Annotated in this window: 53 protein-coding genes (2 of these 53 cut by a window edge); 47 read left to right on the forward strand and 6 right to left on the reverse strand. The window is 33.9% G+C overall.

Annotation, left to right across the window (positions count from 1 at the left end; all coding sequences use genetic code 11):
• The 38 genes from H8S00_RS08365 to H8S00_RS08550 form a co-directional block, all read left to right on the forward strand.
• On the forward strand, positions 1-68 hold the 3' end of the coding sequence (locus H8S00_RS08365) for an NAD(P)H-dependent glycerol-3-phosphate dehydrogenase (RefSeq protein WP_021953096.1). The gene continues 946 nt to the left of window position 1, outside the view; the window shows 68 of its 1,014 coding nt (coding positions 947-1,014); the start codon falls outside the window, past its left edge; its stop codon occupies positions 66-68.
• Between the two features lie 66 nt (positions 69-134).
• A complete protein-coding gene (gene cls, locus H8S00_RS08370) occupies positions 135-1,703 on the forward strand; it encodes a cardiolipin synthase (RefSeq protein ID WP_021953095.1) in 1,569 nt (522 codons plus the stop codon).
• 57 nt (positions 1,704-1,760) lie between these two features.
• A complete protein-coding gene (gene spoIVA / locus H8S00_RS08375; RefSeq protein WP_118588636.1) occupies positions 1,761-3,227 on the forward strand; it encodes a stage IV sporulation protein A in 1,467 nt (488 codons plus the stop codon).
• Between the two features lie 132 nt (positions 3,228-3,359).
• Positions 3,360-6,314, forward strand: coding sequence for a glycoside hydrolase family 99 protein (locus H8S00_RS08380; RefSeq protein ID WP_118588635.1), 2,955 nt, complete (start codon positions 3,360-3,362; stop codon positions 6,312-6,314).
• 169 nt (positions 6,315-6,483) lie between these two features.
• Complete coding sequence (locus tag H8S00_RS08385; protein WP_199641167.1) at positions 6,484-7,431, forward strand: PP2C family protein-serine/threonine phosphatase; 948 nt, start codon at positions 6,484-6,486, stop codon at positions 7,429-7,431.
• A gap of 10 nt (positions 7,432-7,441) precedes the next feature.
• Entirely contained in the window at positions 7,442-9,253 is a 1,812-nt protein-coding gene (locus H8S00_RS08390; RefSeq protein WP_118588634.1) for a serine/threonine protein kinase, read from the forward strand.
• Between the two features lies 1 nt (position 9,254).
• Complete coding sequence (locus tag H8S00_RS08395; protein WP_186840390.1) at positions 9,255-9,668, forward strand: hypothetical protein; 414 nt, start codon at positions 9,255-9,257, stop codon at positions 9,666-9,668.
• A gap of 15 nt (positions 9,669-9,683) precedes the next feature.
• Entirely contained in the window at positions 9,684-11,855 is a 2,172-nt protein-coding gene (locus H8S00_RS08400; RefSeq protein ID WP_186840391.1) for a hypothetical protein, read from the forward strand.
• Between the two features lie 20 nt (positions 11,856-11,875).
• Entirely contained in the window at positions 11,876-12,778 is a 903-nt protein-coding gene (locus H8S00_RS08405; RefSeq protein ID WP_186840392.1) for a hypothetical protein, read from the forward strand.
• Positions 12,779-13,014: 236 nt separating this feature from the next.
• Positions 13,015-14,241, forward strand: a complete 1,227-nt coding sequence (tyrS, locus tag H8S00_RS08410; RefSeq protein WP_021953087.1) for a tyrosine--tRNA ligase — start codon at positions 13,015-13,017, stop codon at positions 14,239-14,241.
• Between the two features lie 28 nt (positions 14,242-14,269).
• Entirely contained in the window at positions 14,270-16,909 is a 2,640-nt protein-coding gene (alaS, locus tag H8S00_RS08415; RefSeq protein WP_207721415.1) for an alanine--tRNA ligase, read from the forward strand.
• Between the two features lie 138 nt (positions 16,910-17,047).
• On the forward strand, positions 17,048-17,224 hold the full coding sequence (rpsU, locus tag H8S00_RS08420; protein WP_005362674.1) for a 30S ribosomal protein S21: 177 nt from the start codon (positions 17,048-17,050) through the stop codon (positions 17,222-17,224).
• A 110-nt stretch (positions 17,225-17,334) separates the two neighbouring features.
• Positions 17,335-17,586 (forward strand): YabP/YqfC family sporulation protein, encoded by a 252-nt coding sequence (locus tag H8S00_RS08425; protein ID WP_021953085.1) that lies wholly within the window; start codon positions 17,335-17,337, stop codon positions 17,584-17,586.
• Complete coding sequence (locus H8S00_RS08430; protein WP_186840393.1) at positions 17,567-18,820, forward strand: sporulation protein YqfD; 1,254 nt, start codon at positions 17,567-17,569, stop codon at positions 18,818-18,820. The genes H8S00_RS08425 and H8S00_RS08430 overlap by 20 nt, the downstream gene beginning before the upstream one ends.
• A 22-nt stretch (positions 18,821-18,842) precedes the next feature.
• Positions 18,843-19,814, forward strand: coding sequence for a PhoH family protein (locus tag H8S00_RS08435; RefSeq protein WP_186840437.1), 972 nt, complete (start codon positions 18,843-18,845; stop codon positions 19,812-19,814).
• 2 nt (positions 19,815-19,816) lie between these two features.
• Complete coding sequence (ybeY, locus tag H8S00_RS08440) at positions 19,817-20,317, forward strand: rRNA maturation RNase YbeY (RefSeq protein WP_021953082.1); 501 nt, start codon at positions 19,817-19,819, stop codon at positions 20,315-20,317.
• Between the two features lies 1 nt (position 20,318).
• Positions 20,319-21,416, forward strand: coding sequence for a DUF3048 domain-containing protein (locus H8S00_RS08445; RefSeq protein WP_021953081.1), 1,098 nt, complete (start codon positions 20,319-20,321; stop codon positions 21,414-21,416).
• Between the two features lie 15 nt (positions 21,417-21,431).
• Complete coding sequence (locus H8S00_RS08450; RefSeq protein WP_021953080.1) at positions 21,432-23,090, forward strand: putative polysaccharide biosynthesis protein; 1,659 nt, start codon at positions 21,432-21,434, stop codon at positions 23,088-23,090.
• A gap of 56 nt (positions 23,091-23,146) precedes the next feature.
• Positions 23,147-23,494, forward strand: coding sequence for a hypothetical protein (locus H8S00_RS08455; protein ID WP_021953079.1), 348 nt, complete (start codon positions 23,147-23,149; stop codon positions 23,492-23,494).
• Positions 23,495-23,508: 14 nt separating this feature from the next.
• Positions 23,509-24,684, forward strand: a complete 1,176-nt coding sequence (locus H8S00_RS08460) for a BaiN/RdsA family NAD(P)/FAD-dependent oxidoreductase (RefSeq protein ID WP_207721416.1) — start codon at positions 23,509-23,511, stop codon at positions 24,682-24,684.
• Complete coding sequence (locus tag H8S00_RS08465) at positions 24,681-26,264, forward strand: NAD(P)/FAD-dependent oxidoreductase (protein WP_186840394.1); 1,584 nt, start codon at positions 24,681-24,683, stop codon at positions 26,262-26,264. The genes H8S00_RS08460 and H8S00_RS08465 overlap by 4 nt, the downstream gene beginning before the upstream one ends.
• Positions 26,265-26,336: 72 nt before the next feature.
• Complete coding sequence (locus H8S00_RS08470) at positions 26,337-27,536, forward strand: hypothetical protein (protein ID WP_186840395.1); 1,200 nt, start codon at positions 26,337-26,339, stop codon at positions 27,534-27,536.
• A 1-nt stretch (position 27,537) separates the two neighbouring features.
• Entirely contained in the window at positions 27,538-27,750 is a 213-nt protein-coding gene (locus tag H8S00_RS08475) for a DUF896 domain-containing protein (RefSeq protein ID WP_021953075.1), read from the forward strand.
• Between the two features lie 6 nt (positions 27,751-27,756).
• Complete coding sequence (locus H8S00_RS08480) at positions 27,757-28,311, forward strand: 5-formyltetrahydrofolate cyclo-ligase (RefSeq protein WP_118588625.1); 555 nt, start codon at positions 27,757-27,759, stop codon at positions 28,309-28,311.
• Between the two features lie 14 nt (positions 28,312-28,325).
• Positions 28,326-29,732, forward strand: coding sequence for a tRNA (N6-isopentenyl adenosine(37)-C2)-methylthiotransferase MiaB (miaB, locus tag H8S00_RS08485; RefSeq protein WP_021953073.1), 1,407 nt, complete (start codon positions 28,326-28,328; stop codon positions 29,730-29,732).
• A gap of 1 nt (position 29,733) precedes the next feature.
• Positions 29,734-32,424 carry a DNA mismatch repair protein MutS gene (gene mutS / locus H8S00_RS08490; protein WP_186840396.1) on the forward strand — a complete coding sequence of 897 codons (2,691 nt, stop codon included), beginning with the start codon at positions 29,734-29,736 and terminating at the stop codon, positions 32,422-32,424.
• Between the two features lie 18 nt (positions 32,425-32,442).
• A complete protein-coding gene (mutL, locus tag H8S00_RS08495) occupies positions 32,443-34,323 on the forward strand; it encodes a DNA mismatch repair endonuclease MutL (RefSeq protein WP_186840397.1) in 1,881 nt (626 codons plus the stop codon).
• 12 nt (positions 34,324-34,335) lie between these two features.
• Positions 34,336-35,292 carry a tRNA (adenosine(37)-N6)-dimethylallyltransferase MiaA gene (gene miaA, locus H8S00_RS08500; protein WP_186840398.1) on the forward strand — a complete coding sequence of 319 codons (957 nt, stop codon included), beginning with the start codon at positions 34,336-34,338 and terminating at the stop codon, positions 35,290-35,292.
• Between the two features lies 1 nt (position 35,293).
• Entirely contained in the window at positions 35,294-36,580 is a 1,287-nt protein-coding gene (locus tag H8S00_RS08505; RefSeq protein WP_186840399.1) for a methionine gamma-lyase family protein, read from the forward strand.
• A gap of 132 nt (positions 36,581-36,712) precedes the next feature.
• A complete protein-coding gene (radC, locus tag H8S00_RS08510) occupies positions 36,713-37,399 on the forward strand; it encodes a RadC family protein (RefSeq protein ID WP_186840400.1) in 687 nt (228 codons plus the stop codon).
• 24 nt (positions 37,400-37,423) lie between these two features.
• Positions 37,424-38,458: a rod shape-determining protein gene (locus H8S00_RS08515; protein ID WP_021953067.1), complete on the forward strand. Its 1,035-nt coding sequence runs from the start codon at positions 37,424-37,426 to the stop codon at positions 38,456-38,458.
• A 43-nt stretch (positions 38,459-38,501) separates the two neighbouring features.
• Positions 38,502-39,353 (forward strand): rod shape-determining protein MreC, encoded by an 852-nt coding sequence (gene mreC / locus H8S00_RS08520; protein ID WP_021953066.1) that lies wholly within the window; start codon positions 38,502-38,504, stop codon positions 39,351-39,353.
• 24 nt (positions 39,354-39,377) lie between these two features.
• On the forward strand, positions 39,378-39,911 hold the full coding sequence (gene mreD, locus H8S00_RS08525; protein WP_118588617.1) for a rod shape-determining protein MreD: 534 nt from the start codon (positions 39,378-39,380) through the stop codon (positions 39,909-39,911).
• A complete protein-coding gene (locus H8S00_RS08530) occupies positions 39,901-42,738 on the forward strand; it encodes a penicillin-binding transpeptidase domain-containing protein (RefSeq protein WP_186840401.1) in 2,838 nt (945 codons plus the stop codon). Before mreD ends, H8S00_RS08530 begins: the two co-directional genes overlap by 11 nt.
• Positions 42,739-42,805: 67 nt before the next feature.
• Entirely contained in the window at positions 42,806-43,603 is a 798-nt protein-coding gene (gene minD, locus H8S00_RS08535; protein ID WP_021953063.1) for a septum site-determining protein MinD, read from the forward strand.
• A complete protein-coding gene (gene minE, locus H8S00_RS08540; RefSeq protein WP_021953062.1) occupies positions 43,600-43,845 on the forward strand; it encodes a cell division topological specificity factor MinE in 246 nt (81 codons plus the stop codon). Before minD ends, minE begins: the two co-directional genes overlap by 4 nt.
• Positions 43,846-43,869: 24 nt before the next feature.
• Positions 43,870-45,018: an FtsW/RodA/SpoVE family cell cycle protein gene (locus tag H8S00_RS08545; protein ID WP_186840402.1), complete on the forward strand. Its 1,149-nt coding sequence runs from the start codon at positions 43,870-43,872 to the stop codon at positions 45,016-45,018.
• A 105-nt stretch (positions 45,019-45,123) separates the two neighbouring features.
• Entirely contained in the window at positions 45,124-45,522 is a 399-nt protein-coding gene (locus tag H8S00_RS08550; RefSeq protein WP_021953060.1) for a methylglyoxal synthase, read from the forward strand.
• Positions 45,523-45,635: 113 nt separating this feature from the next.
• Here the strand turns inward: H8S00_RS08550 and H8S00_RS08555 are convergent, their stop codons facing one another.
• Positions 45,636-45,851: a DUF378 domain-containing protein gene (locus tag H8S00_RS08555; protein WP_021953059.1), complete on the reverse strand. Its 216-nt coding sequence runs from the start codon at positions 45,849-45,851 to the stop codon at positions 45,636-45,638.
• A gap of 132 nt (positions 45,852-45,983) precedes the next feature.
• Here H8S00_RS08555 and H8S00_RS08560 point away from each other — a divergent pair, with 132 nt between their 5' ends.
• From H8S00_RS08560 to H8S00_RS08595, 8 genes are all read left to right on the forward strand, one after another.
• The gene (locus H8S00_RS08560; protein ID WP_021953058.1) at positions 45,984-47,402 is read left to right on the forward strand and encodes a biotin/lipoyl attachment domain-containing protein; all 1,419 of its coding nucleotides are present in this window, start codon (positions 45,984-45,986) and stop codon (positions 47,400-47,402) included.
• 23 nt (positions 47,403-47,425) lie between these two features.
• Positions 47,426-48,118 carry a YggS family pyridoxal phosphate-dependent enzyme gene (locus tag H8S00_RS08565; RefSeq protein WP_186840403.1) on the forward strand — a complete coding sequence of 231 codons (693 nt, stop codon included), beginning with the start codon at positions 47,426-47,428 and terminating at the stop codon, positions 48,116-48,118.
• A gap of 24 nt (positions 48,119-48,142) precedes the next feature.
• Entirely contained in the window at positions 48,143-48,736 is a 594-nt protein-coding gene (locus H8S00_RS08570) for a cell division protein SepF (protein WP_347497791.1), read from the forward strand.
• Between the two features lie 2 nt (positions 48,737-48,738).
• A complete protein-coding gene (locus H8S00_RS08575) occupies positions 48,739-49,497 on the forward strand; it encodes a YlmH family RNA-binding protein (RefSeq protein ID WP_118588613.1) in 759 nt (252 codons plus the stop codon).
• Positions 49,498-49,536: 39 nt separating this feature from the next.
• Positions 49,537-50,076: a signal peptidase II gene (lspA, locus tag H8S00_RS08580; RefSeq protein ID WP_021953054.1), complete on the forward strand. Its 540-nt coding sequence runs from the start codon at positions 49,537-49,539 to the stop codon at positions 50,074-50,076.
• Positions 50,077-50,088: 12 nt separating this feature from the next.
• Positions 50,089-51,000, forward strand: a complete 912-nt coding sequence (locus tag H8S00_RS08585) for an RluA family pseudouridine synthase (protein WP_021953053.1) — start codon at positions 50,089-50,091, stop codon at positions 50,998-51,000.
• Between the two features lie 118 nt (positions 51,001-51,118).
• Positions 51,119-51,823, forward strand: coding sequence for a tRNA lysidine(34) synthetase (locus H8S00_RS08590; protein WP_118588612.1), 705 nt, complete (start codon positions 51,119-51,121; stop codon positions 51,821-51,823).
• 15 nt (positions 51,824-51,838) lie between these two features.
• Positions 51,839-52,894 carry a tyrosine-type recombinase/integrase gene (locus H8S00_RS08595; protein WP_118588611.1) on the forward strand — a complete coding sequence of 352 codons (1,056 nt, stop codon included), beginning with the start codon at positions 51,839-51,841 and terminating at the stop codon, positions 52,892-52,894.
• Between the two features lie 160 nt (positions 52,895-53,054).
• On the opposite strand, the gene yneA is transcribed toward H8S00_RS08595, so the two are convergent.
• Entirely contained in the window at positions 53,055-53,432 is a 378-nt protein-coding gene (gene yneA / locus H8S00_RS08600; protein ID WP_186840404.1) for a cell division suppressor protein YneA, read from the reverse strand.
• A 215-nt stretch (positions 53,433-53,647) separates the two neighbouring features.
• Here yneA and lexA point away from each other — a divergent pair, with 215 nt between their 5' ends.
• Positions 53,648-54,265 (forward strand): transcriptional repressor LexA, encoded by a 618-nt coding sequence (gene lexA / locus H8S00_RS08605; RefSeq protein ID WP_021953049.1) that lies wholly within the window; start codon positions 53,648-53,650, stop codon positions 54,263-54,265.
• A 111-nt stretch (positions 54,266-54,376) separates the two neighbouring features.
• On the opposite strand, the gene H8S00_RS08610 is transcribed toward lexA, so the two are convergent.
• The 4 genes from H8S00_RS08610 to nadD all read right to left on the reverse strand — a co-directional run.
• Positions 54,377-55,633 (reverse strand): CobW family GTP-binding protein, encoded by a 1,257-nt coding sequence (locus H8S00_RS08610; RefSeq protein WP_118588609.1) that lies wholly within the window; start codon positions 55,631-55,633, stop codon positions 54,377-54,379.
• A gap of 128 nt (positions 55,634-55,761) precedes the next feature.
• Positions 55,762-57,063 (reverse strand): alpha-amylase family glycosyl hydrolase, encoded by a 1,302-nt coding sequence (locus H8S00_RS08615; protein WP_186840405.1) that lies wholly within the window; start codon positions 57,061-57,063, stop codon positions 55,762-55,764.
• Between the two features lie 14 nt (positions 57,064-57,077).
• Positions 57,078-57,425, reverse strand: a complete 348-nt coding sequence (rsfS, locus tag H8S00_RS08620; RefSeq protein ID WP_021953046.1) for a ribosome silencing factor — start codon at positions 57,423-57,425, stop codon at positions 57,078-57,080.
• 3 nt (positions 57,426-57,428) lie between these two features.
• Positions 57,429-57,671, reverse strand: partial view of a nicotinate-nucleotide adenylyltransferase gene (gene nadD / locus H8S00_RS13850; protein WP_118588607.1) — the final stretch only. It continues 960 nt past the right edge of the window; the window shows 243 of its 1,203 coding nt (coding positions 961-1,203); its start codon lies beyond the right edge, outside the window — the gene reads right to left on this strand; it ends in the stop codon at positions 57,429-57,431.

Genomic DNA, 57,671 nt, shown 5'->3' on the forward strand with positions numbered 1-57,671 from the left:
ACGGAATGTGGGAATTAATGGAAAGAGAGCAGACAAACGAATATAGGGATTTGCAGTGGGATGAATAAGTCTTATGATACTTAAATCATATTTATTTAACCTGAATTTATAACAATTATAACTATGGAGGTTTTATGGAACATAGGAAAATAAATAAACCTGAGCACAAAGGAAAAAAAGGACTTGCGGCATTTCTCTTTAGCCGTATTTTCATATTCGGTCTTATGGTGGCATTGCAGGTAGGAGTGTTTATGGCTTTGGCATACAATGCTTCTTTAAGTAAAGGAATGTCCTATTGCATTACAATTTTACAGATTCTTGTAGTTATATATATTGTAAATGATAAATCAGACCCTACCATGAAGCTTATCTGGGTTATATTCATTATGATTGTTCCGGCATTTGGGATATTGATGTATCTTTATTTTATGCTACAGCCGGGGTCAATTTTGCTTAAGAAAAAACTTGAACATATTGACGTAAGGTCAGACAGATATTTAATTCCTGACCAGAATATATACAATGATTTGCAGATTCAGGATAAACAGGTGTCCATGATTGCTAAATATGTATACGACAACACAGGATGCCCGGTATATAGAAATACGGAAGTTACATATTTTAACTGTGGTGAAGCCAAGTATAAGGCATTAATTGAGCAGTTAGAGGAAGCACAGGATTTTATATTTATGGAGTACTTTATTATTGAGGAAGGAAGAGTTTGGAATTCCATTTTAAGAGTCCTTGAAAAGAAAGTACAGCAGGGGGTTGAAGTCCGTGTAATGTATGATGGGTTATGTTCCCTTACAAAGCTTCCTGTAGGATATTTTAAGAAGTTAAGAAGAAAAGGCATTAAGTCTAAAACCTTTGCTCCAGCAAGACCGTTTTTTACCACCCAGCAAAATAACAGGGATCACCGTAAGGTTTTGGTTATTGACGGCAAGGTGGCATTTACAGGGGGCATAAATTTAGCTGATGAATATATGAATATAGTGGAACGATTCGGTTACTGGAAGGATACGGCAGTTATGCTCAGAGGGGATGCTGCTAAAAGCTTTACCCTTATGTTTTTGCAAATGTGGAATGTAACTGAAAAGACCATAGGAAATTTTGACAGATATTTAGACATTGATATTCCTTATAAATTCCCAAATAACGGTTATGTTATTGGCTATGGAGATGATCCATTTGGGAAGGAACATGTTGGAGAGTCAGTGTATTTGCACATAATAAATACTGCAAACAGATATTTACATATTGTAACTCCATACCTTGTAATTGATAATGTTATGATGTCATCCCTTAAATTTGCTGCAAAGCGTGGGGTTGATGTAAAAATTGTAATGCCGGGAATACCTGATAAGGCATATGCATTTTGCTTAGCAAGAACCTATTACAGTGAGTTAATTGAAGCGGGAGTTGAAATATATGAGTATACTCCGGGATTTACCCACGCCAAAATGTTTATCAGTGATGATGAAAAGGCTACAGTAGGAACCATAAATCTTGATTACAGAAGTTTGTTTCTACATTTTGAAAACGGATGTTTTATTTATAAAAACAAGACAATTTTAGATATTGAAGAAGATTACCAGCAAATGTTAAAGGACTCTAAAAAGGTATCTCTTATAGAGTGCAGAAACAGGCCGGTATTATATAAGGCGTGTGGAAAAGTTTTAAGACTTTTAGCACCTCTTATGTAATAAAAACAATCCTCTTTGCGTATATTTTAGTATTAATATATGCAAGGAGGATTTTTTATGGATTTTAACGTATATAAAGACATAGAAAAACGAACAAATGGAGAGATTTACATAGGTGTTGTAGGGCCGGTGAGAACAGGAAAGTCAACTTTTATTAAGAATTTTATGGATGTGGCAATTGTTCCAAATATTGAAGATGATAATGAGGTAAAAAGAACAATGGATGAACTTCCCCAGTCGTCTTCAGGAAAAACAATTATGACTACAGAGCCTAAATTTATTCCTAACAATGCTGTTGCCATTAAAATCGGTGGGAAAGCAGATGTAAAGGTAAGGCTTATTGATTGTGTGGGATTTATGGTAGATGGAGCCACGGGACATATGGAAGATGACAAAGAGCGGATGGTAAAGACACCATGGTTTGATTACGATATTCCTTTTTCCAAGGCGGCTGAAATTGGGACAGAAAAGGTTATTTCAGAACATTCAACAATAGGTGTTGTCATAACGTGTGACGGAAGCTTTACCGACATAGAGCCGGAGGCGTATAACAGGGCTTTGGATAAAACGGTAAAGGAATTAATGAGTATAAATAAGCCTTTTATAATTTTGGTAAATTCCTTAGACCCTACATCTAATGAATGTCAGGCTTTAACGGCAGAAATTGCAGCAAAATATAACGTGTCCACATTGGCCATAAACTGCCTTAGATTGAATGAAATGGATGTAAATAACATACTGGAAAATATTTTGTTTGAATTTCCTATAACGGAGATTGTTTACAATGTACCGAAATGGCTGGAAATTATGGATTTTGAAAATGAACTTATGAAGTATATTGTGAATTTCTCTAAAGATGTACTTTCAAAAATTATTAAAATAAAGGATATTAAGAAGTTAAAGCTTCAGCCTGACGGAGAGTATATTAAAGGGGCACAAATGGCTTCAGTTGAACTTTCTAATGGAAAACTGGTATTTAATTATGATATAGATGAAAAATATTATTACGATATGCTGACAAACATGACAGGAACCAAAATTGAGAATCAGCTCCAACTTATAAAAATGGTAAGGGAGATGGCTTCCCAGAGAAGCAATTACATTAAGGTCAATGAGGCAATAAGCAAAGTGAGAAATACCGGATACGGCATTGTCACACCGGATAAGGAAGAAATTGTTCTTGAAAATCCGGAGCTTATCAGAAGTGGCAATAAATATGGGGTAAAAATCAAGGCAACTGCGCCTTCGATACATTTTGTTAAAGCAAATATTTTAACGGAAATATCTCCTATTATAGGGAGTGAGGAGCAGGCAAAGGATTTAATTGACTTTATTAATAACAAAGAAAGCGAAGATAATATCTGGGAAACAAATATTTTTGGAAAATCCATAGGTCAGATTGTAGATGAAGGAATAATGACGAAAATAAATAATTTAACAGAGGAAACCCAGTCAAGAATGCAGGGAACAATTGAGAAGATTACTAATGACCAAAGTAGGGGAGTTATATGCATTGTGCTGTAAAAAACGTATAAATGACAAAATAATTGTGACTTTTTCCTAAAACATGCTTGTCTATTAAATATATAAATGTTAATATTAATAAATAAAGAGGTTGAACGTTTAACTTATTAAAAAATTATGGAGGAAAAAGATATGAGAAGAATTTTTTCGATTATTTTGTCTTTAGCTATGTTATTTACTATGCCGGGAATGGCACAGACATTAGTAACTACAGAAGTTAAAGCAACTGATGTGTCAGCATCAGGAGATTTTACATCGGGAAATTATGTAGGTCAGAATTTGGCATTTGTTGATGATTCAAACACAAGTGCTGAAGCTTATACCTATAAAGTTTCAAAGGAAGGTAAATCAGGAAGACTTATACCAAACAATAAATATGCATATTTTAAGGTTGAAAATAATGCAATAACACAAAGTGATAATGATTTGTTTGTGGAGGTTACATACTATGATGAAGGAAATGACTTTTTCCAGGTTCAGTATAATGCAACAGGCAGTAATTATAAGCAGGCTACCATAAATAAGTCAAATTCACTTACATGGGTTACAACAACGGTATGTATAGATGATGCATCATTCAAAAAAGCACAAAACGGAGGATGCGACTTTAGAATTTGGGGAAGAGGAAATTCAGGTACAACCATCTCTAGCATTAAATTAACTAAGCAGTCAGTAAACCCTGACGCAGAACCTCTTGGAAAGAGAACCGGGGGAACTGCAAATTCAGAGTTCAAAGGAAAATCCTTTGCAGGATATCAGGGATGGTTTGGAACCGGTGGACAGTATAATTCATGGCAGCATTATGCATATGGTGATGCAGATGCTGATGGAACTAACTGGCCAAGACCGGGAAAGATTTCAATAGATTATTTCCCGGATGTAACTGAATATGCCGAAAGCTCATTGGCACAAACAGGTTTTTCTAATTTAGGAAACGGAAAGTCAACAAAGTTATTTGATTCAAATACAAAGGATGTTATTGATACTCACTTTAAATGGATGAATCAGTATGGAATAGACGGAGCTGCAATACAGCGTTTCGTTGGTGGTCTTACAGGTAGAACAATTACAGCTACCCAGGAAGCAACACAGCTTAAGAAAATTCAGAATGCTGCTGAAGCTAACAACAGACTTATGTATGTTATGTATGACATAAGTGGTGGCAGCCAGATTACTGATTCAAGCGATACAACTTCAATTAGTTCATATGTTAAGGATATGAAGTTTGACTGGGTGTACAATATTGAGCAGTCTCTTGAAATGTTAAACTCTAACGCATATGCTACAGTAGACGGAAAGCCTGTTGTATGTGTATGGGGATTTGGATTCAGCAATGCTGAAAATACAAGACCTAGCAGACGTGCTGACTACGAAGAAATCATTAGATTCTTCCATAGCAGAGGTTGTTATGTAATAATTGGTGTTCCAAGAGAATGGAGAAGTCAGAGCCAGTATATAGATATTTATAATCAGGCAGATATGATTTCACCATGGTATGTTGGTGCATTAGGAGCAGATGAAGGAAGTGTTGATTCAATTTACGCTAACTACTTAGATCCGGATATTACATATTGTAAAAATAATAATATGGATTATTATCCTGTTGTGTTCTCAGGATTTTCATGGACATTATGGCAAAATGGAAAGCCTAACATGATTGCAAGAAATGCAGGTCAGACATTCTGGAATCAGGCATATAAGTTAAAGCAAAGAGGTCTTGATGCATTCTATGTGGCTATGTTTGATGAATATGATGAAGGAACTGCCATTGCAAAGAATGCAAGTGATTATTTTGATATTCCAACAAATCAGTACTTTGTAACTGCAAGCTGTGACGGATACTGGCTTTCATCTGACTTCCAGCTGAGAGTGGTAAATGAAGCTATTAAGATGATGAAAGGTCAGAGAAGTACCGTAAGCAAGGTCCCTGTGGCACATTCTAACGGACCGATTTATTATAGAAACAGTTTTGAAAGTAAATATGTAACATGTGTTGATTCCAAGTATAATGGCAATTATCCGGTTGACCCATGTTTTAAGAACAATAAGGTTCTTTCATCAAGCAATGCCAGTGGTAATGCATCTATAGTAAAGAATAATACAGCAAAGACAGGTGATTATTTAGCAGCATTTAGTGGTAACGGAAATGGAAATAATTCATCATATATTTATCAGATTTCTGAAACTGCCATTAAAATTAAAAAGGGAATGAAGCTTTCATATTCTATGTATGCAGTAAATAACGGAGGCAGAAATACATATGTTGATTTATTGTTAGATGACGGAAGTTACGTAAGTGCAAGAGGATTTGCTTCAAATGGAGTTTCAATGGGCTCATCTTCAACCAAAGGAAATGTAGGAAGCTGGAGTGATTGTTCATTTACATTTGGCAGTGATAGTCTTGTAGGAAAGAGCATTGTAGGTGTTGCATTAGCATATGGCGGAAATGCAGGAAATTACAGCTCATACTTTGATAATATTATTATTGAAGATGGAGAAGGTCAGGGTGTTGAAGAAACAACAGAGGCACCAACTCAGCAGCCAACTACAGAAGCTCCTGTTTCAACAAATATGAAGTTGTCAATTAACGGATACCAGATTAGTTCAACTCTTGAGGGATTTAGAACAATTTATTCTATTAAGGATGATGACAAGGAAGCATCAGAGGTAGGACTTATATATGGTTTAACAGACAGAATATCAGAGAGTGATATGGTCGTTGGAAGTCAGAACCAGTATGTAACAGTAGCTAAAGCTACAGATGAAGGTAAGAATCCGTTTAAGCTTTCAGATGATGTAAACACAACAAGTTACACCATGACAATGCTTTATGGAAATTCCGGTACGGGAATGCTTAGCAGTAAAATATCTGTTAGAGCATATGCTAAGTTAAATAACGGTAAGTATGTTTATGGTGATATTAAGACAATGTCAATATATTCCGTGGCAAATGTTTTATATCAGCAAAAGAAAATGATTACATATTCAGGACATAATTATCTTTACGAAAAGATTTTAAATGTTGTAACTCCGGGATATACAAAAGTTGATTACGATTGGAGTAACATAATTGTAAAAGGTAAATAAATTAATAGCTAAATAAAAAAAGAGTCTATTACTGGAATGGGTAATAGGCTCTTTTTTTGACTGTATCATATTAATTACAGATTACTTATTGACAAGTAAATATATTTATAATATTATTACATACAATATATTAATACACATAAAATATGTAAATAAAAAGGAGAAAACAATGAAAAACAACTTACAATATGAAAACGTAGAACGAAACACCACATTACTAATAGAAAACGAGATGTGTGAGACGGAAGTTTTAAATGTGGAAGATTGTGAAACAACTTTATTGTATGAAAAAGAAGATTCCATATTTAATGAAACGTCATTATTAACAGAAGGCAGTAATGAATTAAAAATGAAATTTATGGCGGCAGTACATTCTGATGTGGGAATTTTCAAAAAACAAAATCAGGATAGTTTATGTTTGAAAATTGCTGATACACCATCAGGACAGGTGGCTTTTTTAGTGGTGTGTGATGGCATGGGAGGACTGAAAAAGGGAGAATTGGCAAGTGCAACAATAATAAGAACCATGTCAGAATGGTTTGAAAATTCCTTACCTAAAATTATTGAATCCGGTTATGAAAATGAAAAAGTAAAAACAGACTGGGAAAACATTATAAAAGAACAAAATGAAATTATTAATGAATATGGTGAAAATAATCATTTGCAATTAGGAACTACGCTGACGGCACTACTTGTGGTGGGAAATAATCTCCTGATTGTTCAGGTGGGAGATAGCAGAGTTTATAAACTAAGTGACACTATAGAACAGGTGACGGAGGATCAGACTGTTGTTCAAAGGGATATAAAATTGGGACTTATTACTCCGGAAGAAGGGAAAAAAGACCCAAGACAAAATGTTTTACTACAGTGTATTGGAGCATCAAGTGTTGTTGTACCTGAATTTACAGAGGGAAAGGTATCTGTAGGGGATGAATATTTATTATGCAGTGATGGATTCAGACACAAAATAACAGATAATGAAATATATGGACTGTTAGCTTCTAATCTTATGACAAATGAAGCAATTATGAAAAAGAGTCTTGTAGACCTTGTAGAATTGAACAAAGAAAGAAAAGAAAAAGATAACATTACTGCAATGTTGTTAAAGGTAATTTAGGAGGAGCAATATGTCGAGAATAGGAGAGGTAATTGAGGGAAAGTATGAAATATTAAAGGAAGTAGGAAGAGGAGGTATGTCCGTTGTATATCTGGCAATGGATAACCGGTTAAATAAACAGTGGGCAGTAAAGGAAATTAAGAGAAAAGGAACAAACAGTGAAAATCAGATAGTAGTTCAAAGTCTTTTGTCGGAGGCTAATCTCATGAAAAGGTTAGACCATCCAAATCTTCCGAGAATAGTGGATATTATAGAAAACGGACAGACAATTTATATTGTTATGGATTACATAGAAGGTGAACCTCTTGACAAGATATTAAAAAAGAAAGGTGCACAGCCGGAGGCAGCTGTTATTGAATGGGGAATCCAATTAGCAGAAGTTTTAGATTATCTGCATACAAGGAAGCCACCTATTATTTATCGTGATATGAAGCCGGCTAATGTTATGCTTAAACCTGATGGAAATATTAAATTATACGATTTTGGTATTGCAAGAGAATATAAGGAACAGAATTCATCGGATACTGTAAGTCTTGGAACCAAGGGATATGCTGCACCGGAACAGTTTGGAGGAATGGGACAGACAGATGCCAGAACAGATGTATACGGACTGGGAGTAACACTTTATCATCTTGTAACGGGAAAAAATCCCTGTGAGCCACCTTATGAAATATTGCCAATCAGGGATGTAAATCCACAGTTATCTGTTGGATTAGAATATATTATTCAAAAGTGTACTCAGTTAAACCCGGATGAAAGATTTCAGTCATGTATGGAAGTGTTATATGCACTTAATCATTTAGATGAATTAGGAGAACCATATAGAAAAAAACAAAAGTCAAAGCTTAATAAGTTTATTTTGACATCTGCATTTACATTAATAATGGCGCTGGCAGGAACAGGAACACTTATAGGATATAGAACTACATTGAATCAGACCATTTCTGACACTATACGTGTATATGGTGCAGAGTCATCAAATGGTGGAAATCTTGACAAATTATATGAAGCAATTGATAAATACGGAATTGCACCGGGTAATAAATCATTAAACGAGTTGGTTACTAACTATTTGGACGTGTTTGAAGAAAATATTCTTAGTTTGTCAGGTGATTGCTTAAAGAAGGTGAATGATGGAACATTAACTGAACAGGAAAAAGAGAAATATAATCAGACTGAAAATGAAATGTTTAATCAGCTTGACAAAATTATTAATGAATCAGATGTGGAAAAATTAGACGAAGAGTATAGAAATGACATATATTTCAGAGCAGGGGATCTGTATATGGATTATTACATGTTTAGTGAAGGCAAAATGGATGACAATGTAATAAAAAGTCGTAATGAGGAAGCTGCTTTGAGATATAAAAAAGTGACAGATAATTACGATAAGAAAAATGTTCAGTTTAAAAACAGAATATGCGAAATAAGCAAGGTAATTAAGGCATTTAAAAAATCTTCAAGTGGGCTTAGTGATAATGGAAGTTCAATCACAGAAGAAGATCTGGTTAAGTATTGGAATGAAATGGTAAAGGCAATAGACGAAGAAGATTCATATATGAGAAAAGTTAACCTGTATCTTATAGTAGGGGATATAGTGTATGAACAAAGAACACAGTATTCTACTATATCAGATAATAATGTACAAAATCAGATAGAGGAGTATTGCATAAGTGCGTATGAATATTTAAAAAATGATACTAATAAGAAGAACGTAGATAGTTCATCGGAAGAAAGCATTAATGAGAAAAGGGTTAAGGCTGAGACATACTTCTCAAACATATATCAGCAGATAGCAAAGAAAACAATGGAGGACATATAATATGAACATAAATGACGTTTTAAGAATATTAACATATGTATTTTTTACTTTAGCAGCCATTTCTTTAATAACAAGTATTATTTTGTTCTTCAAACTTCGTATTAAAGAAGTTATTCAGGATCTGAATGGAACTTTGACACAGAAACAGGTTGAAGAGATGAGAAAAAGAAGTGGCAGTCATCAGCATAAAAATTATGGTCAGGATATTTTAGAAGGTGGATTAAATGACACAGGAAGCCTTGGAAAAACAGGAATGACAGGTAAAAATAAGACAGGAAAGTCGGGAAGAACAGGGCTTACAGGAAGAGTAATGGAAAAATCAGCATCTATGGAAGCGGCTAAAAATGCAAAATTTAATTCTAATTTTGTACTTGTTAAAAATATTGTTTACATTAATACATCAGAGTTTATTTAAAGGGGAGGGAATAATATGCATTTAGATGTTAAAAAATTTATAAAGACAATTATGCAGTTGGGTGTAGTGTGTATGCTTCTCTTGATATTTTCAGATGTTACACAGGTAAGCGCAGCAAGACCTAAAATGGTAATTGATTCAAGAAATAAGGAAGACAGAAATGTGCGGATTACAGTGACTGCAACAAACTTAGAAGAAGTGGATGTGGCTGAATTTTATTATTATGATAGAAAAAATCGAATTCACTATTTAAAAATATCAAATATCAGAAAATATAGAATTAACAAAAATACAATTATTTTAAAGTATAAATGTAATTTGAAGCAATCAGGTAGTTATACATTAGCAATAGACATTATCTACAATAAAGGAACTTATTATAATATATATAAGGAGTTTTCATACATAAAAAAATCAGATAATAAGATATATGTTGGTTTAGGTGGGAAAGACAGGGAGGTAAATATAGATGGAGAGGTATATAGTAAAACAAAGCCATATATTTTACCTGATAATAGCGTAGAGGAAATAAGGGTTCCGGAGAAAAAATATTTAATAAAGGTCTTGTATAGAAGTCAGAAGAAAATAATATCAGAAAATGAGATATTTCTTAAGTGGGGAGAAAAGGTAGTATATCCTGTACAGATAATTTCAAAGAATAAAGAAAAATTAGCTGATAATTACATTCCACATATTGCATATTTTGAACTAAATATTGCAGGGGATAATGAGGGAGCTATAACAGTGGAATCCGGAAACGATAAATTAACGCTTAGTAAAGTTTTAATAATTGATGGTACAAAACCGACAATAAAAATTGACAATAAATTTACAGATAATAAAACAAAATACATTAATCACGATGTTTCAATACCGGTAACTATTAAGGAAAAGAATTTTGATTCAGGTAAAACAACTGTAAAAATAAATGGGAAAAATGCTATCGTATCATGGAGTGGAAGTGGCAATACCCATAGAGGCAATATTAAATTAGGTGAAGGGAAAAATATTGTAGAAGTCCAGTCCACAGATAAGGCAGGAAACAAGTCGGAAACAGTTAAATCATGTGTTGTTATTGTTGATAAAAAAAGTCCCAAAGTAGTTATTAAGGGATTTGAAAACGGCACCGGAAAAGGCTTGAAAAATGGTGAGAAGGTTCCATATCCACTTAATATAATTCTTTCAGATGAAACAAAAATAGGAAAACATGTAGTAAGTTTATTTAAACTATCAGATGATGGAAAAAAGAAATCGAAAATCGATTTAAAATCGACGGTTGACGGAAACAGAATTGAATATTCAATTGATGATTTGAAGGATGATGGGTACTATACGCTGTCTATATATGTTACAGACTATGCAGGGAATTCACCAAAGAAAAATACTTTAAAATCAGATGGAAAACGCCCTTATGTTATATCTAAAGGAAAGGTAACAGGGGCATTTACGGTAAATAGAGATGGGTCTTTATATGTAGCGGAAAAGGATGAATTGTTCGACAATCCCATAAAGGATTTAAATGACATAGTTATATATGAATATAACAAGAACGAGATAAGTAAAAGTAGCGTCGTGATAATAGATAGCATATCCACTAAAACTCTTGATTCTAATATGTATACTTTCAAAAAATTAGACAAGAGTGATAATCCAAAATACAGGTACGAATATAGGTATGTTATAAAAAAATACAATTTTGATGAGGGAAATTATAACATACAGATTAATTCAACTTCTATTGCAGGACAAAATGGAACATTAATTGCAAGAACGGAAGAAAGCAACAGCTTAAATAAGATGATTATCATTGATAAAACACCACCGGAAATAGTGCTGTTTGAGGGTACTTCCAGTGGAAAAATCAAATTAAAAATACGCGACGATAATATGGACGAAAATTCCGTGAAAATTTTGATAGGTGATAAGTCTTATGACTTAAAGAAAAATGATGATGAATCAACATCCACAAATTTGGTTTTTGAAGGTGATATTGGTAAAAATCCTTTAAATGCCAAGGTTTCCTGTAGTGATTTGGCAGGAAATACAACAAAAGGTGGGGAAATTACAATGATAAAAGAAGGCTCTATAAAGCAGATATTGATATTTGGAGGACTAGCATTAGGAGCAATAGTTTTTATTGCTTTAACAGTTATAACCATTGTAATGGTTAATAGAAATAACAAATAAAAAGTGAGGCACAAGAGGAAATGAAGAAGAAAAAATGTATGATAACTTTGGTTATTTTTAGCATGTGGGTTGTAATGACAATAATTAACGGAAATTGCGTTGGTGCAATTAGAAATGAAAATGAAGAAAGCTGTGGTGAAATTGAAACCACATCTAATTATACAGAAACAGTATCGCAGGAAGAAACAGAAAGTAAAAATGAAAGTACATCCGGTGAAACAACGTCAGATTTATCAGAGGAGATAACCTCATACTTAACAGAAGAAACAACCGCTAATGTAACTGAAAACATATCAGTGGGTGAAACAGGTCTTATAACAGAAACACAATGTACTATTGTACAACCCCTGAAGCCTGACAAAGAAGTAACGACCGCAAAAATAAAACAAAGAAACATAAAAATTGTAGTTTATAATAATGGTAAAAAATATGAGATTATAGAAAAAAATAAAAAAGAATTAGTGTTACCTAAAAATTATGAGAAAATGATTAAATCCTATCCTTTTCTTAAAAATGACGGATATGTTTTTTGTGGATGGTACAAGGGAAAAAATAAGGTGACTGTTATCAGGGAAAACACAGAACTTACATTAAAATGGCGAAAAATAAAAGTACGATTAATCAATGTTAAAAATGCTAAAGGGAAGGTAAGATTATATTTTAGCAACAAGGATTGGAATAAAATAGATGGTATTGAGGTAATGTATTCATCTAATTTGAAATTTGCAAATTCAAGGATAATCAAATTGTCCACATGGAAGAAAAAAGTAAAGAGTTATGAATTTAAACACTCAGGGAAAAAGTTTAAAAATGGAAAAGCGTATTTTTTTAAAGTAAAGTTTTTTTATTATATTAATAGTAGAAAAAAGTATTATAAAGGAACAGGTCCATATAAATGGGTTCGCTACTACAAAAGAACATAATGTAATGTCTTTTAAAGCAGTTTTTCTCCCACCAATACATTGATTTCTACGCATTTATTACTTTATAATAGCCTTTAATACAAAAAATCAGTGCCAAAACTCGCAAATATCAGGAAATTATTAGTTAATATAGGGATTAACGGAAGTTATTTCCTTGAAATAATTATTTCCATATGCTAAAATTATACATTGAGTTTATGAGCAATAATAAAAAGAGGAAAGGAATTTGTTCGATTATGAATACTTACGAAGAATTAAAGGCTCGTGGTCTTATTGCGCAGGTGACAGACGAGGAATTAATTAAAGATTTAATTAATAAAGGAGAGGCTGTTTTCTATATAGGTTTTGACCCTACAGCAGATAGTTTGCATGTTGGACATTTTATGGCTCTTTGCCTTATGAAGAGACTTCAGATGGCAGGAAACAAACCTATAGCATTGTTAGGTGGCGGAACAGCTATGATTGGTGATCCTTCAGGAAAAACAGATATGCGTAAAATGATGACTAAGGAGACTATCGATCATAATATTGAATGCTTTAAAAAGCAGATGAGCAGATTTATAGACTTTTCTGACGGAAAAGCATTAATGGTTAATAACGCTGACTGGTTATTGGACTTAAATTACATTGATGTTTTAAGAGATGTTGGAGCACATTTTAGCGTAAACAGAATGCTTACTGCAGAATGTTATAAGCAGAGAATGGAAAAAGGACTTACTTTCCTTGAATTTAACTATATGATTATGCAGAGTTATGACTTTTACAGATTGTATCAGGATTACGGCTGCAATTTACAGTTCGGTGGAGATGACCAGTGGAGCAACATGCTTGGTGGTACGGAGCTTATCAGACGTAAGTTAGGAAAAGATGCCTCAGCCATGACTATTACACTACTTCTTAATTCAGAAGGAAAGAAGATGGGTAAAACAGTTAGCGGTGCAGTATGGCTTGATCCTGAAAAAACTTCACCATATGAGTTCTATCAGTATTGGAGAAATGTAGATGATGCAGATGTTATTAAGTGCTTAAAGATGCTTACATTTGTTCCGTTAGAAGAAATAGAAGAAATGGAAAAGTGGCAGGGAAGTGAATTAAATAAGGCAAAAGAAATTCTAGCATATGAGCTTACAAATTTAGTTCATGGTGAAGAAGAAGCAAAGAAGGCACAGGATGCATCAAGAAAGATATTTGCCAACGGTGGTATTTCAGGTAATATTCCAACTACAACATATTCAAAAGATGAAATAGATGCCGGAAAAGATATTCTTACACTGTTAGTAGATACAGGACTTGCAAAATCAAGAGGTGAAGCGAGAAGACTTGTACAGCAGGGTGGTGTTTCCGTCAACGGAGAAAAGGTTAATGCCATTGAAACATCATTTACTACTTCAGAATTTAATGAAGATGGGGTTTTACTTATTAAAAAAGGTAAGAAAGCTTTCCACCAGATAAAAGCAGATTAATTATATTAATATAACCGGAGGCATAAAAATGAAGAAATATGGATTAAATGAACTTAGAAAAATGTATTTGGATTTTTTTAAGTCAAAGGATCATTTTGTAAGAGGAAGCTATTCATTAGTTCCTCACAACGATAACAGTCTTTTACTTATAAATGCAGGAATGGCTCCACTTAAGCCTTATTTTACAGGACAGGAGATTCCACCAAAGAGAAGAATGGCTACATGCCAGAAGTGTATAAGAACAGGTGATATTGAAAATATTGGAAAAACTGCGAGACACGGTACATTTTTTGAAATGCTTGGTAACTTCTCTTTTGGTGATTATTTCAAAACAGAAGCTATTCACTGGTCATGGGAGTTCCTGACAGAGGTAGTTGGCTTAGAGCCTGACAGATTATATCCTTCTGTATATTTAGATGATGATGAAGCCTTTGATATTTGGAATAAAGAAATCGGAATTTCAAAGGATAGAATATTTAAGTTTGGAAAAGAGGATAATTTCTGGGAGCATGGAGCAGGTCCTTGTGGTCCATGTTCTGAAATTTACTATGACCGTGGAGAAAAATATGGATGTGGAAAGCCGGGATGTACTGTCGGATGCGATTGTGACAGATTTATTGAAATCTGGAACAATGTATTTACGCAGTTTGAAAATGACGGCAAGGGAAATTATACAACATTAAAGAATAAAAATATTGATACAGGAATGGGACTTGAAAGACTGGCAACAGTTGTTCAGGATGTAGACTCAATTTTTGATGTTGATACAATTAAAGCACTTAGAGATAAGGTTTGTGAAATTACCGGGAAAGAATACAAGAAGGAATATAAATGGGATGTGTCCATCAGAATTATAACAGACCATATCCGTTCAGCAACATTTATGATTTCAGACGGAATTATGCCTTCAAATGAAGGACGTGGATACGTTTTAAGAAGACTTATCAGACGTGCTGCAAGACATGGAAGATTGTTAGGAGTTAAGGGACAGTTTTTGGCAAAACTTTCAGAAACAGTTATTGAAAGCTCAAAAGACGGTTATCCTGAACTTGAAGAAAAGAAGAGCATGATTTTCAAGGTTCTTACAGAGGAAGAAAACAAATTTGATAAGACTATTGATACAGGACTTAGCATTTTAGCCGACATGGAAGAAGAAATGAAGGCAAAGAATGAAAAAACTTTGTCCGGTGAAAATGCATTTAAGTTATATGATACTTATGGATTCCCACTTGACCTTACACAGGAAATTCTTGAGGAAAAAGGATTTGATGTGGACGAAGACGGCTTTAAGAAGGCAATGGAAGTTCAGAGAGAAACAGCCAGAAAGGCAAGAAAAACTACTAACTACATGGGTGCTGACGAGACAGTATACGAAAGTCTTGATACATCACTTTCAACACAGTTTGTGGGTTATGATAAATTAATTGAAGATTCAGTTATTACTGCTCTTACAACAGAAAAAGAAGTTGTACAGGCATTAGCTGATGGCGACAAAGGTACTATTGTTGTGGAACAGACACCTTTCTATGCTACAATGGGTGGTCAGGTAGGTGACAAAGGTATCATTAAAACAAACGAAGGAACATTTGTTGTTGTTGATACAATTAAGCTTCACGGCACCATGGTAGGACATGTAGGTTATGTTAGTGAAGGTATGATTCAGGTAGGCGATAAGGTAACTTTAAAGGTTGATAGTGCAAACAGAAATGCAATAGCTAAGAATCATAGTGCAACCCACTTACTTCAGAAGGCATTAAAGCTTGTTTTAGGAAATCATGTTGAACAGGCAGGTTCATATGTTGATGCTGAGAGACTTAGATTTGACTTTACTCATTTTCAGGCTATGACACCGGAGGAAATTGAAAAGGTTGAAGCCTTAGTTAATGAACAGATTGAAAATGGACTTGATGTAGTTACTGAAGAAATGAGTCTTGAAGATGCCAAAAAGACAGGAGCAATGGCATTATTTGGTGAAAAGTATGGTGACAAAGTAAGAGTAGTATCTATGGGAGACTATTCTATTGAACTTTGTGGTGGTACTCATGTATCAAATACAAGCACAATTTCATATTTTAAGATTATATCTGAATCAGGAATTTCAGCAGGTGTAAGACGTATTGAGGCTTTAACAGGAACAGGTCTTATGAAGCACTATGCAGATGTTGAAAAGAAACTTCACGAAGCTGCAAAGGTAGCTAAGACAGAACCAAACAATTTGGTTAAGAGAATAGAAACATTAAATGAAGAAATTAAGGCTTTATCTTCTGAAAATGAAAAGTTAAAGGCAAAAATGGCAAACGCATCAGTTGGTGATGTTATGAGTCAGGTTGTTGAAGTAAATGGTGTTAAACTTTTAGCAACAAAGGTTGCTGACGTTGACATGAATGGATTAAGAAATCTTGGCGACCAACTTAAGGATAAGATGGGCGGCGGAGTTGTTGTTTTAGTGTCAACTACAGGCGACAAGGCTAACGTAATTGTTATGGCAGATGACGATGCTATATCAAAGGGTGCCCATGCAGGAAATATGATAAAAGAAATTGCCAAACTCGTAGGAGGTGGCGGCGGTGGTCGTCCAAACATGGCACAGGCAGGTGGAAAGAACCCGGCAGGTGTAGATGAAGCCGTAGCTAAGGCAAAGGAAATTCTTGAAGCACAGATTGGATAGATACTTTTCAGGCTTTAACCTGGAATATCGTGAAAAAGCTATTGACTGTAAAGAAAAATATGGTATAATATTTTAAGTGTTTAGGCACAAATACCTACAGTTTTAGGAATCTATAACTGAAGGGAGGTCAGGAAGAGAATGTCAAGCGTTATCGTTAAAGAAAACGAATCAATCGACAGTGCATTACGTCGATTCAAGAGAAATTGCGCTAAAGCTGGTATCCAGCAGGAGATTCGTAAGAGAGAACATTACGAAAAGCCAAGCGTAAAGCGTAAGAAAAAATCAGAAGCAGCTAGAAAGCGCAAATATAATTAATTATAAAAAAAGTGCTGTTGCGACAGTGATTTACATCACGACTGCAACGCACTTTTTTTCTATGTTCTAACAGCATAAAGATTTCATAGTATATATTGGGGGGATAATATATGTTTAACGTTGATAATGAATATGATATTCCAAGGGATGTAATTAATAATGAATGTTTATGCCAAATTACCGGAAGACGGGAAGTTATAGTTGAAAATTATAAAAGAATTAAAAATATCAGTGAAGAAGAAATTGAAGTAATATGCAAAAAATATAATATCCGTGTTATGGGAGAAAAACTCATCATAAGTTATTATAACAGTGATACCATGGTAATAGGCGGGTGTGTAAATGAAGTTCTCTTTTGTTAATTTGTTTTTTTCATGTTTTGAAGGAAAAAAATTCCACTACATAGTTATAAAAATTAATGAAAATCACATTTACAGATTTATAAATAATACAGGGAAAATAAAATTAAGGGATATACATTCAAAAGATGGAATTACGGAAATAACATTTAATTATAAAGATAAAAACAAAGTCCTTGATATTGCTGAAAAAATGGGAATAAAGATACTGGATATAAAAGAGAAAGGAACATATACATATATTACAAGGCTGCCTGTGATAAAGTCAGTGACATTTATTTTGGCAGTTTTTACATTGTTATTAATTATTAATTCTCACTTTATCTGGAATATTGATGTGGAGGGAAATTACAGTTATACATCAACTCAGATTATGAGGTTTTTAAAAAAGATGGATATAAAAGAAGGAATGAGAAAGAACCGGATAAACAGTGATGAAATAGAGAAAGAAATAAGAAGAAAATACAATGACATAAGCTGGGTTTGCGCAGAAGTAAAGGGAACAAATCTTATTGTCCATATAAAAGAAAACTATATCACTGAAATTTCCGCAAAAGAAGACAAAACTTATGACCTGATTGCTAACAGGGACTGCACCATAAAGTCCATTTTAGTGAGAAAAGGAAAAGGAGTGGTAAAAGCCGGTGATAAAGTAAAAAAAGGAGATGTTCTGATATCCGGTATTGTAGATGTTTTTAATGAATCCGGGGAAAAAATATTTACAAAATTATGTAATGCAGATGGTGATGTTGTGGGAATAACTAATCTCTCTTATAATGATAAAATTTCCGATACATATTTTGTTAAAAATATTAAGCATAAAAGGACTTACTATGCACCTTTAGTAGCGGGATACACGTGGAATATAAAAGAAAATGACAAAAATGAAACTGTTGTAAAATCGGAAAGAAATTTTAAAGCCTTTGGAAATTTCTATTTGCCCTTTGGGATGGAAAAATATGTGGTTACAAAGTTTGAAAAAGAGAAGAGAAATTACACAAAAGAAGAAGCTAAGAAAAAACTATATGATAGATTCAATTACAAAATGTTCATATTAGAGCAAAAAGGGTACAAAATATTAGAAAAAAATGTTAAAATAGACAAGAAAAAAAATCATTATGTTTTTTCGGGGACGATTAAGTGTTTAGAACCTTTAGGAAAGGTTTCTTATATTGAAAGCGAAAAAATAAATGAGATTGAATCAGAGAATAATAAAGAAACCACAAAATCTGATTAAGAAAAATCATGAAGGGAAAAATATGAGCGTAATAGAAAATATAATAGATATTCCAATGGAACATGAAAAGAATGTTTTCGGACAGTTTGATTACAATATAAAGAAAATCGAAAAAACATTACATGTTACCATAATTTCAAGAGACGGACAGCTTAAAATTATTGGAGGGGAAGTGGCAGCTAAGAGAGCCCGTCATGTATTTGAACAATTAATGGAACTGTCAAAGCGGGGCAATGAGATAACAGAACAGAATGTTGACTACGCCTTATCTTTAAGCTTTGACGAAAAAGAGTCTGTAATGCTGGAATTAGATGATGATATTATTTGCAGAACGGTTATGGGAAAGCCTGTTAAACCAAAAACATTAGGACAAAAATCCTATGTAGACCAGATAAGAAAGAAAATGATAGTGTTTGGCATTGGCCCGGCAGGAACCGGTAAAACTTATCTTGCAATGGCAATGGCAATAAACGCCTTAAAAAACAATGAGGTAAACAAGATTATTCTTACAAGACCGGCTATTGAGGCGGGAGAAAATCTTGGATTTTTACCGGGAGATTTGCAAAGCAAAGTAGATCCTTATTTAAGACCTTTATATGATGCACTTTATCAGATAATGGGAGCAGAAAGCTTTATCAGTAATAGCGAAAAGGGAATTATTGAGGTGGCACCTCTTGCCTATATGCGTGGCCGTACTTTAGATAACGCTTTTATTATTTTAGACGAAGCACAAAATACAACTCCGGCCCAGATGAAAATGTTCCTTACCCGTATTGGATTTGGCTCAAAGGTAATTGTAACAGGAGACAGAACCCAGAAGGATTTGCCAAGGGACACGGTTTCAGGTCTTGAAGTTGCCCTCAGGGTACTTAAAAATGTAGACGATATTGGATTTTCATTTCTTGACAATAATGATGTTGTAAGACATCCTCTGGTACAAAAAATTGTAAAGGCTTACGAGGAATACGAAAACAAAGGAAAGGGTAAAAAATAGATATGTCAGTTTTTATAGAAAATGAATATGGTAAAAATATTGATATTGATTACAATACAATAATAAAAAAGGTAGTGGAAGAAGCAATTGACTTTGTGAAATGCCCCTTTGAATGTGAGGTTAATGTTACCATTGTGGACAATGACAGCATTAAGGAAATAAATAAAGCTCAAAGAGATATTGATAAAGAAACGGATGTTTTATCGTTCCCGTTAATTGACTATGATTCTCCTGCTGATTTTACCAATGTTGAAGACGATATTAACTATTTCAACCCGGATTCAGGGGAATTAATGCTGGGAGATATTGTAATATCCTACGACAGGGTTATAAGTCAGGCTTATGAGTATAATCACTCAAAAGTAAGAGAAATTGCTTTTCTTACGGCTCATAGTATGCTACACTTATTCGGTTATGACCATATTAAGGAAGATGAGAGAGAGGATATGGAAAACAAACAGAATATTATTCTTAATAATTTAGGGATTACAAGGGAGATTTAAAATGAACAAAAATAAAAAATTAATAGTAACTTTGGTTATTGCAGGTATAATTACGGTGGCAGTAGGCGGAGTGGCACTGCTTGCCATGTTTGTTATACCTAACAAAAAAGTAGAAAAAACAGAAGTGACAGAAACAGAAGAGACCACTGTACAAACTGTTGAAACCACAACGGCAGATCCTTATGTAGGTAAAACTCCAAGTTTTTTAACGGGAGAATATGTAAAGGATAAAACAGCAAAAAGAAGACCTGTGGCATTAATGTATAACAACATTATAAACGCCATGCCACACTCAGGAATAAGCAATGCAGATGTTTGCTATGAAGCACCGGTAGAAGGTGGAATTACCCGAATTATGGGAATTTTTCAAAATTATGATAAATTAAAAAAGATGGGTTCAGTTAGAAGCTGTCGTATTTACTACTGTGCTTTTGCTTTAGAGTGGGATGCTATTTACAGCCATTATGGTCAGTCACAGTATGCTTTGGGATTTTTAAAAAGTGACAAAATAGACAATGTAGGCGCCCTTAATGCGGAAAATTATTTTTACCGTACCACAGACAGAGTGGCACCTCACAATGCTTTTACATCAGGAAAGAATTTAAATAACGCAATAAAAGCTCTTAAATACAGAAAAGAATACAAAAAAGGCTACAAGGGTCATTTTAAATTTGCAAATTTTGGTGAGAAGGTAGACCTTAACAGTAAGAAAACAGCTAAAACCGTGGAAATGGGATATGTTATAAATAAGCCGTGGTACAAGTTTAAAAATGGTCAGTATTACAGATATCAGTATGGAGAAAAACATATTGATGACCAGAACAATAAACAGCTTCATTGCTCAAATATAATAATTCAATTTGTGGATTCCACATTATATCCTGACAATAAGAGTCTTAATATTACATTAAACGGTTCAGGAAAAGGCTGGTTTATTACCAACGGAAAAGCAGAAAAAATTACATGGAAAAAGGACAAGCAAATGTCCGGACAAACAAAATACTTTGATGAAACAGGAAAAGAGATTGTTTTAAATACAGGAAAAACATGGGTGCAGATAGTTCAGAATGAATATGCAGATAATGTTGTCATCAAATAGAATAAGGATAAATAAATGAGTAACAAATCAAAAAGTAACAGTTTTATAATTCAGGGAAGCATTTTAGCATTTGCAGGAATATTAGTAAGAGTAATAGGTCTTATTTACAGAATACCCCTTAACAGAATTTTAGGGGAAAGCGGAATGGGATATTACGGCACGGCATTTGAGATATACAATGTTCTTATTTTGCTGTCATCCCAGAGTATGCCTCTTGCAGTGTCTAAAATAGTTTCAGAAAAGTTAGAAAAAAAGCAGTACAAAAACGCCCACAAGGTGTTTAAAGGTGCTTTAATTTACGGTATCACAATAGGTGTTATATTTGGAATGCTGGCGTTTTTTGGTGCTGACTGGATTTCCGTTAAAATATACAAATTACCTCAGGTTGCAATTCCTCTTAGAATATTGGCACCTACTCTTACGGTAGCCTGTGTTTTAGGTGTTTTAAGAGGGTATTTCCAGGGAATGGGAAATATGATACCAACCTCAGTATCACAGATTTTTGAACAGATTGTAAATGCTGTTGTAAGTGTTATTGCAGCCTATGAATTAGGTGCATATGGATATTCATTGTCGAAAATGGCTGATGAATCTGAAACATTTAGGGCTTCATATTCTGCTGCCGGTGGTACCTTAGGTACATTATGTGGTGCTGTTACTGCACTTATTATAATGATTATTATTTTGTACCGTCATTTTGGAAGCATTAATTCAAATATCAGAAAAGATATAACCAAGTCCGTGGACAGCTACGGTACCATAACAAAGGTGATTGTTTTTACCATTACACCAGTACTTATAAGTACAACAATATATAATATAGGAAACCTTTTGGACAATCCTATATTCCAGAATATAATGTATAGTATTTCGCCTGAAAGCACTGAGGCACAGCGAAGTGCGGTATATGGAAATTATACGGGAATTTACAGAACCCTTACAACAATGCCTATTGCCATTGCATCGGCATTATCCACTGCAATAGTTCCTTCACTGGTTCGTTCATATGTTGCAGGGGATAAGTCCGTAGTAAAAAATAAAATAGATATGGCACTTAAATTCTCCATGATAATTGCCTTCCCATGTGGTATGGGATTGTCGGTGTTGGGAGTGCCTATTAATAAGCTCTTGTTTGGAAGCAGCGGAGACGGTGCAGCACCTATGATGGTGTTTAGTATTTTCACAGTAATAGCATTTTCACTGTCTACCATTAGCAATGCAATACTTCAGGGAATAGACAAACTTAAGGTGCCAATTAAAAACTCAGCCATTTCTTTAGGCTTACATTTAATTATTTTGCCTTGTCTTTTAATTGTGTTTAAATTAAATATTTATGGGGTGGTTATTGGTGATATTTTGTTTGGAGCAACTGTTTCTGTGTTAAATGCCATGTCAATTAAAAAGTATTTAAATTACAGACAAAACATGTTTGAAACCTTTGTTAAGCCTTTTATTTGTGCAGGAGTTATGGGAGCAGGCTGTTTTGGAATATATAAGTTATTTAATGGTTTAATTAAAATTAATGCTATAAGTACAATAATTGCTATAATGGTTGCAGTGGTTATATATGCTCTAATGCTGGTAATTACGAAAACAGTAACAGAGGATGAACTTTTATCCATGCCAAAAGGGGCAATGATCGCTAAACTTATGAAAAAAATTCATATGATATAAAAAATCGTATAAAAAATACAAAATATGTAAAAAATATATGCAAGGAGTGATTTATTATGAGCAAACGAGCATATATTTTTTGTTTAGTGGTTTTTATAATTGGATTTTTGGCTGCTTATATCGTGGGAGTGGAAATAGGCACTAAGGAAGGTGACAATTTAAAGGAAAAGGTTGTAAATGTTTCACCGAATAACAAAAGTGATTCAAAGGAAGTGGAAGGCTACTGGGTTAAAGATTTAAATGATAAAATTGTTGTTTATAAAAAAGATGGAAAAACCGTTGTAGCTGAAACGGATATTGTTGTGTCAAGGCTTCCCGAGGCAGACAGAAAAGTCCTTGAAAATGGAATTTATATTGAAAATGCCGAAAAACTGTTTAAGTTTTTAGAGGCAAACACCAGTTGAAAAAAGGAATTAAAATGAAAGTAGTGATAATAGGAGCCGGAGCCGCCGGACTTATGGCGGCAATTACGGCAGCTGAATGTGGTCATAAGGTAACGGTTATAGAGCACGAAAACAAGCCGGGAAAGAAAATAAACGTAACCGGTAATGGAAAATGTAACATTACAAACAGTGCTCTTACACCGGATAAATATTATGGCAATAAAGATTTTATAAACAACGTAATAGAAAGATTTAATTATAAAGATGCTCTTAATTTTTTTGAAAATATGGGAGTTTATTGTTATGAAAAAAACGGCTTTTATTATCCTTTAAGTAATCAGGCTGTTACGATTACTAATGCACTTTACAATGAAGCATTGTCTTTAGGGGTTACAATAAAAACAAATAATAATGTGAAAAGTGTAACAAAAAAAGATGATGGCTTTGTACTGGATATAGGAATTGATTTATTTTGTGACAAATTAATAATTGCAACAGGGGGAATGGCGGCACCTAAAACAGGTAGTGACGGTAGCGGATATGAATTAGCAAAAGCCTTAGGTCACACCATTGTTAAGCCTTGTCCTGCACTTACAGCCTTAGTATGTGATGAAAAGTTAAAAAAGGCATCAGGTGTAAGGGTGAAGGCAAAGGTACAAATTAAAGATAAAAACATAAAGGATTTAGGGGAACTTCAGATTACAGACTATGGAATATCCGGTATTCCGGTATTTAATATAAGCAGAAGTGTTAATGAGAAAGAAAATGTAATTATTGATTTTGCTCCTGATTATACATATGACGAAGTGAAAATATTATTGGAAAAAATCCTTAAAAGAAGAGATAAAATGCCGGTATTAACGGCACTTAACGGATTGTTTAACGAAAAGCTGGCAGCTGTATTTCTTAAGGAAATAAAACTGCAAAGTAATGTTAAATGTACTGATGTTATAAATAAAATTACTATGTTATGTGATACTATAAAGTCCTTTGAAGTTACCGTAAAACGAAAAAAAGGATTTGATTTTTCTCAGGTAACATCAGGAGGGGTTAATACTTCTGAAATTAATAAAGATACAATGGAATCCCTTATTTGTCCTAATCTTTATTTTGCAGGAGAAATAATTGATGTTGACGGAAGATGCGGTGGTTATAATCTTCAGTTTGCCTGGAGTAGCGGATATATAGCAGGAGAAAGTATAAGTAAATGAAGTTTTTAAAGGTTTCAAATATAAAGTTGAGTATAGATGAAAAGGAACAGAAGGCATTTGAAAAAGCTATAAAAATAGCAGGAATACATAGTGACGACGTAATAGAAAAAAAGATATTAAAATATTCCATTGATGCCAGAAAAAAGCCGGAAATCAACAAGATTTATACGGTTTTATTTAAGGTAGAAAACTATAATAAAACAAGAAAAAACGTTACGGTGACAGATAAGGAAAAAAAGTATGATTTTGCTCCCACAGGAACCTGCTCCATAAACAAAAGACCGATAATTGTGGGATTTGGGCCGGCAGGAATGTTTTGCGGATATATGCTGGCAAAGTATGGTTACAAGCCTATAATTATTGAGCGTGGAAGCAGAGTGGATGAGCGCATTAAAAAAGTAAATGCTTTCTGGAATGGTGAAAAACTGGATACTTCCTGTAATGTGCAGTTTGGAGAAGGTGGCGCAGGAACTTTTTCAGATGGAAAGCTTAACACAGGTATTAAAGATAAAGAAAACAGAATCGGTTTTGTATTAAATACCTTTGTTAAATTTGGCGCTAATCCTAAAATTGAATATGATGCAAAACCACATATTGGAACGGATGTTTTAAGCGAAGTTGTAAAAAATATGCGTCATGCCATTGAAGATATGGGAGGAACCTTTTATTTTGACACTACAGTTAGTGAAATCCTGTTAAAAAATGGCAGGGTTAATGGGCTTAAATTGTCAAATGAAGAAGTAATTGATACGGATATTTGTTTATTGGCAATAGGACATAGTGCCAGAGATACTTTTGAGATGCTTAACAGACTAAACATCCCTATGGAAGGAAAGCCTTTTGCCATGGGAGTAAGGGTTGAACATCCCCAGAAAATGATAAATAAAAGCCAGTATGACTTTGAAGACAATAGGTTAGGAGCTGCAAATTATAAGCTTACTTACAAAACAAAAAAAGACCGTGGAGTATATTCGTTTTGTATGTGCCCCGGTGGCTTTGTGGTAAATGCTTCATCAGAGGAAAAGGAGATAGCAGTAAACGGCATGAGCTATTCTAAAAGAGACGGCGAAAATGCCAATAGTGCTATAGTTGTGGCATTATCACCCAAGGATTTTAGAAGCAGTCATCCATTGGCAGGAATGTGGCTTCAAAGAGATATAGAAAAGGCTGCCTATAAACAGGGAAAGGGCAATATTCCCCTGCAAACATATGGGGATTTTAAGAAAAAAATAAAGTCAGAGAAAATTGGAAAGATTATTCCTCAAATTAAGGGGGAATACACTATGGCGGATATTAATAAGGTATTACCGGATTTTGTGTGTGAAGCCTTAGTGGAAGGCATTGATTATTTTGGAAAGGTAATTGATGGATTTAACAATGAAGATACTGTTTTATCAGCACCGGAAAGCAGAACTTCATCTCCTGTAAGAATTATCAGAAATGATGATTTTGAATCAGAAATCAAGGGGCTATATCCAATAGGAGAAGGTGCAGGATATGCCGGAGGAATAACATCTGCGGCAATAGATGGAATTAAGGCATTTGAGGCATTGGCAAAAAAATACAGGTCTTTGCAATAATGACTTTTTTGAAAAAATGTAGTATTATATAAAGATGTGTTAAATGTAGAAACATTGTTAAGGAGAGGCATTATGAATATACGTTTTTTGGCGCAGTCAGAATACTTTAACGGATTACATTTAAAAGATGATATTATTTTGGAAAAGGAATATGAACAGGGTCCTTTTACTAATCTGCCAAAGGTGAGATATTTTCTGTATTATCTTGAGGAAAATGTAAGAAAGGAAGTTATGCCATATACTGACAAGGTAGATGTTTTTAATATTACCAATTGTCAGTATGAATCAGATTATCTGTATTTTACTGAGTACACTGATATGTTAGACGGCGGCTACACTTTTAATATTATAAGATATAATATAACAGACCATACTCATACAAAGATTATTTCTCTAAAGGACAATATTAATTTGTATCCTGACAATAAGCAGATAAAAATCTTTATTTTAGATGAGTCAAATCTGATTATTCAAAGAGCTCTTCCAAAGGTAAGTGCCAATGGACTGTTAAAGGAATTTTTTGATTTTACCTTGGTTTTATTTGATTTTGTTAAAAATAAGCAGATTGTAATTGAAGACGAAAATCTGAAAAATAACGGTATTGAGTTTGTCCTTCCATACAATGAGACAAACTGCATAATGAAAACGGGATATTCGGTTTTTGAAAACGACAGACATTTAAACCTTGAGAAGGAAGAGGCAGCTGTTGAGAACCTTATAATTGTAAACATTAAGCAGTTTATCAGTGATTTAAAGTTAGAACAGCAAAATATGGTTATGAATTCCATAGACCAGGCTTACTATGATACAACGGTAATTAATGCAAAAATCATTGATAATTTTTTGATTTATTCAAAGTTTAACTATGAAAAAAATGATGAAGTAATTGTTTTTTACGATTTAACTTCAAAAAAGGAAGAAGAGAAAATTTATACCTGCATTAATAAAACCACAACAGGGGAGTATCTTCTTAAAAATGCAACAGTTATAGATAATAAGCCCTATATGATTAAGAAAAATTCTTCAGGTACCCAGTTCTTTAACTTAATTACAAATGATGTGGATGCAACATATCCTGAGGATTTAAATATAAAATTTGTAAATAACAACACGGTTATTTCAACATTTGCAGATAGAACTTTATTTGGCAAGGAAATTAAGTTAGTGGGAATACATAAGTTCCCGTCAAAGAAAATTATTTTACAGGAAAGGGGAGAATATATAGGCAGTGTTGCTTCTAACAACGAGACTACATATATATTCCTAAAATAAAATGGACAAAAACAAAATTAACAGAATTAATGAATTATATAAAAAGTCAAAGACAACAGGACTTACTGAGGCTGAAAAGGAAGAACAGCAGAAACTTAGAACAGAATATAGAATGGCAATTATTGGTAATTTAACAGGAGAGCTTAATACCATGAGCATTAAGTATCCTGACGGAACAATTAAAAAAGTACAGCCTAAAGGGGATGGACATTAATTTAAAATGACAACAAAAGACTCTTTACGAAAAGAAATACAAAATAAAAGAAAAGAAATGCCTAAAAATCAGGTAGACATATTAAGTAAAAAGATATGTGAAAGATTAATAGACAGTTCCGTTTACAGGGAAGCTAGGTCAGTGTTTTGCTATAATTCCATAAGAAATGAAGTGGATTTATCATTTCTTATAGAAAAGGCAATTGCAGATGGAAAGAGGGTTTCCCTGCCCAAGGTTCTTGATAAGGCAGGCATTATGAAGTTTTATGCCATTGACAGGTTATCAGGGCTTAAAAAGGGAGCTTATGGAATATTTGAGCCTGACGAAAAAAATGAAGAAACTACGGCTGATTTAATATTAGTTCCGGGAGTGGTTTTTTCTGAAAGTGGTGACAGAATAGGTCAGGCAGGAGGCTTTTACGACAGATACCTTAAGGATTACCCTATTAAGTCTGTGGGAATATGCTATGATTATCAGATTTTTGAGGAAATACCCACAGAGGACCATGATGTGAAAATGTATCATATTATTAGTGAAAAAAGATTTATAAATATTAATTAAAGCAGGAGATTAGAATGAGTTTTACTAACGAGACGGAAAAGCAGAAATATTATATACAGAAATGTAAGGAATTAGTGAAAATAAAAGAACAGCAATATGGCAGAAAACTTTCAGCATGTGTTGTCACTTTCGGCTGTCAGATGAATTTTAAGGATTCAGAGAAACTGATGGGTATACTTAGTGAAATAGGTTACGAAGAAACTGACGATGAACATGCTGATTTGGTGTTGTATAATACTTGTACCGTAAGGGAGAATGCCAATTTAAAGGTATATGGAAGGTTAGGCTATCTTTCAAAGATAAAAGAGAAGAATCCTGAAATGATTATAGGTTTGTGTGGATGTATGATGCAGGAGCCACAGGTAGTTGAAAAGTTAAATAAAAGTTATAGATTTATTGATATAATTTTTGGAACCCACAACATATTTTTGCTGGCGCAGCTTTTATACGAGAGACTTATAAGCGGACACAAGGTTGAAGATATATGGGATGGAACAACGGAAATAGTTGAGGAGCTTCCAACAGTTAGAAAGTATGACTTTAAATCCGGCGTAAACATTATGTACGGCTGTAACAATTTTTGCAGTTACTGTATTGTTCCCTATGTAAGAGGCCGGGAAAGAAGCAGAAATCCAGAAGATATTATTGATGAAATTAAGCAGTTAGTAGCTAACGGTGTTGTGGAGATAATGCTTTTAGGTCAAAATGTTAATTCATATGGAAAGACTCTTGAAAATCCCATAACCTTTGCACAGCTTTTACAGCGGATAGAGGATATTGAGGGACTTAAGAGGATTAGATTCATGACTTCCCATCCAAAGGATTTGTCAGATGAATTAATAAAGGTTATGGCGAAATCAAAGAAAATATGTAAGCAGATGCATTTGCCCCTTCAGTCTGGAAGCAGCCGTTTACTTAAAATCATGAACCGACATTATAACAAGGAACAATATTTAACCCTTGTGGAAAAATTAAGAAAAGAAATACCGGATATTGGTATTACAACAGATATTATAGTGGGATTTCCGGGAGAAACAGAAGAAGACTTTGAAGAAACCCTTGATGTTGTAGAAAAGGCACAGTATGATTCAGCCTTTACATTTATATATTCTAAACGTTCCGGAACACCTGCTGCAAAAATGCCTGACCAGGTGCCGGAGGATGTTGTAAAAGATAGATTTGACAGACTTTTAAGTTTGGTAAATAGCATCTCAAAAGAAAAAACAAAAGCTTTAGAAGGTAGTGTTCAGGAAGTTTTGGTAGAAGAAGTAAATAAAAAAATTCCGGGATATGTTTCAGGAAGATTAAGCAACAATTCAGTTGTACATTTTCCGGCTGATGTATCTCTAATCGGAAGTCTTGTAAATGTTAAATTAGAAGAAGCAAAAGGTTTTTACTATATGGGAGAAATGGTGGATTAATATGGCTTTACCACAGATGATGCAGGACGTATGGGATAATCACTTAAGTGAACTTACGCCTATGATGAAAATGTATTTAGAAACAAAAAAGCAGAATGATGACTGTATAATATTTTACCGTTTAGGGGATTTTTATGAAATGTTTTTTGACGATGCAATAACAGCATCAAAGACTATGGAAATTACCCTTACGGGAAAAAGCTGTGGATTAAAGGAAAGGGCACCTATGTGTGGTGTCCCATATCATGCAGTGGATACTTATATAAATAAGTTAGTTACAAGAGGATATAAAGTCTGCATAGTTGAACAGACTGAAGACCCGGCACAGGCAAAGGGTCTTGTTAGAAGAGAGGTTGTAAGAATTGTCACACCGGGAACTAACTTAAATACCACGGCAATGGATGAGGGAAAGAATAATTATCTTATGTCCATTGCTTATGTAGGGGGAAAATTTGGTATTTCAATAGCAGATGTAACTACAGGAGATTACTATGTTACGGAAGTGGCAACTGAAAGAAATGTTTTAGATGAAATAAACAAGTTTACCCCTAGTGAAATAATATGTAATCACTCATTTTTAATGTGCGGTATGGATATAGAAGATATAAAAAATCGTCTATCCATATCTGTTTTTGAGTTAGAGGAATGGTATTTTGATGAGGAAAACTGTTCAGATATTCTTAAAGAACATTTTAATATAATAGACTTATCAGGGCTTGGTATTTCTGAAATGAGTTTAGGAATTATTGCCTCAGGCTCACTCCTTAAATATCTTTATGAAACTCAGAAAAATTCCCTTTCACATTTGTCTAAGCTTATTCCGTACTCTACTAGTACCTTTATGATTTTAGACACTTCCACAAGAAGAAATTTGGAACTGTGTGAAACTTTAAGGGAAAAGCAAAAAAGAGGTTCCCTGCTGTGGGTTCTTGATAAAACAAAAACTGCCATGGGAGCAAGAACTTTAAGAAATTATATTGAGCAACCCTTAATAGATAAAGAAGAAATTATAAACAGACAAAAGGTGATTGAGGAGCTTAACAATTCCCTTATTACCCGTGATGAACTTAGGGAATATCTTGCTCCTATTTATGATTTGGAAAGATTACTTAGCAAAATTTCCTACAGGTCTGCAAATCCAAGGGATTTAATTGCATTTAAAACATCATTGGAAATGTTACCTCATATTAAGAACATCATAAAAGATTTTAAGTCTCCACTGTTTCTTGATATATTAGGCAGATTAGATACATTAGAGGATATAACAAAGCTTATTGCTGAATCAATAAATGATGACCCTCCTATTAATATTAAAGAAGGTGGAATAATCAGAAGTGGCTACAATGAGGAAATTGATAAATTAAGAAGTGCCAAAACAGAGGGTAAAACATGGTTAGCTCAGCTTGAAGCAGATGAAAAGGAAGCTACAGGCATTTCTAAGTTAAAAATTAAATATAACAAGGTTTTCGGATATTATATTGAAGTTTCAAATTCATTTAAGGATTTAGTGCCGGAGTATTATATTAGAAAACAAACCCTTACTAATGCAGAAAGATACACTACAGATAAGTTAAAGGAACTTGAAGAGGTTATTGTAGGGGCAGAGGACAAGCTGTTTTCTCTTGAATATAATATATTTACGGCTATTCGTGATGAAATATTTAACCAAATAAACAGAATACAGCAGACTGCAAAGGCAGTGGCTCAAATTGATGTTTTTGCATCCCTTGCCTTTGTTGCTGAAAGAAATCATTATGTGAAGCCGAAAATAAATGAAAAGGGTGTAATCGACATAAAGGACGGAAGACATCCTGTAGTAGAGAAAATGATTCCTGAGAATATGTTTATAGCTAATAACACATATCTTGACATGAATCATAACAGATTATCCATTATTACAGGTCCTAACATGGCAGGAAAATCTACATATATGAGACAGACGGCACTGATTGTGCTAATGGCTCAAATAGGGTCATTTGTTCCTGCCAGTGAAGCTAATATATCCATATGTGATAAGATTTTTACAAGAGTGGGGGCTTCAGATGATCTGGCAAGTGGTCAAAGTACATTTATGGTGGAAATGACAGAGGTGGCTAACATATTAAGAAACGCCACATCAAAGAGCCTTTTGATTTTAGATGAAATAGGAAGAGGAACCAGTACCTTTGATGGATTAAGTATAGCATGGGCTGTTGTTGAACATATTTGTGACAAGAAAATTCTTGGGGCAAAAACATTGTTTGCAACCCATTATCATGAACTTACGGAGTTAGAGGGAACGCTGCCGGGAGTTAACAATTACTGTATAAGCGTTAAGGAGCAGGGAGATGATATTGTATTCCTTAGAAAAATCGTAAAAGGTGGAGCAGATAAAAGTTATGGTATTCAGGTGGCAAAATTAGCGGGAGTTCCTGACAGTGTATTAAACCGTGCAAAACAGCTGGTGGTGGAATTAAGCAATGCGGACATTTCCGCAAAGGCAAAGGATATTGCTGCGGGACTTCAGCCGGGAAGTAATGTTTTACCGGGAATAAATGATGATGCGGAAGCACATCAGATGACCTTATTTGATACTATTAACGGTGATGAAATTATAAAAGAAATTGAGGAACTAAATTTAGGTGAAATGACACCTATAGAGGGACTTAATTATTTATTTAAGCTACAAAATCAGTTGAAAAACAGATGGTAGTTATCTTAGGAGTGTTACATGAAGAAAATTCAGGAACTTGACCAAAGTACAATTAATCAGATTGCGGCAGGAGAAGTGGTTGAAAGACCTGCATCGGTAGTAAAGGAACTGTTGGAAAATGCCATTGATGCAGGCTCTACAATGATTTCCGTTGAAATAGAAGACGGCGGACTGTCTCTTATCCGAATAACGGATAATGGCATGGGTATTGACCCGGGAGATATAAGAATTGCATTTAAAAGGCATACTACCAGTAAGATTAGAACTGCCGTGGATTTATTAAGTGTATCATCCCTGGGATTTAGAGGTGAAGCTTTGTCAAGTATAGCTGCTGTATGTCAGGTAGAGCTTATTACAAAAACTGCTGAAAACCTTACAGGATACAGGTACAAAATTGAAGGTGGAAAAGAAACACTGTTTGAGGAAATTGGTGCGCCGGAAGGTACAACTTTTATTGTAAAAAATATATTCTTTAACACTCCTGCTAGAAGAAAATTTTTAAAAACAGCCCAGACAGAGGCAGGATATGTTTCAGACATTGTGGAAAAAATTGCCCTTTCACATCCGGAAATATCCATTAGTTTTAAAAGTAACAGACAGTTAAAAATCCATACTGCAGGAAATGGCAATTTGAAGGATGTCATATATAATGTTTATGGTCGTGAAATTACCGGTAATGTAATTGAAATAAATCAGGAAAATGATTTTATGAAAATGACAGGATACATTGGAAAGGCAATAATATCAAAGGGAAACAGAACCTTTGAAAATTATTTTATAAATGGCAGATATATAAAAAGTAACATTCTTTCTAAAGCCATTGAGGCAGGTTATAAATTTATATTAATGCAGCATAAGTACCCTTTCACTGTATTAAATTTTGAAATTAATCCGGAATATCTGGATGTAAATGTTCATCCGTCAAAGATGGAACTTAGATTTAGAAAAGGTGAAAGTATATATCCCTGGGTGGAGGAATGTATTAACAATGCCTTAATTGAAAAACCAAATATTATTGATGTTGAATTAGAAAAAATCAAGGAAATACAGGATGAAATTAAATATGTTCCTGAGCCCTTTGAGATAAACAGACAGCATATTGAAGAAGCAAAGGCTTTAAGTGTAAATAGTCAAAGTAATATAGGCAGTACTAATTATCAGACACCGGATCACGTTTTAGGTGATTTACCTGAGCATTTAGATGTAGGGGAAGATAATAATTACAAGGCAAATACAGACAGGGTGGCTGTTACACCTAAAAATAATATGGTTCAGCAGCAAATCACGGAGGTTTATGATGATTTCCTAAGTGAGGTGGCTAAGCCTAAGCATAGAATTATAGGGCAGGTGTTTAAAACATACTGGATTATTGAATATGAGGATAAAATGTATATTATAGACCAGCATGCTGCCCACGAAAAAGTAATGTTTGAGTCTCTTATGAAGAAATTTCATGAAAAAAACATAAGCACTCAGTTTATTAATCCACCAATAATTCTTTCTCTTTCCATGAACGAGGCTGCATTGTTAGAAAAATATATGGGGCATTTTAAGGAAATAGGATTTGAAATTGAGCATTTTGGCGGGCAGGATTACGCAGTAAGGGGTGTGCCTTCAGATTTGTATTCATTAGATAGTGAAGAGGTATTAATGGAAATAATTGATAATCTTTCTAATGAAAATACAAAGCTTGTGGCAGACAGCATTACAGACAAAATTGCATCCATGTCCTGTAAGGCTGCGGTAAAGGGAAACAGCAATATGTCATTTAACGAGGCAGATGCATTAATTACCCAGCTACTTGCCCTTGAAAATCCGTATAACTGTCCTCATGGAAGACCAACAATTATTTCCATGAGCAAATACGAGCTTGAAAAGAAATTTAAACGAATAATTTAAGGAAAAATAGCAATGAAGAAGAAACTTATTATTGTTACAGGTCCCACAGCTGTAGGGAAGACAGAATTAGCCATTGACTTAGCTAATAAGGTTAATGGTGAAATTATAAGTGCTGACTCAATACAGGTATACAGATATATGGATATAGGCTCTGCGAAGGTTTTACCGTCGGAAACTAAGGGAATAAAGCACCATCTTATTGATGCATTAAATCCCGATGAGGAGTTTAACGTTCATACATTCCAGCAAATGGCAAAGGAGTGTATGGAGGACATATATAAGCGGGGAAAGATTCCCATTATTGTGGGAGGAACGGGATTTTATATTCAATCTGTTCTGTATGATATAAAATTTGATGAAACAGGAAATGAACATGAATACAGAAAAGAATTTGAGGAACTTGCAGCACAAAAAGGAAATCAGTATATTCATAACATGCTAAGAAGCATTGACCCGGTTTCTGCTGACAATATTCATTATAACAATTTAAAACGTGTAATAAGAGCATTAGAGTATTTTTATGAAACAGGAAAACGTATGTCAGAGCATAATGAACAGCAGCATGAAAATGAATCACCATACGATTTTGTTTATTTTGTTTTAAATGATGACAGGGATGCCCTTTATTTCAGAATAAATAACAGAGTAGACAATATGATTAAAGAAGGTCTTTACGATGAAGTAAAGGGTATTCTTGATTTAGGATATAGTGAAGATTTAACCTCCATGCAGGGAATCGGATACAAGGAAATGGTACAATGTGTAAAGGGGAACATAAGCCTTGAAGATGCCATTTATCAGATAAAATTAAATACAAGACATTTCGCTAAAAGGCAATTGACATGGTTTAGAAGGGAAAGAGATGTTACCATGATAAATATTAATGAGTTTGCATATAACAGACAGAAGGTTTTAGATGAAATGCTTATGATTTTGGAAAAAAGAAACATAATAAGAAAAGAGGATTAAAATGGCAGACATTAAGGAAATGTATAAAAACTTCGGCATTTCAGAGGATGTGTACGATTATTCAGTTAAAATTACAGATGCTTTGAAACAAAGATTTCAAGAAATAGACATAATTGCAGAGTACAATCAGTTGAAGGTGGTTAATGCTATGCAGAAAAATCAGGTATCAGAGGCGCATTTTGCCCAGACTACCGGATATGGATATAATGATTTAGGAAGGGATACTTTAGAAAAGGTATATGCAGATATTTTTCATACGGAAGATGCTTTGGTAAGACCACAGATAACCTGTGGAACTCATGCATTAGGTCTGGCACTTTCCGCTAACTTAAGACCCGGAGATAAAATGGTTTATATTTCAGGTAAGCCTTATGATACTTTAGAAGAGGTAATTGGAATAAGGGAATCAAAGGGAAGCTTAAGGGAGTATGGAGTTACATACGATCAGGTGGATTTACTTGATAACGGAGATTTTGATTTTGACGGAATAAAAAATAAGCTTACCTCTGATGTTAAATTAGTTGGAATACAACGGTCAAAGGGATATGCCACACGACCTACACTGTCAGTGAAAAAAATAGGTGAAGCAGTTTCTTTTGTAAAAAGCATTAACCCGGATATAATTGTAATGGTTGATAATTGTTACGGTGAGTTTGTGGAAACCATAGAGCCTTCTGATGTAGGGGCAGATATGGTGGTTGGCTCATTAATAAAAAATCCCGGAGGAGGACTTGCTCCAATAGGTGGATATATATGCGGAACAAAGGACTGCGTGGAAAATTGTGCCTACAGACTTACAACACCGGGACTGGGAAAGGAAGTTGGAGCTAATCTTGGAGTTATGACTTCATTTTATCAGGGCTTGTTTTTAGCACCTACAGTTGTGGCATCAGCTTTAAAAGGAGCCATTTTTGCGGCAAATTTATTTGAAAAATTCGAATTTAAGGTAATACCTGACGGAAAAGAAAGCAGACATGACATTATTCAGGCTATAGAGTTTGGTAAGCCTGAGGCAGTAATTGCCTTTTGCAAAGGAATACAGGCTGCTGCACCTGTGGATAGCTATCTTACACCGGAACCTTGGGATATGCCAGGATATGATGCACCGGTTATAATGGCCGCCGGAGCATTTGTTTCCGGATCATCTATTGAACTTAGTGCAGACGGACCTATAAAACCGCCTTACGCAGTGTATTTTCAGGGTGGCCTTACATGGCAGCATGCAAAGCTTGGCATACTTAAGGCATTCCAGAATATGGTAGATGACGAATTAATTCATTTAGTATAAGTTTTTGTTATTATTTGCCTTTTATTGTAAAAAACGTATACACATAATTTTTATTGTGTTACAATATCATATGCTTTGAGTTCTAAATTTATTTATATTTTACTTTGTACCTGGAGATGAAGAAAGGAAGATATGAATAAAATTAAAGATATGCCAAGAAGTGAGCGACCATATGAGAAATGTTTTGAAAATGGTCCTGAAACATTGTCAGACTGTGAACTTTTGTCTGTTATTTTAAGGACGGGAGTTAAGGGAAGCAGTGCATATGATTTGGCAAAAGAAATTATTACGCAGCAGGGAGATGGTACTAATCTCCTGAAAATAATGCATACTACAAAGGAAGAGCTTTTGCACATTAAAGGTGTGGGAATGGTAAAGGCAGTTCAGATTTTATGTATTGGTGAACTGGCAAAGAGAATTGCGTCAATGCCTTTTGTGGATAATGTGAAGTATGATTCACCGAAGAAAATCGCCGGATATTACATGGAAAGGCTAAGACATTTAGAACAGGAAACTTTACATGTTATGTTTCTTGATACTAAATGTAAGCTGATTAAAAGTAAGGAGATTACAAAGGGAACCATTGACAGGTCCATGATTTCCCAGCGGGAAATTTTTGTGGAAGCACTAAAATGTAATGCAGTAAATATTGTGCTGGTGCATAATCATCCCAGCGGTGAACCTACACCCAGCAGGGATGATATTAGAAGTACAAAAAAGATAAAAGAAGCAGGCGATATGGTAGGAATAAGGCTTTTAGACCATATCATTATTGGAGATAATAAATTCTCAAGTTTAAGGGAATTGAAAGTTATATAGAAATTCAACTTGAAGGGATATACTATGAGTCGTAGCGTTTTTGGTATTGATTTTGGTACAAGTAATATAAAAATATATAATGGAATTACTAGAACCACTTTAAATGAAAAAAATATTATTGCCATTAAGAATAAGGACATTTTATTTGAAATTGGCGATGAAGCCTATAAAATGTATGAGAAGGCACCTGAAAATATTCAGGTTATTTTCCCTATTAAATACGGGGTTATAGCTGATTTGAAAAGCATGAAAATGCTTTTTGAACAGTTTTATAAGAAAATGACAGGACCTAGAGGCAGCAAAATGGGAAGATTCTGTATAGCTGTTCCGGCAGATATTACGGAAGTTGAAAAAAGAGCTTTCTATGATGTTGTTGCCAAATCAGACATAAAGGCAAGAGAAATCAAAATAGTGGAGAAGCCTATAGCAGATGCCGTAGGTCTTGGTATTGACATGACTAGTTCCAGAGGTAACATGATTATTAATATTGGAGCTGACACTACGGAAATATCAGTTATTTCATTAGGTGGAATTGTTGTAAGCCGAATTATAAAATTAGGTGGCAACAGACTTGATCAGATGATTTGTGATGTGGTAAAGCGTAAATACAATATTTTAATTGGTTTAAAAACTGCCGAACAGATTAAGAAAACATTATCAGATGCCATGTATGATGAAGATAATGAAGAGGAGGGTGATGACATTTTATATGTTTATGGAAGAAATGTTATTACTGGTCTTCCTTCTGAACGTGGAGTTTCTAAGGACACCATATATGAGGCAATTAAGCAGTTCTTTGATGATATTACAGATTCCATTAAGAATCTTTTAGAGAGAACACCGCCTGAATTGTCAGCAGATATTATAGATACAGGTATTTTCCTTACAGGAGGATCTTCTTCAATTAAAAATTTAGATAAACTCATTGCAAAGGAGACAGATCTTAAGGTTAATACAGTTGAAAATGCAGAGGATTCAGTTATAAGAGGCATATCAATTATTATGTCTGATTCAAGATACAGGAAACTTATGTATGAGCCAAGAGAAAGCTCATTTTAACAGTTACAGTTACAATTTTTATTATTATATATAGGATGAAACAATGAAAAGACAATCAAAATTTAGTGTAAAACCAAAGATTTTAATATTTGTTCTGACGTTAGTATGTATTGCGTCCCTTATTTTGTCATTTGCTTTTTCAGGTTTTTCAAAACCTTTTAAAGCTGTAGCCGGTGTGGCTGTAGTTCCTCTTCAAACAGGAATTAATAACATTGGCGGATGGATTACTGACAAGGAAGAGCTTTTAAAAACAGTAAAAGAGTTAAAAAGCAGTAATTCCAAGCTAAAAAAACAGGTGGATGAGCTTACTCAGGAAAACAGCCTTTTAGCCCAGAACAAATATGAACTTACAAGACTTAGGGAGCTTTTAAAACTAGATGAGGATTATTCACAATATGAAAAAGTGGCTGCTAATGTCATTGGAAAGGATACGGGAAATCTTTTTGACATCTTTATTATTAACAGAGGTTCAGATGACGGTATTCAGGTGGATATGAATGTTATAAGTGGAGGCGGTCTTGTAGGTATTGTTTATGATGTTGGAAAAAACTATGCAAAGGTACGTTCCATAATTAATGATGAAAGTAGTGTAAGCGTTTCCTTTGCCAATACTTCAGATACAGGAATTGCCAGTGGTGATTTAAAACTTATGGAAGATAACGTTATGAATATCACAGAGGTATCTAAGGATGCAAAAATAGCTGAGGGAGATATGGTTGTCACATCACAAATTAGTGATAAGTTTCTTCCAAACATCTTAGTAGGGTATCTTACAAAAATATCCAAGGATGCCAGTGGTCTTACCCAGTCAGGTCAGATGAAACCTGTTGTGGATTTTGAACATATAAGTGAAGTTTTGGTAATTAAGCAACTTAAAGAGGAATTAAAAGATTAATTAATGGTATTGTAGGAAATAATTATGAAACATAGAATAATTAAAATATTAATAACAGGTGGAATTATTACATTATCATTTGCCCTGCAAAGTTCTTTTTCACTGTTAAATTACAGAAGCGTGGCAACTCCAAATCTGCTTTTAATTACGACATGCATATTTGGATTTATGAGGGGCTGTAATTACGGAAGTGTAACAGGATTGTTTTGCGGACTGTTAGTAGACATATTTTTTGGAGATGTAATAGGTTTATATGCCCTTATATACATGTATGTGGGATTTTTCGGTGGTTTGTTTAAGAAAATGTTTTACAGTGACCACGTATTTATGCCTTTATTGCTGGTGTTTTCCGGTGATTTTGCATACAATATGGGCTGTTATACATTTAGACTGCTGTTGAGAAACAAGTTGGATTTTTCATATTATTTCTGGAACATTTTCTTTCCGGAAATGATTATTACCACATTTGTAACCCTTATAGTTTACAAGTTATTTTATTTATTAAACGAAAAAGTATTAACACAAAAACAGGAGAATAAATTAAGTTTTGATAGGTGATTTTTTATATACGGTATCTAAAATAATTAAATCAAGAATATTCATTGTAAGTTTAATCATTATCGCTTTGTTTTCAACTTTGCTGTACAGAGTATTTGATTTACAGATTGTAAATGAAAATTACTATATGAGTACATATATCCAGCAGGCGGAGAGAACTGTTTACAATCAGGGAACCCGTGGAAAGATATATGATGTTAACGGAAAAGTTTTAGCTTATGATGAATTAGCATATACGGTAAGAATGGAAGATAAGCTTGACAGTTCTAATGAAAAGAACCAGCTTATGAATGACATTGTTTACAAGGCAATTAATGTTATAGAAAAGTATGGCGATAAGGTTATTGTGGATTTCCCTATAATCTTAGATCAGGATGGAAAGTGGAAAGAGAATTTCTCTTCAGATGCTGCAAAGAAGCTTTTTCTTAAAAATATATTCGGAGAAAAGATGAAATATAAGGATAGGGATTTTTCCAATGCATCTGCAGGGGAACTTATTTCTCACCTTAAAAATGTATTCTTTGAGGTTAAGTTAGATGTTGATGACGAAATGCTTCTTAAGATTTTGTCCATCAGATACAATGTTTTTGCCAATTCTTATCAGAAGTATGTTGGTGTAACCATTGCAAAGGACATTAATGAAAAAACTGTTGCTGCCATTTATGAAAATGAGGCAGATTTAACAGGTGTTATGGTAGAGGAAAAAACTGTAAGAAAATACAATGACAGTGAATATTTTGCACCAATTTTAGGATACACAGGAACTATTTCCGATACACAGATTGAAGAATATGATAAAAAAGGTAAAACATATACTTCCAGTGATATTGTGGGAAAGGCAGGAATCGAATCTTCTTTTGAAAAGTATCTTCAGGGAAAACATGGCGAAGAAAAAATATTTGTAGATAATACAGGTAAGAAACTTAGCACTATTTCTAAGAAAGATTCAAAAGCAGGAAAAGATGTATATCTTACCATTGATTCTAAGCTTCAGAAAGCTGTTTATACTATGCTTGAAAAAAGGATAGCATCTATCCTTATATCAGAAATTCAAAATTATGACATAGATGAAGATCAGGAAACTGACGAGAAAATACACAACATTTCAGTTAAGAAGGTTTATGCCCAGTTAATGACTAATAATGTTGTAAGTATTAAGCATTTAGCAAAGAAAAGTACACCTAATGAGAACAGGGTTTACAGTAAATATAAGGACAGTGTTAAATTGGCTGTTGCAGAATTAAAACAGCAGTTAAACTCAAAAAATGGCAAGGTTTATAATGATTTAAGTAAGGAATATCAGAAGTATTACGATTATATATATGATTTATTAAAGAATGACGGAATACTTCTCACATCTGTTATTGACACAAAAGACGAAACCTACAATAAATATGTTGACGGAAAAATCAGCATGAATGAGTTTATAAGATATGCAATTAAACAAAACTGGATTAGTCTTGATAATTTAGATGTAAAGGATTCTTATTTATCAACAGAGGAGACTTATGATTTAATTACAAAGTATATTATTTCTGATTTAAGGAAAAATACGTCCTTTGGTAAGGAAGTTGTATATTATCGCATATTTGACGGAACTATTTCCGGCAGCGAAGTATGTATGCTTTTATATGATCAGGGAGTTTTAAAGAAGGATGAAGCAACATACAGCAGACTTTCAACATATGACACATATTATACTTATACATTTATTATAAATCAGATTCAGAAGTTAAATATTACACCGGCACAGCTGGCATTAGATCCGTGTTCCGGTTCAGTAGTAATAACTGACCCGTCAACAGGAAAGGTTAGGGCATTGGTTACTTATCCAAGCTATGATAACAATATGTTTTCCGGTTCAGTGGATCCTGATTATTGGGCTAAGTTAGTAGATGATCAGTCAGAACCTCTTTATAACCGTGCAACCCAGGGAGCCTCCGCACCGGGTTCAACATTTAAAATGTGTACAACAATGACAGCCATGGAAGAAGGGATTATTTCTCAGGGCGATACTGTTGTGGATGAAGGTGAGTTTAAGAAAATCACTCCATCACCTAAATGTTGGATATTTACCTCAGGTGGCGGTGCAACTCACGGTAGTATAAATGTTATGCAGGCACTGGCGCAGTCATGTAACTATTTCTTCTATGAAATGGGATACAGATTGGGAACTAACAGTAAGGGTAACTATGATAGTGCCTTAGGTCTTAGTAAAATAGAAAAATATGCCAAGGTTTTAGGACTTGATATGAAGTCAGGTGTGGAAATTACTGAAAGAGATCCGCATTTTTCAACGGAAAGTTCTGTCCATTCAGCTATCGGACAGGGTAGTAATGCTTATACACCGGTGCAGCTGGCAAGATATGTTTCAACAATTGCTAATGGTGGAAAGAATTACTCTCTTACATTGTTAGACAAGGTGGTTTCATCTAAAGGTAAAACCGTCCTTAAAAAGAAGTCAAAGCTTACAAATACAGTAGATGCTTCTGGTAGTACATGGGACGCAATTCATACAGGAATGCGTGAAGTTATTACTGAAGGTACTGTTTATAAATATTTTAAAGATACAAAAATTAATATTGCAGGTAAGTCAGGTACGGCGCAGGAAAACAAGAAGCGTAATTCCCATGCTTTGTTTGTTGCATATGCTCCATATGATAATCCGAAAATAGCAACATCTGTTGTTATTCCTTTTGGTAACTCATCCCATGACTCTGCAGAGCTTGCAAAGAACGTTATTCAGTATTATTATGGTGAAATTACTGATAAGGATGTTAAGAAGAATGTTAAAAAGGATGATTCTAATAATGTAACCCAGGATTAAAAGCCTAGGTTATGACTCCTGAATAAAATACAAAAGATAGTATATTATTTTATTTTAGGAGGAAGAAATGGGAGAAGTAATAGTTGTTACATCAGGTAAAGGCGGTGTTGGAAAAACAACAATTACCGCAAATTTAAGTATTGCCCTGGCAAAAATGGGAAACAGTGTTTTAGCCATTGATACAGACATTGGACTTAGAAATCTAGATGTTGTTATGGGACTTGAAAATTACATTGTATACAATCTCGTAGACGTTATTGAAGGCAATTGCAGGCTGAAACAGGCAATAATAAAGGACAGAAAACATAGTAATCTTTATCTGCTGCCCAGTGCCCAGTCAAGGGACAAGGATGCAGTTACAAGGGAGCAGATGATAGAGCTTACAGCCTGTTTAAAGGAAGAGTTTGACTATGTTATTATAGACTGCCCCGCAGGAATTGAACAGGGCTTTAAGAATGCCATAGCAGGCGCTACAAAGGCTATTGTAGTTACTACCCCGGAGGTTTCATCCATAAGGGATGCAGACCGTATTATCGGACTTTTGGAAAAAGATGGAATTGAGCCTATATATCTTTTGGTAAATAAATTACGTCCGGAGCTTATCAGACGTGGAGATATGATGTCCAGTGAAGATGTGGTGGATATATTAGGTACTGAAATTATCGGATGTGTAAATGATGATATAAATGTTGTTATTGCCACAAACAGAGGTGAGGCTGTGGTTGACTTAAACACGGTTTCAGGAAAGTCCATAACAAAAATTGCTGAAAAACTCTGTGGAGTAAGAGGAACAGAAGATAAAACAGAAAGCAGAATTTCTTTTTGGTTTATCAGAAATATTTTTAGCAGGGGGGAGTCCAGATGATTTTTAGTAGGTTATTCTATAGAAAACGTTCAGGCAAAGTTGCAAGAGAGAGACTACAGATTTTATTAGTTACTGACAGATTAGGATGTAATCCTGATACCACAGAGGCTATTAAGAATGATATAATAAAAGTAATAACAAAGTACATAGACATCGATGTAGAAAACTGCCATATAGAGATACAGCATGAAAAAGGACCGTGTCTTATGGCTAATATACCAATTAAGGAAATTAAAATTTAACAATTATAATTGAGGTTACAGTTAATGTTTAGAAAAATACGAAATACAATAAAAAGTTACAAATTATCTAATTTTAATTTTAGATTACTTATATATGTTATTTCTATTACAGTCATTGGAATTTTATGTATAGGTAGTGCTACTGAAGGGGAGAATTTTCAAACTAAACAGATAGTGGGTATGGCGCTGGGATTAATAGCGATTTTGGTATTATCATTTATTAGCTATAAATTAATTTTCAAGTTTTACTGGGCCATATACCTTGTTACATGTACCCTGCTTCTTTTGGTACTGGCAGTTGGTACTGTAAATAAAGGTGCTAAAAGATGGATTAATTTAGGCTTTACAGAGTTTCAGCCGTCGGAAATTACAAAAATATTTTTAATAATATTTATTGCCACGTACCTTTATAAAAGGCGTGAAACCCTTGATACCTTTAAGACATTAGGTGGTGCAGTTTTGTTTTTAGGCGCTCCAATGGTACTTATATTGGCACAGCCCGACTTATCAACAACTATTGTAATAGCAGTAACCATGGCAGCTATATTGTTTTTATCAGGAATTAACCATAAAATTGTAACTGCAGTTATTGTAATTGCAATACCGGTATTTTGTATTTTCGGATATTTTGTTGTTCAGCCGGATACAGGAAAGAAAATATTAAGTGAATATCAGTATAACCGTATTGTAGGTTTCTTCCAGGACGATAATGAAACAGCCAAAAAGATACGATATCAGCAGGAAAATTCCCTTTTGGCAATTGGTTCAGGTGGTTTAACAGGAAAGGGATTATATAATAATACGGTAACATCAGTTAAAAACGGTAAACTCCTTTCAGAGTCACATACAGACTTTATTTTTACAATAGTAGGTGAAGAGCTGGGATTTGTTGGAGCGGCTGCAGTAATTCTTTTGTTATTTATGATTGTTCTTGAGTGTTTTATAACAGGCTCCAGAGCCCCCACGTTTTCCGGAAAGCTGTTTTGTTTCGGATTTGGGGTGTTGATTGCAATTCAATCCTTTGTAAATATTGCAGTTGCTACATTCTTATTGCCTAATACAGGTGTGACCCTGCCTTTTGTAAGTTATGGTCTTACATCACTTCTTAGTATGTATATTGGTGTGGGAATAGTTCTAAATATTGGATTACAACGGACGAAAGCAAGAGTTTAAGAATCAAATAAACAAATTTTTTTGAAAAAATATTAAATTTAACATAATTTTTGTGGAAGTTTTGGAAATATTTAGGTATACTATTCTTATGGAATGGAGGATAATATGAACATCGGATTAATAGCACATGATTCAAAAAAGAAATTAATGCAGAATTTTTGTATTGCGTATAGAGGAATTTTATGTCAGCACTCATTGTTTGCCACAGGAACTACAGGCAGACTTATTGAGGAAGCTGCCAACTTATCAGTTTATAAATATTTAGCAGGTCACTTAGGAGGAGAACAGCAAATGTGCTCCCAGATAGAGCAGAACGATTTGGATTTGCTTATTTTTCTTCGTGATCCTTTTAACCCAAAATCACATGAGCCTGATATTCACAAGGCAGTCAGACTGTGTGATATGCATAATATTCCTTTAGCAACAAATATTGCAACTGCAGAGCTACTGATTAAATCACTTAACAGAGGAGATTTAGAGTGGCGTGAAATTTACAAAAATTAGTAAATATTTAAATAAAACATCCATATATTATAGATTTAAACTATAGTATATGGATGTTTTATTACTGTTTGTCTTATAAGCTTATAAAGTATGTTTAAAACACTTAAGAAATATTATCTGTTTTCGCCAAAAGAGCATACTCTGCCAAAAAGACTAATGGTATACAAGCCGGATATTCCAACTATGGCATATACAATTCTTGAAAGCCATGTCATCTGACCAAAGAGAAAAGCTACAAGGTCAAACTTAAAAAAGCCGATTAGTCCCCAGTTAATGGCACCGATAATAACAAGTGTCAGTACAAAATAATCAAAACCTTTAGATTTCATGTATTTACCTCCTTTAATGACTGCTATTATTTTTTCCAAAATAAAAAAAATAATACATTTAAAAATGTTTTAAAATATTGACTTAGTAATAAGAATATTAGATAATGAAAGTTGAATTTTAGGAGAAACATAATGGAAAAGCAAAAAAGAAAAAGAAAAAAAAAGGTAGTTAAATTTAACTCACCTATTAGCATAAATATAGGAATAGTTGTATTTGGTCTTATACTTGTTTACATATTGATAAATGCTGTTATTTACTTTACAACAGAAAAAACAAAATATTATGAGGTTGTTACAGGGTCAAATGCAAAGGGAATTAACACTTCCTACGTTGGTATAGCAATGAGAAATGAAATAATTGAATATGCTAATCAGACAGGTTATGTTGATTATTTTATCAGGGAAGGCTCCCGTGTTTCAAAAAATTCCACCTTGTATAGTATTGATTCCACAGGAAATTTAAATCAGCTACTGTCAAAGGCAGGAGAGGATTACTCTAATATGACAGATGAAAACATGCAGACGATTTCCAATTTGCTGTATGATTATAGCAACAATTATGACGACATGGATTTTTCTGATGTTTATGATTTTAAAAGTACATTAAAGGGTTCCATTGTGGACTTGCTTAATATGAACTCGTTACAACAGTTAGCAAAGAAAAACGGTGGAAATTTTGCCATAGAAAAGTCAGCTGCTACAGGAATTGTTCTTTACAGGGTTGATGATTTTGAAACGTTAACGTCAAAAAAACTAAAGGCATCAATGTTTGATAAATCATTATATAATTCAGCTTTATTTTCGTCAGGAGATAAAATAGAAAAAGGCGCACCGGTTTACAAGACCATCAATTCCGATGAATGGAGCATAGCAGTTCAGTTGACTAAAAAGACTGCCCGTGAATACAAAAAAGAGGCAAAGGAAAGAAAGTCTGATTATGCTAATATAAAAATAAAATTTTTAAAAGACGGTTTAAATACCACTGCCAACATCAAGGTAGTCAGAGGCACTGATAAAAAATATTATGGAGTAATTACTCTTTCAAAATATGTTGTTAGATATGCTACAGACAGATATATTGATATTGAAATTGTCAATACTCCAAAAAACGGATATAAGGTGCCAAAGTCATCTATCGTATCAAATGATTTGTATGTTATTCCGGCAAAATACAGTACAAAGGGAAAGAATGACAATAATGTAGGCTTTAACGTTCAAAGCAGTGACAGAAACAAGGGAGAATCTAAGATATATTATCCTCCTATTGCATATGCAGATGATGAGAATTATTATGTATCCAGGTTGTATTTTAATGACGGAGAAGTTATTACGAAGCCTGACTCCCACGAAACATATGTTATAGGTCATACCAGAAAGTTTATGGGTGCCTATAATATAAACAATGGTTATACTGTTTTTACCGTGGTATCTATTTTAGACAGCACAGATGAATATAACATTATTAAGATCATGGATTATAGCCTGAAGATTTATGACCGAATTGTATTAGATGCATCTAAGGTGACGGAAAATCAGGTTATTTACCAATAGATATAACAGGAAGGTGAAAAGAAATGATAAATGAAAATATCAGCAAGGTAAGAGAAAATATTGTTAAGTCATGTGAAAAGGCAGGAAGAAATCCTGAAGAGGTAACCCTTATTGCAGTAAGTAAAACCAAACCGGTTTCTGCCATAGAGGAAGCTCTTTTGTCAGGAACATTAGATTACGGGGAAAATAAGGTTCAGGAATTATGCGATAAATATGATGTTTTACCGAAAAATATCAGATGGCACATGATAGGTCATTTACAGAGAAATAAAGTTAAATATTTAGTTGGTAAAACGTATCTTGTTCACTCTGTTGATTCTTTAAGATTAGCAGAACAGATTGAAAAAGAGTTTGCTAAACATAATCAGGTTTGTGATATATTAGTGGAAGTAAATATAGCTCAGGAGGAAAGCAAATTTGGCATAAATGCAAAGGAGACAGAAGAACTTATAAGAAAAATTGCAAAATTTGAACATGTAAGAATTAAAGGGCTTATGACAATTGCACCATATACGGAGGATCCTGAAAGTAACAGAGAATACTTTAGGGAAATTAAGAAATTATCGGTTGACATAAGAGATAAAAACATTGATAATGTTAGTATGGATGTTCTTTCAATGGGAATGACAGGTGACTATATGGTGGCTGTGGAAGAAGGTGCTACCATGGTTAGAGTTGGAACCGGAATATTTGGTGAGAGAAATTATAATATATAAATTTAATGATAGATATAGGAGAGAATGATGTCAAAATTTGGGGATAAATTTAAAAATATTTTCACCGTGGATTATGAAGATGATTACGATGATGATTTCTATGATGATTACGAAGAGGATAATGCAGAGGAAGCAGAGCCGGTAGTAAAGAAAAAACGTGAAAGAGTGGTAAGGGATGATGACTTTGAATCAGCACCGTCACCTACACCTTCAAGAACAAGAACTACCCGTTCAACATCTTCCGCAAGAAATAGTGGAAGAAGTACAAGAAGCAGCAAGGTAGTACCAATGAGAAGTAACAGTGATATGGAAGTATGTGTTATTAAGCCGACAGCTTATGAGGAAACAAAGGATATTATTGATACATTATTAGATGGAAAGTCAGTGGTACTTAACTTAGAAGGAATGCGTTTAGAACTGGCACAGCGTATAGTTGATTCTGTCAGTGGCGGATGTTATGCCATAAGAGGAAATCTTCAAAAGATTAGTGGGTACATATATTTAGTAACTCCAAGCTCTGTTGACATTACAGGGGATTTCGCAGACAGTATCAGTGACAGAACTAGTGATTACAATTCAGCATCCTATGAATCCAGGAGAAGTTATTACGGTGAATAGATTTGAATAAAGAAGAACATTTTCTAATAAACAGGTTTAATGAGCTTGCAGATGTGGCATTTAATAGAAATATATATACCAACACCGAGTTTTTAAACATAAATGAAATAAATATATTAGAATCAGTGAAAAATAAATTACCTCCTGTTAGAATTAACCTTACAGGGGGTAATAATTATGCAGAAAGAAAAATTGCCATATTTTCTCCAATGGAGATATATTATCAGGAGGAAATTCCAGTTTCCATAATAAAAATTGCACCAAAGAATTCCAAATATGCTGACAATCTTACTCACAGGGATTATTTAGGTGCTATTTTAAATTTAGGAATTGTAAGAAGTAAAATAGGTGATATTTTTATAAAGGATAACATTGCATATATTTACTGTATGTCAGATATTGCAGAATATATAAGTGAGAATCTCACAAAGGTCAAACATACTTTTATTGATAATGAGGTTTTACCGGTTAATAACAGCGTGGATATTAAACCTACATTAAAGAATATAACAGGTACCATTTCCAATGTAAGGCTAGACAGCGTTATATCCACGGCTTTTAATATGTCCAGAAACAGTATTATTGTCTATATCGAAAACGGCAAGGTGTTTGTTAATGGAAAATTAATAACATCTAACGGTTACAGTATTAAGGAAAATGATATTATTTCCGTAAGAGGGTTAGGCCGTTTCGTTTTCAACAGGGTGTTAAAGGAAACTAAAAAAGGAAGAAATCTTATATCCATAGACCTTTATGTTTAAAATTATATTTTCAGATTAAATTGAAAGGACGTTTCAGCAATGAACAAATATAAATACTGGCTTAAAATTGCCTTATTTGAGATGATTTTGATTATATTCGACCAGATAACCAAGTATTGGGCTGCAATCAGCTTAAAAGGCAAAAATGAATTTAATATAATTAAAGATGTTTTGTGTTTTCATTATTTGGATGGTGGAAATACAGGTGCAGCATGGGGAATGTTGTCTGGAAAGACTTTTTTATTTGTAATTTTTACTTTAGTGGCAATTGCATTTATTGTAAAAATTATGTCAAATATTTTCAGATTAATGCGATCTGATAAAAGCACAAAACTTGTGGCTCTAAATTATGTTTTTGCAACACTTATGGCAGGGGCGGTTGGCAATTTGATTGACCGCGTTTTACACCAGTATGTAATAGATTTTATATATTTTAAGCTGATTAATTTCCCAATATTTAATGTTGCAGATATTTATGTTACAGTTTCATGTTTCATTATTATTGTTATGTGCGCTTTTATTATAAGCGAAGATGATTTTAACAATATTATTTCTTTAAAAAGAAATGACAGCAGATAGGAGAAGCAGATAATGTGTGAAAAGATATGCATCAATGAAGAGACCCAGGGAAAGAGAATTGATAAGTTTTTAGGCAAGGCACTACAGGATACTTCCAGGTCATATGTACAAAAACTTATAGATGATAAAAATATTTTAGTGAATGGCCGGGAATGTAAATCTAATTATAAACTTAAATTAGGTGATGTTATATCCGTTGATATTCCGGAACCGATATTTGCCAGCATTAAAGCCGAGGATATCCCTTTGGATATTTTATATGAAGATGATGATGTTTTAATTGTAAACAAGCCTAAGGGCATGGTTGTACATCCTGCACCGGGACATTACACAGGAACATTAGTTAATGCTTTAATGTTTCATTGTAAAGATAATTTATCCGGTATTAATGGAGTCTTAAGGCCGGGGATTGTTCATAGAATCGATAAAGATACTACAGGCGCACTTATAATATGTAAAAATGATTACAGCCATAATTTTATTTCACAACAGCTTAAGGTTCATTCCATTACACGAAAATATGTAGGGATTGTCCAAGGCAGATTTGATGAAACTGAAGGCGTTATAGATGCACCAATTGGCCGTCATCCAAATAATCGGAAACAAATGTGCATTAATGAAAAAAACGGAAAGCCGGCAGTTACCCATTATAAGGTTTTAAAGCAATTAGATAAATATGCCTTTATGGAATTTCAGTTAGAAACAGGACGTACACATCAGATAAGAGTTCATATGGCAAGTATAAATCATCCTTTATTAGGTGACAGCATTTATAACCATAATAAATGCCCATATAAGCTTCAAGGACAATGTTTACATGCAAGGGTTATAGGTTTTGTACATCCTACAACAAAGGAATATATGGAGTTTGAGGCTCCAATACCGGAATATATGATTAATCTTATTGAGAAAGTGCTTTCATAGCACTTTTTTGTTATATCTTTATTCGTTAAACTTGTGTTTTGCGAATAGTTGTATTATAATAATTGAAAAAGTAAGAAAAAAATTTTTAGTACTATTTTTGCTTTTGGTGAGGTAATTTATGAAGCTTCAGAAATTATATAGTTATGTAAGACGTGCCATGGATGATTATTCTATGGTTGATGACGGTGATAAAATTGCTGTTGGTGTATCAGGTGGCAAAGACAGCCTGGCACTTTTATATGCATTAAGTGGTTTAAGAAAATTTTATCCTAAAAAGTTTGATATTGTGGCTTTGACGGTTAATTTAGGATTCGAAAATCAGGACTTTAATCTTATAAAAGATTTTTGTAAGAATTTAGATGTGGAATGTAAAATAATTGACACGGAAATTGGTGATATTGTATTTCATAAGCGAAAGGAATCTAATCCCTGCTCTCTTTGTGCCAAAATGCGCAAGGGTTCTCTTAATGATGTGGCAAAGAAAATGGGATGTAATAAGGTGGCATATGCCCATCACAGAGATGACATGATTGAAACAATGCTTATGTCACTGATTTATGAAGGGCGCTTCCACTGCTTTAATCCTGTTACATATCTTGACCGTATGGGGCTTAATGTTATACGTCCAATGATGTATGTTTCGGAGATGGATGTGATTGGTTTCGCCAATAAATATAATCTTCCGGTGGCTAAAAATCCATGTCCGGTGGACGGTCATACTAAAAGGGAATATATTAAAACTCTAGTCCGTCAGTTAAACAGGGAAAATCCTAATTGCAAAGACAGACTTTTTACTGCTGTTTTAAATGGCGGTTTTGATTAGATTTCAGGAGGAACAATGGCTACACAAAGAAATTATCATGATCAGGTTATTGTAGATAATAATTTAAAACTTAGGGAGTTGCTTAAAAGTCTTCCAGCGTTTTGTGGGGAGTTTTTTAGAGGAATTGAGCCTACTACTTCTTCTAGGACAAGAATTGCCTATGGATATGATTTATCAGTATTTTTTAATTACTTAAAATCAAATAATCCGAAATTAAAGAATGTTAATATTCATGATATAACCCTTGATGTGTTAGATAAGGTTACAGCTACTGATATTGAAGAATATTTGGATTATCTTAAGTTTTATATAGATTCAGATGGTAAGGAACACACTAACAAAGAATGTGGAATTAAAAGAAAATTAGGTTGTCTTAGAACCTTATATAAATTCTTTTATAAAAAAGAAAAAATAAGCACTAATCCTGCTTCTATTGTTGATATGCCAAAAATCCACGAAAAAGAGATTGTACGACTTGATGCAGATGAGGTAGGCAATCTTTTAGATGAGGTGGAAACAGGGGATAAATTAACGGATAATCAAAAGTATTTCCATGAAAAAACAAAGATTCGTGATGTGGCAATTTTAACATTGATGTTAGGTACAGGTATTCGTGTTTCTGAATGTGTGGGAATAGATATTGGAGATGTTGATTTTAAAAATTCAGGAATTAAAATCAGGCGAAAAGGCGGAAACGAAACTGTTGTATACTTCGGCAGGGAGGTTGAGGAAGCTTTACTTGATTATATAGAGGAAAGAAAGCATATTATTGCTGTAACAGGCCATGAAAATGCACTATTCCTCTCTCTACAGAAAAAACGTATGAGTGTGCGTTCAGTGGAAAATTTGGTAAAAAAATATTCTTCCTTAATTACTAATTTAAAGAAAATAACTCCTCATAAGCTTCGGAGCACATATGGTACATCTTTATATAAGGAAACGGGAGATATATATTTGGTTGCAGATGTTTTAGGACATAAGGATGTAAATACAACCAGAAAACACTATGCAGCTATTGAAGACGAACGACGCCGTAAGGCAAGAAATGCCGTCAAGTTAAGAAAAGATTAAAAGAAAAGACTAATTTTAAGAAGAAAATAATTTAGTTTGTATTTGGGGAAATAATACCGGAAGGGATAAACATCCTTCCCGGTATTATAATGTGGATGTAAAATAACATATGGATAACTTATTCTACTACCACAGAAACAAAAATATATAAATAAAAAGATTATTTATATTCATTAGAATAATATGAAATAACAATGTAGTTTCCGGCTGTAATGTTATCAGAGGAAAGTTCATTGTTTTTCTTTACCTCAGATATGTATTCAGTAACAGAAACATTGCTATTGGCAGTGTATTTCTGTGCTATGGATGTTAATGTATCTCCAGGCTGAACTTCATAGCTGGTGTAATATTTGTATGAAGGGTTATCTCCCTGTACAGTTGCGTTTACGTTAACGAAACTAATGGCTGTAACAACAGCTACTGCCAATAATGCAATAAAGCTACAGGATAAAATAATTCTCTTCTTTAATTCAGCAATGCGGGTACGTTTCTGTTGTGCAACAACTTCCCTTCTGTTGTAATTCATTGATTCTTTCATATGTAAATCCTCCGTCGAATAATTGTATTTATAAAAAGTAGTGAACATTTGTTCGTATCTTGTATTGATATAATATCACCAGAACAAATGTTTGTCAACAACATTTTCGAATATTTGTTCGATTTTGTTATTGCCTTTTCTTTTCATATATGATAATATTAACATATATTAAGTACATTAAACGGGACTTACAAATATGAAAAGGAGATTTTTTTATGGCTGGAAAGATTACACCAAAACAGCAACAGATATTAGATTATATAAAAGATGAAATTTTGTTAAAGGGATATCCTCCTACTGTTAGGGAAATATGCGAGAAGGTATCCTTAAAGTCTACTTCTTCTGTTCATGCTCATCTTAACAGTTTAGAGGAAAAGGGCTATATCAGAAGAGACCCTACTAAGCCAAGGGCAATTGAAATTATAGATGATGAATTTGGATTGTCCAGAAGGGAAATGACCAATATACCTGTTATAGGACGGGTGGCTGCCGGAGAACCACTGCTTGCTGTGGAGAATATTAAGGATTATTTTGCCATACCTACAGAGTTTTTGCCTAATGCAGAGACATACATATTAGAGGTTCATGGAGACAGTATGATTAATGTAGGTTTTTTAGAGGGAGATTATCTTATTATAGAAAAAACTGATACTGCTAAGAACGGAGATATCGTTGTGGCTTTAATAGATGATTCTGTTACAGTTAAGCGTTTTTACAAGGAAAACGGATATATCAGACTTCAACCTGAAAATGACAACATGGATCCTATTATTGTGAATGACTGTATTATTGTTGGAAGGGCACATGCACTTTATAGAAGAAATATTATGTAAAATTAGATGGTTAATTTATTATTGAGATTAATGAGCTCTTATTCATAAAAAATCCGGTGTTAAACATTTCTGCTTAATACCGGATTTTTGCTGTTCTATTTAATTTTGAAATTAGTAGGCAAGACATTTATCAAGAGAATCAATGATACCTTCTTTATCCATATCATGACCGATAAATACCAATTTAATCATTCTGTCTCCTACTTTTTCATCCCAATCATCTATAAGTGTAGGGTCTTCCTGCATCATTTTCTGACGAACCTTTTTAGGAGCTGTAGCAACCCACTGACCTGCATTGGAAATGTTGCACTGCTTTCCTGCCTGCTCAAAAAGATAAGCATTATTGTTATCTTCAGCTGCCCAGATGAGACCTTTACTTCTTATAATTGTTTTTGGCATATTGTCAAGCCAGTCCTCAAATTTTTCCTTTTCAAAAGGAGTTCTTCTGTAGTAAACGAATGAGCCGATGCCGTACTCTTCCGTTTCACCCTCTCCGTGATGGTGATGATGGTGGTGACCGTGTTCGTCATGGTCGTGATCATGCTCGTCATGATGATGCTCATCGTGTTCATGCTCATCATGTTCCTCCACTTCCTCATGGTGCTTGCGGCGTTCATCTTCCTCACTGTAATCGTATGAATCTAATTCCTGAATCCAGCCGGCAGACATACTTGCATCTTCAAAATCAAATCTGTTAGTGTTAAGAATTTCATCAACGTCAATCTGTCCGTATGTTGTTTCAAACATAACAGCTTTTGGCTGAAGCTTTCTGATAATTGCCTTAACCTTGGCAAGCTGTTCAGGTGTAACTGTATCAACTTTATTTAAAATAATGGTGTTACAAAATTCAATCTGCTGAATTAAAAGATTTTCAATATCTTCATCATCTATGTCATCTTTTACAAGATTTTCACCACAACCAAACTCATCTGCCATCCTTGCAACGTCAACTACTGAAACAATATTGTCTAAGCGGGCAATTTTTGCTCTCTTGTCATAAGAACCGTCTAACATCGTAATGGATTGAGCTATAGGAATTGGTTCGCAAATACCACTGGCTTCAATTAAAATATAGTCAAACTTTCCTGAACCAATTAAATCAACAATCTGATTAATAAGATCAACTTTTAAAGTACAGCAAATACAACCGTTTTGCAGTGGAACTAAATTGTCATCTTTCTGGGTAACCTGTCCGCCCTTGGCAATTAATGAGGCATCAATGTTTACCTCGCCAATATCATTTACAATAACAGCAACCTTATATCCCTTCTGATTTGAAAGAACCTGGTTAAGTAATGTTGTTTTGCCGGCTCCTAGGTAGCCTGTAAGTAATGTGACAGGAACTAATTTTCTTGCTGTCTTTTCCATATTATCTACTTCCCTTCGTTAATAATTTATTTATATAATATTGCAGTATGCTGCAAAGATATAATCCTCTTAAACCATTATATGGTAATACAAAAATATACATATAATGTTAAGTAAATGTTAAATATCTATTTTAAAATATAGGCTGTGTAACCTTTCATTTCAAAATCAGGTTTTACAGCTATATTATTACCTGAAATCAAATCTGTAAAAGTGTCTTTTTCTGAATTAAAGGAACAGCTGAAACTGTTCTCATCTGCATTAATTGCCACATAAATATTTTCACCATTACAGCTTCGTTTAAATATACATTGTCTGTTTGTAAGAACAACTGATGTAAAATCTCCATAATTTAATGCCTGCTGACTCTTTTTTATGTGGGATAATTTTGCAATATAGGCACTTAATTCATTGAAAACAGGTTTATCAAAGCTTGGTCTTAAAGCAGGATCTCCCTGATTTTTATCTGCCCTTTCACCACACTCGCTTCCATAATAGATACAAGGAATACCAGGCATGCCAAATAAAAGTGCATAAATAAGCGGCAGATGATTTTCGTTGGAAAGAATACTTGCCACTCTTGTAACATCGTGGTTATCTACAAATGACAACAAGTGTTTTCCTTTGTAAAGAGTCCAGTTCTCCGGCCCAAACTGACGAAGGAGTGAATGATTAATTTCAAACATATTCATGCTGTTAAAGCTGGAATAAAGTCCCTTGTAGCATTCATAATTAGTGGCACTGTTAAGCATTTCAGGATTCATGCGCTGGTTATAATCTCCGTGAAGCATTTCTCCTACTAAAAAGAAATCATCTTTAAGACTATCAACATGTTTTCTTAATCTTCTTAAGAAGTCAAAATCAAGACAATATGCTACATCAAGACGTATTCCGTCAATGTCAAACTCTTTTATCCAGAAGGTTACGGCATCTAAAAGATATTCTACTACATCGTTGTTGTAAAGATTAAGTTTTACAAGGTCATAATTGCCTTCCCAGCCTTCGTACCATAAACCGTCATTGTAGTTTGAATTCCCGTTAAGATCAATATTAAACCAATGAAAATAAGGTGAGTTTTCCCGGTTCTTTATCACATCCATAAATGGCGGAAAACCACGTCCTACATGATTAAAAACGCCGTCAATAACTACTTTTATTCCGTTGGAGTGCAACTGACTGCACAATTCCTTAAAATCGGAATTATCCCCTAATCTTACGTCTAATTGCTTATAATCTCTTGTATTGTATCCGTGAGTATCAGATTCAAATATAGGTGAAAAATAAATGGCATTGGCACCTATTTCTTTGATATGGGGAATCCATGAGGCAACCTTTGTAATACGATGGGTTAAAACTCCGTCATTTTCAAAGGGTGCACCGCAAAATCCTAAGGGATAAATCTGATAAAATACACTCTCATATGCCCACATTTATATCTCATCTCCTAAAGTTCGTTTATATTAACGGTTTTGCCATCCCGCCAGATTCTTTCCAAATCATAGAATAGTCTGTCGTCCTGATTAAATACATGAACTACAATATCCTTATAATCCATTAAAATCCAGTTGGCATTATTATATCCCTCAATGCTTTTTGGGTGAACATCTTCTTTACCTAATTGCTCAACAACATTGTCAGCTATGGCTTTTATCTGGTTAATATTACTTCCACCGGCTATTATAAAATAATCAGCCAAAACTGAAATTTCCGAAATATCAATTATGGAAATATCCATTCCTTTTTTATCATCAATTGCATTATAGGCAATTTTTACCATTTCCTTTGAGGTCATGTATTAATTCTCCTTATTTTCGTTAATTGCATTTTTATAATAAGAATATGCTTTACTTGTGTTATCATCAATTAAATCAGCTGAATTTACCTGTAAATAATCCATGGTGTCTTTTAATATGTCATACACAAGTAAATCTAAATTTTTTAAAGAAATGCTTCTTAAATAATCTAAATTAGGCTGCTTTGTCCGTCCCGGTTCAATGTAATCTGCTGAAAAAATTATTTTTTCCAAATCAGTCATATC

Source organism: Eubacterium segne, from assembly GCF_014287775.1.
In the GTDB taxonomy this organism is placed as follows: Bacteria; Bacillota; Clostridia; order Lachnospirales; family Lachnospiraceae; genus Eubacterium_G; species Eubacterium_G segne.

Bases quoted from the DNA above. Each gene is read 5' to 3' on its own strand.
- H8S00_RS08395 (WP_186840390.1), top strand. From the start codon at position 9,255: ATGAACATAAATGACGTTTTAAGAATATTAACATATGTATTTTTTACT.
- mutS (WP_186840396.1), top strand. From the start codon at position 29,734: ATGGCTTTACCACAGATGATGCAGGACGTATGGGATAATCACTTAAGT.
- H8S00_RS08425 (WP_021953085.1), top strand. From the start codon at position 17,335: ATGTTTAACGTTGATAATGAATATGATATTCCAAGGGATGTAATTAAT.
- spoIVA (WP_118588636.1), top strand. From the start codon at position 1,761: ATGGATTTTAACGTATATAAAGACATAGAAAAACGAACAAATGGAGAG.
- H8S00_RS08435 (WP_186840437.1), top strand. From the start codon at position 18,843: ATGAGCGTAATAGAAAATATAATAGATATTCCAATGGAACATGAAAAG.
- H8S00_RS08430 (WP_186840393.1), top strand. From the start codon at position 17,567: ATGAAGTTCTCTTTTGTTAATTTGTTTTTTTCATGTTTTGAAGGAAAA.
- H8S00_RS08445 (WP_021953081.1), top strand. From the start codon at position 20,319: ATGAACAAAAATAAAAAATTAATAGTAACTTTGGTTATTGCAGGTATA.
- H8S00_RS08560 (WP_021953058.1), top strand. From the start codon at position 45,984: ATGGAAAAGCAAAAAAGAAAAAGAAAAAAAAAGGTAGTTAAATTTAAC.
- H8S00_RS08610 (WP_118588609.1), bottom strand. From the start codon at position 55,633: ATGGAAAAGACAGCAAGAAAATTAGTTCCTGTCACATTACTTACAGGC.
- H8S00_RS08595 (WP_118588611.1), top strand. From the start codon at position 51,839: ATGGCTACACAAAGAAATTATCATGATCAGGTTATTGTAGATAATAAT.
- H8S00_RS08470 (WP_186840395.1), top strand. From the start codon at position 26,337: ATGAATATACGTTTTTTGGCGCAGTCAGAATACTTTAACGGATTACAT.
- mutL (WP_186840397.1), top strand. From the start codon at position 32,443: ATGAAGAAAATTCAGGAACTTGACCAAAGTACAATTAATCAGATTGCG.
- H8S00_RS08405 (WP_186840392.1), top strand. From the start codon at position 11,876: ATGAAGAAGAAAAAATGTATGATAACTTTGGTTATTTTTAGCATGTGG.
- tyrS (WP_021953087.1), top strand. From the start codon at position 13,015: ATGAATACTTACGAAGAATTAAAGGCTCGTGGTCTTATTGCGCAGGTG.
- ybeY (WP_021953082.1), top strand. From the start codon at position 19,817: ATGTCAGTTTTTATAGAAAATGAATATGGTAAAAATATTGATATTGAT.
- miaA (WP_186840398.1), top strand. From the start codon at position 34,336: ATGAAGAAGAAACTTATTATTGTTACAGGTCCCACAGCTGTAGGGAAG.
- H8S00_RS08585 (WP_021953053.1), top strand. From the start codon at position 50,089: ATGTGTGAAAAGATATGCATCAATGAAGAGACCCAGGGAAAGAGAATT.
- H8S00_RS08615 (WP_186840405.1), bottom strand. From the start codon at position 57,063: ATGTGGGCATATGAGAGTGTATTTTATCAGATTTATCCCTTAGGATTT.
- minD (WP_021953063.1), top strand. From the start codon at position 42,806: ATGGGAGAAGTAATAGTTGTTACATCAGGTAAAGGCGGTGTTGGAAAA.
- mreC (WP_021953066.1), top strand. From the start codon at position 38,502: ATGAAAAGACAATCAAAATTTAGTGTAAAACCAAAGATTTTAATATTT.
- cls (WP_021953095.1), top strand. From the start codon at position 135: ATGGAACATAGGAAAATAAATAAACCTGAGCACAAAGGAAAAAAAGGA.
- radC (WP_186840400.1), top strand. From the start codon at position 36,713: ATGAATAAAATTAAAGATATGCCAAGAAGTGAGCGACCATATGAGAAA.
- H8S00_RS08385 (WP_199641167.1), top strand. From the start codon at position 6,484: ATGAAAAACAACTTACAATATGAAAACGTAGAACGAAACACCACATTA.
- H8S00_RS08475 (WP_021953075.1), top strand. From the start codon at position 27,538: ATGGACAAAAACAAAATTAACAGAATTAATGAATTATATAAAAAGTCA.
- H8S00_RS08515 (WP_021953067.1), top strand. From the start codon at position 37,424: ATGAGTCGTAGCGTTTTTGGTATTGATTTTGGTACAAGTAATATAAAA.
- rpsU (WP_005362674.1), top strand. From the start codon at position 17,048: ATGTCAAGCGTTATCGTTAAAGAAAACGAATCAATCGACAGTGCATTA.
- minE (WP_021953062.1), top strand. From the start codon at position 43,600: ATGATTTTTAGTAGGTTATTCTATAGAAAACGTTCAGGCAAAGTTGCA.
- H8S00_RS08390 (WP_118588634.1), top strand. From the start codon at position 7,442: ATGTCGAGAATAGGAGAGGTAATTGAGGGAAAGTATGAAATATTAAAG.
- yneA (WP_186840404.1), bottom strand. From the start codon at position 53,432: ATGAAAGAATCAATGAATTACAACAGAAGGGAAGTTGTTGCACAACAG.
- H8S00_RS08400 (WP_186840391.1), top strand. From the start codon at position 9,684: ATGCATTTAGATGTTAAAAAATTTATAAAGACAATTATGCAGTTGGGT.
- H8S00_RS08550 (WP_021953060.1), top strand. From the start codon at position 45,124: ATGAACATCGGATTAATAGCACATGATTCAAAAAAGAAATTAATGCAG.
- H8S00_RS08555 (WP_021953059.1), bottom strand. From the start codon at position 45,851: ATGAAATCTAAAGGTTTTGATTATTTTGTACTGACACTTGTTATTATC.
- H8S00_RS08505 (WP_186840399.1), top strand. From the start codon at position 35,294: ATGGCAGACATTAAGGAAATGTATAAAAACTTCGGCATTTCAGAGGAT.
- mreD (WP_118588617.1), top strand. From the start codon at position 39,378: ATGAAACATAGAATAATTAAAATATTAATAACAGGTGGAATTATTACA.
- lexA (WP_021953049.1), top strand. From the start codon at position 53,648: ATGGCTGGAAAGATTACACCAAAACAGCAACAGATATTAGATTATATA.
- H8S00_RS08455 (WP_021953079.1), top strand. From the start codon at position 23,147: ATGAGCAAACGAGCATATATTTTTTGTTTAGTGGTTTTTATAATTGGA.
- H8S00_RS08480 (WP_118588625.1), top strand. From the start codon at position 27,757: ATGACAACAAAAGACTCTTTACGAAAAGAAATACAAAATAAAAGAAAA.
- alaS (WP_207721415.1), top strand. From the start codon at position 14,270: ATGAAGAAATATGGATTAAATGAACTTAGAAAAATGTATTTGGATTTT.
- H8S00_RS08545 (WP_186840402.1), top strand. From the start codon at position 43,870: ATGTTTAGAAAAATACGAAATACAATAAAAAGTTACAAATTATCTAAT.
- H8S00_RS08450 (WP_021953080.1), top strand. From the start codon at position 21,432: ATGAGTAACAAATCAAAAAGTAACAGTTTTATAATTCAGGGAAGCATT.
- H8S00_RS08565 (WP_186840403.1), top strand. From the start codon at position 47,426: ATGATAAATGAAAATATCAGCAAGGTAAGAGAAAATATTGTTAAGTCA.
- lspA (WP_021953054.1), top strand. From the start codon at position 49,537: ATGAACAAATATAAATACTGGCTTAAAATTGCCTTATTTGAGATGATT.
- H8S00_RS08465 (WP_186840394.1), top strand. From the start codon at position 24,681: ATGAAGTTTTTAAAGGTTTCAAATATAAAGTTGAGTATAGATGAAAAG.
- H8S00_RS08380 (WP_118588635.1), top strand. From the start codon at position 3,360: ATGAGAAGAATTTTTTCGATTATTTTGTCTTTAGCTATGTTATTTACT.
- H8S00_RS08590 (WP_118588612.1), top strand. From the start codon at position 51,119: ATGAAGCTTCAGAAATTATATAGTTATGTAAGACGTGCCATGGATGAT.
- rsfS (WP_021953046.1), bottom strand. From the start codon at position 57,425: ATGACCTCAAAGGAAATGGTAAAAATTGCCTATAATGCAATTGATGAT.
- miaB (WP_021953073.1), top strand. From the start codon at position 28,326: ATGAGTTTTACTAACGAGACGGAAAAGCAGAAATATTATATACAGAAA.
- H8S00_RS08460 (WP_207721416.1), top strand. From the start codon at position 23,509: ATGAAAGTAGTGATAATAGGAGCCGGAGCCGCCGGACTTATGGCGGCA.
- H8S00_RS08570 (WP_347497791.1), top strand. From the start codon at position 48,143: ATGATGTCAAAATTTGGGGATAAATTTAAAAATATTTTCACCGTGGAT.